The sequence below is a fragment of the Sphingomonas jinjuensis genome (assembly GCF_014197105.1).
GTDB lineage: Bacteria > Pseudomonadota > Alphaproteobacteria > Sphingomonadales > Sphingomonadaceae > Sphingomonas > Sphingomonas jinjuensis.
Window position 1 is genome coordinate 171296 of the sequence record NZ_JACIEV010000009.1, and the last position, 46335, is coordinate 217630.

Annotated in this window: 36 protein-coding genes (1 of these 36 running past the window's edge); 11 read left to right on the forward strand and 25 right to left on the reverse strand. The window is 67.2% G+C overall.

Going from position 1 to position 46335, the window contains the following annotated elements:
* From GGQ80_RS15115 to GGQ80_RS15125, 3 genes are all read right to left on the reverse strand, one after another.
* Window positions 1–543: the 5' end (the start) of a glycosyltransferase gene (locus GGQ80_RS15115; RefSeq protein WP_221364429.1), read on the reverse strand. It extends 660 nt beyond the left edge of the window; 543 of the gene's 1203 nt are visible here — the first part of the coding sequence; it begins with the start codon at window positions 541–543; the stop codon falls past the left edge of the window.
* A gap of 171 nt (window positions 544–714) precedes the next feature.
* On the reverse strand, window positions 715–3723 hold the full coding sequence (locus tag GGQ80_RS15120) for a beta strand repeat-containing protein (protein ID WP_183986325.1): 3009 nt from the start codon (window positions 3721–3723) through the stop codon (window positions 715–717).
* 298 nt (window positions 3724–4021) lie between these two features.
* Window positions 4022–4981 carry a methyltransferase domain-containing protein gene (locus GGQ80_RS15125; protein ID WP_183986327.1) on the reverse strand — a complete coding sequence of 320 codons (960 nt, stop codon included), beginning with the start codon at window positions 4979–4981 and terminating at the stop codon, window positions 4022–4024.
* A gap of 202 nt (window positions 4982–5183) precedes the next feature.
* Between GGQ80_RS15125 and GGQ80_RS15130 the strand changes: the two genes are divergently transcribed.
* The 4 genes from GGQ80_RS15130 to GGQ80_RS15145 are packed head-to-tail and all read left to right on the forward strand — an operon-like array spanning window position 5184 to window position 11145.
* The gene (locus GGQ80_RS15130; protein WP_183986329.1) at window positions 5184–6614 is read left to right on the forward strand and encodes a TolC family protein; all 1431 of its coding nucleotides are present in this window, start codon (window positions 5184–5186) and stop codon (window positions 6612–6614) included.
* Window positions 6611–8341, forward strand: a complete 1731-nt coding sequence (locus tag GGQ80_RS15135; protein ID WP_183986331.1) for a type I secretion system permease/ATPase — start codon at window positions 6611–6613, stop codon at window positions 8339–8341. The genes GGQ80_RS15130 and GGQ80_RS15135 overlap by 4 nt, the downstream gene beginning before the upstream one ends.
* A 6-nt stretch (window positions 8342–8347) precedes the next feature.
* Window positions 8348–9652, forward strand: coding sequence for an HlyD family type I secretion periplasmic adaptor subunit (locus tag GGQ80_RS15140; protein WP_183986333.1), 1305 nt, complete (start codon window positions 8348–8350; stop codon window positions 9650–9652).
* A gap of 20 nt (window positions 9653–9672) precedes the next feature.
* Window positions 9673–11145: a right-handed parallel beta-helix repeat-containing protein gene (locus GGQ80_RS15145; protein WP_183986335.1), complete on the forward strand. Its 1473-nt coding sequence runs from the start codon at window positions 9673–9675 to the stop codon at window positions 11143–11145.
* A 9-nt stretch (window positions 11146–11154) separates the two neighbouring features.
* Here GGQ80_RS15145 and GGQ80_RS15150 read toward each other — a convergent pair whose 3' ends face one another.
* The 5 genes from GGQ80_RS15150 to GGQ80_RS15170 are packed head-to-tail and all read right to left on the reverse strand — an operon-like array spanning window position 11155 to window position 17098.
* Window positions 11155–12456, reverse strand: coding sequence for a hypothetical protein (locus GGQ80_RS15150; RefSeq protein ID WP_183986337.1), 1302 nt, complete (start codon window positions 12454–12456; stop codon window positions 11155–11157).
* Window positions 12453–13436, reverse strand: a complete 984-nt coding sequence (locus tag GGQ80_RS15155) for a glycosyltransferase family 2 protein (protein ID WP_183986339.1) — start codon at window positions 13434–13436, stop codon at window positions 12453–12455. Before GGQ80_RS15155 ends, GGQ80_RS15150 begins: the two co-directional genes overlap by 4 nt.
* A 13-nt stretch (window positions 13437–13449) precedes the next feature.
* Window positions 13450–14910 (reverse strand): oligosaccharide flippase family protein, encoded by a 1461-nt coding sequence (locus GGQ80_RS15160; RefSeq protein ID WP_183986341.1) that lies wholly within the window; start codon window positions 14908–14910, stop codon window positions 13450–13452.
* Window positions 14907–15785 (reverse strand): rhamnan synthesis F family protein, encoded by an 879-nt coding sequence (locus GGQ80_RS15165; RefSeq protein WP_183986343.1) that lies wholly within the window; start codon window positions 15783–15785, stop codon window positions 14907–14909. The genes GGQ80_RS15160 and GGQ80_RS15165 overlap by 4 nt, the downstream gene beginning before the upstream one ends.
* Complete coding sequence (locus tag GGQ80_RS15170) at window positions 15782–17098, reverse strand: exopolysaccharide biosynthesis polyprenyl glycosylphosphotransferase (protein WP_183986345.1); 1317 nt, start codon at window positions 17096–17098, stop codon at window positions 15782–15784. Before GGQ80_RS15170 ends, GGQ80_RS15165 begins: the two co-directional genes overlap by 4 nt.
* 181 nt (window positions 17099–17279) lie before the next feature.
* On the opposite strand from GGQ80_RS15170, the gene GGQ80_RS15175 reads away from it, so the two are divergent.
* Entirely contained in the window at window positions 17280–18035 is a 756-nt protein-coding gene (locus GGQ80_RS15175; RefSeq protein ID WP_183986347.1) for a metallophosphoesterase family protein, read from the forward strand.
* 74 nt (window positions 18036–18109) lie between these two features.
* Here GGQ80_RS15175 and GGQ80_RS15180 read toward each other — a convergent pair whose 3' ends face one another.
* From GGQ80_RS15180 to queF, 3 genes are all read right to left on the reverse strand, one after another.
* Window positions 18110–19390: a glycoside hydrolase family 130 protein gene (locus GGQ80_RS15180; protein WP_183986349.1), complete on the reverse strand. Its 1281-nt coding sequence runs from the start codon at window positions 19388–19390 to the stop codon at window positions 18110–18112.
* Window positions 19391–19444: 54 nt separating this feature from the next.
* Entirely contained in the window at window positions 19445–21694 is a 2250-nt protein-coding gene (locus tag GGQ80_RS15185) for a glycosyltransferase family 4 protein (protein ID WP_183986351.1), read from the reverse strand.
* A 162-nt stretch (window positions 21695–21856) separates the two neighbouring features.
* On the reverse strand, window positions 21857–22303 hold the full coding sequence (gene queF, locus GGQ80_RS15190) for a preQ(1) synthase (protein WP_183986353.1): 447 nt from the start codon (window positions 22301–22303) through the stop codon (window positions 21857–21859).
* A 30-nt stretch (window positions 22304–22333) separates the two neighbouring features.
* On the opposite strand from queF, the gene GGQ80_RS15195 reads away from it, so the two are divergent.
* From GGQ80_RS15195 to GGQ80_RS15210, 4 genes are read left to right on the forward strand one after another with little or no spacing between them, the layout of a single operon-like run.
* Window positions 22334–23932, forward strand: a complete 1599-nt coding sequence (locus GGQ80_RS15195; RefSeq protein ID WP_183986355.1) for a cryptochrome/photolyase family protein — start codon at window positions 22334–22336, stop codon at window positions 23930–23932.
* A gap of 8 nt (window positions 23933–23940) precedes the next feature.
* Window positions 23941–24777, forward strand: a complete 837-nt coding sequence (locus GGQ80_RS15200) for a sulfurtransferase (protein ID WP_183986357.1) — start codon at window positions 23941–23943, stop codon at window positions 24775–24777.
* Window positions 24774–25976: a cystathionine beta-lyase gene (gene metC / locus GGQ80_RS15205; RefSeq protein WP_183986359.1), complete on the forward strand. Its 1203-nt coding sequence runs from the start codon at window positions 24774–24776 to the stop codon at window positions 25974–25976. Before GGQ80_RS15200 ends, metC begins: the two co-directional genes overlap by 4 nt.
* Window positions 25973–27268 (forward strand): mechanosensitive ion channel family protein, encoded by a 1296-nt coding sequence (locus GGQ80_RS15210; RefSeq protein ID WP_343051070.1) that lies wholly within the window; start codon window positions 25973–25975, stop codon window positions 27266–27268. The genes metC and GGQ80_RS15210 overlap by 4 nt, the downstream gene beginning before the upstream one ends.
* A gap of 123 nt (window positions 27269–27391) precedes the next feature.
* On the opposite strand, the gene GGQ80_RS15215 is transcribed toward GGQ80_RS15210, so the two are convergent.
* The 8 genes from GGQ80_RS15215 to GGQ80_RS15250 form a co-directional block, all read right to left on the reverse strand.
* Complete coding sequence (locus GGQ80_RS15215; RefSeq protein WP_183986361.1) at window positions 27392–27814, reverse strand: DUF3035 domain-containing protein; 423 nt, start codon at window positions 27812–27814, stop codon at window positions 27392–27394.
* Complete coding sequence (lspA, locus tag GGQ80_RS15220; protein ID WP_183986420.1) at window positions 27807–28307, reverse strand: signal peptidase II; 501 nt, start codon at window positions 28305–28307, stop codon at window positions 27807–27809. The genes GGQ80_RS15215 and lspA overlap by 8 nt, the downstream gene beginning before the upstream one ends.
* A gap of 5 nt (window positions 28308–28312) precedes the next feature.
* Window positions 28313–31120 carry an isoleucine--tRNA ligase gene (ileS, locus tag GGQ80_RS15225; RefSeq protein WP_183986363.1) on the reverse strand — a complete coding sequence of 936 codons (2808 nt, stop codon included), beginning with the start codon at window positions 31118–31120 and terminating at the stop codon, window positions 28313–28315.
* A 77-nt stretch (window positions 31121–31197) separates the two neighbouring features.
* On the reverse strand, window positions 31198–32115 hold the full coding sequence (locus GGQ80_RS15230; RefSeq protein WP_183986365.1) for a bifunctional riboflavin kinase/FAD synthetase: 918 nt from the start codon (window positions 32113–32115) through the stop codon (window positions 31198–31200).
* 38 nt (window positions 32116–32153) lie between these two features.
* On the reverse strand, window positions 32154–33317 hold the full coding sequence (locus GGQ80_RS15235) for a dipeptidase (protein ID WP_183986367.1): 1164 nt from the start codon (window positions 33315–33317) through the stop codon (window positions 32154–32156).
* 105 nt (window positions 33318–33422) lie between these two features.
* Window positions 33423–33881, reverse strand: a complete 459-nt coding sequence (locus GGQ80_RS15240; RefSeq protein WP_183986369.1) for a dihydrofolate reductase — start codon at window positions 33879–33881, stop codon at window positions 33423–33425.
* Window positions 33882–33938: 57 nt separating this feature from the next.
* Window positions 33939–34457 carry a hemerythrin domain-containing protein gene (locus tag GGQ80_RS15245; RefSeq protein WP_183986371.1) on the reverse strand — a complete coding sequence of 173 codons (519 nt, stop codon included), beginning with the start codon at window positions 34455–34457 and terminating at the stop codon, window positions 33939–33941.
* Window positions 34458–34537: 80 nt separating this feature from the next.
* Window positions 34538–35332, reverse strand: a complete 795-nt coding sequence (locus GGQ80_RS15250) for a thymidylate synthase (protein ID WP_183986373.1) — start codon at window positions 35330–35332, stop codon at window positions 34538–34540.
* 201 nt (window positions 35333–35533) lie between these two features.
* On the opposite strand from GGQ80_RS15250, the gene GGQ80_RS15255 reads away from it, so the two are divergent.
* Window positions 35534–35923 (forward strand): JAB domain-containing protein, encoded by a 390-nt coding sequence (locus GGQ80_RS15255; protein WP_183986375.1) that lies wholly within the window; start codon window positions 35534–35536, stop codon window positions 35921–35923.
* Here GGQ80_RS15255 and GGQ80_RS15260 read toward each other — a convergent pair.
* The 4 genes from GGQ80_RS15260 to GGQ80_RS15275 all read right to left on the reverse strand — a co-directional run bounded on the left by GGQ80_RS15260 (window position 35900) and on the right by GGQ80_RS15275 (window position 41917).
* Window positions 35900–36658: a class I SAM-dependent methyltransferase gene (locus tag GGQ80_RS15260; protein ID WP_183986377.1), complete on the reverse strand. Its 759-nt coding sequence runs from the start codon at window positions 36656–36658 to the stop codon at window positions 35900–35902. The genes GGQ80_RS15255 and GGQ80_RS15260 overlap by 24 nt on opposite strands.
* Window positions 36659–36784: 126 nt before the next feature.
* A complete protein-coding gene (gene prfB, locus GGQ80_RS15265; protein ID WP_183986379.1) occupies window positions 36785–37912 on the reverse strand; it encodes a peptide chain release factor 2 in 1128 nt (375 codons plus the stop codon).
* Window positions 37913–38032: 120 nt separating this feature from the next.
* Complete coding sequence (locus GGQ80_RS15270; protein WP_183986381.1) at window positions 38033–40528, reverse strand: penicillin-binding protein 1A; 2496 nt, start codon at window positions 40526–40528, stop codon at window positions 38033–38035.
* A gap of 174 nt (window positions 40529–40702) precedes the next feature.
* Window positions 40703–41917: an N-acetylmuramoyl-L-alanine amidase family protein gene (locus GGQ80_RS15275; RefSeq protein WP_183986383.1), complete on the reverse strand. Its 1215-nt coding sequence runs from the start codon at window positions 41915–41917 to the stop codon at window positions 40703–40705.
* 449 nt (window positions 41918–42366) lie between these two features.
* Between GGQ80_RS15275 and GGQ80_RS15280 the strand changes: the two genes are divergently transcribed.
* On the forward strand, window positions 42367–45009 hold the full coding sequence (locus GGQ80_RS15280; protein WP_246347121.1) for an Rne/Rng family ribonuclease: 2643 nt from the start codon (window positions 42367–42369) through the stop codon (window positions 45007–45009).
* Window positions 45010–45246: 237 nt separating this feature from the next.
* Here GGQ80_RS15280 and GGQ80_RS15285 read toward each other — a convergent pair whose 3' ends face one another.
* Both GGQ80_RS15285 and GGQ80_RS15290 read right to left on the reverse strand, forming a co-directional pair.
* Window positions 45247–46068 (reverse strand): sterol desaturase family protein, encoded by an 822-nt coding sequence (locus GGQ80_RS15285; RefSeq protein WP_183986385.1) that lies wholly within the window; start codon window positions 46066–46068, stop codon window positions 45247–45249.
* Window positions 46069–46225: 157 nt separating this feature from the next.
* Window positions 46226–46335, reverse strand: a 110-nt coding sequence (locus GGQ80_RS15290) for a PEPxxWA-CTERM sorting domain-containing protein (protein WP_183986387.1), incomplete at its 5' end; no start/stop codon positions are given.

A 46335-nucleotide genomic window follows, 5' to 3' on the forward strand; every position in this document is an offset into this window, starting at 1 on the left:
CGGCCCCGGCGCGACCTGGGCGGTGTCGATGCCGTCATGGCAGACCATGATCCGCTCGCGCATCTCGGGCGGGTAGGTGCTCGCCTGGAATTGCGTCGGCGAGATACCGGCATCGGCGATATCGAACAGCATGCGCTGGGGCAGATTGCGCAGCCGGCTGCGCGCACCGCTATCGGCGGGATCCTCGACCGGCCGGAATTCGGGATCGAAGTCCCAGTCGGTTCCCGTCGCCGCGTAGAAGAATTCGCAATACAGTGCGAACCGCGCCTTCGGCCAGACATCTTTGACGAACAGTGCATCGCCCCAACCAGGATGAGCGATGATGAGGTCGGGATGGAAGCCCTCATCGCGAAGACGCTTGGCGGATTGGAGCGCTGCCTCTGCTCTGATGATTTTCGTGTCGAAATCGCGCGCCCAGGGATGGCCCGCACCGGTCGCGTGCGTCGTCGACGAGCGGACGACGCGCGTCCCAGGCGTTGGCGGCGGTTGGTTGAAGGTCAGCGCAACCAATTCATGCCCACGCGCCGCGAGCTGTGGAGCCAAGTGCCGGAACTGCGCCGGAAAGTTTTGGTGGAGGAACAATATGCGCACGCACGGCAGGCCTTGAGAGGAAACGACGGCGCGAGCCTAGCATGGCATGCACAAACAAAAAGCCCCGCCGGTTTCCCGGCGGGACTAATTGTTCACCCCATCGATCGATGGAAAAATATCGACTTAGACCGCAATCAGGTCGTTAAAGCCCAGCGCCGTACCAGCCGTGAGCTGCGCGAACAAGATCGCCGACGACGCCGACCCACTGCCGTCCGCATCGTAGAACAACTGACCGGTGGTCTGGTTGTAGATAAAGAACTGGCTGGTCGTGGTAGCCGTGCCCGAGACGAAGTTGTCCGCCGTCACGTTACCGCTCGAACCCAGGGCCGTGAAGATCGAGCGCGAGACGCCGATCAGGTCACCAGCCGAGAAGTCGGTGATCGTGTCGACGTTACCGTTCGACACGCCGTTCGTTGCGATCGCCGTGTTGAACAGGAACTGATCCGAACCACCGCGACCCGTCAGCGTATCGGCACCCAGACCGCCGTTGATGGTGTTCTGACCGTCGTTACCGATGATCGTGTTCGCCAAGCTGTTGCCCGTCAGCGTCATCTGCGTCGTGGCAGTCTGGCTCGACGCCGACAGCACTTCGATCGACTGTGCCGAACCACCATTGTAGGTCGAAGCGTCGTTCGTGGCCAGCGAGTAGCTCGCACTGGTGAGGACCGTATCAGATCCCTGATTGCCGGCCTCAACCACGACGTCCGCCTGCGAATAAACGCGATAGGTGTCGTTGCCAAAAAGACCGATCAGAGTGTCGCCAACGTTCGTGTTACCGTCCTGATTGTAGATGCCCTGGCCGGTCACGGCACCCTGACCCGAGTCAAGAACGTTGTTACCGTAATTGCCAGCGATAACCTGCGCATAGGAGTTACCGGTGAAGTTGATGTTCTCCGTGCTCCCCTGAGCGACGGTCGACAAATACTCGATACCGACGCCGTCGGCCGTAACAGCCGAGCTGCCAGTGCCCGTCGTCAGCGCACCGCCACCCAGACGATAGCTGATGCCAACGGTCAGAACCTGGTCGAAAGTGCCGTTACCGGCCGCCTCGATGATCGTGACGTTGTTATCGGCCACACGGTAGACGTCATTGCCACCGAGACCCGACAGCGTGTCATTGCCGCCACCACCAGAAAGCGTGTCGTCCAGACCACCGCCGTTGATGCGCTGTGCCAGTTCGTTGCCAACGAGCGAGAAGCCCGCACCGGTCTGGCCCGTGGTCGTGGTGTACGTCGCGTTGAGCACCTCGACGTACGAGCCGGTGTTCAGCGTGAACCCGCTGACCGTCACGTTCGCCGTGTCCAGATCGCCTTCGCTCTGCTGCTCAAAAATGACCAGATTGGTCGAGTCGACCACATAGGTGTCATTACCGTTCAGGCCGATCAGAACATCGGTACCGCTGTTCGGTGCCGAAGTGCCGCCACCGGTGATGACGTTGGCACCGTAGTTCCCGACGATGATGTTGCCGTATGCGTTACCGGTCAGGTTGATCGCGTCAGTGCCCGAATTAACCGCAGTCGACAGAACCTCGATTTCGGACGTGCTGTAGAACGACGCGGCAGTACCGTTACCGAACTGAGAATTCAGGAAGGTCGCAGCGGCCGTATCGTTGTCGATCAGGCTATAGCTACCGCTGGTGAACACCGTATCACGGCCACCGTTACGATCCTCCAGCACCACGTCGTTCTGGTCGTAAACGCGATAGATGTCGTTGCCGGCCAGACCCATCAGGGTGTCGGCGAACTGGGCACCGAGATTGAACGCGCCGTTCGAGTCGACACCGCGATTACCATCGAGGATGTTGTCGCTGGCATTGCCGACGATCAACTGGCTCGCAACGTTACCATTGAGGAACGGCACCGAAACGGTCGACGTATTCTCGCTGTTCAGGTTGCGCGAGCCGTCAACGGTGTCGAAGCCGTAGCTGGTGATCGCAAAGTTCGGGTTGCGGGCACCTGCCTGCGTGAAGCGCACCGATCCGGTCGCAAACAGCTGCTCGATACCGAGGTTCGCACCAAGCGTGATGGCCGCGCTAGTAATGACCGCATCGAGCGCGTCGTTGGTCGAGCCGCCCGAGCCGTTCGCTTCAACGATCGTGTCACCACCATCGACCACGTAGATGTCGTTACCCAGGCCGCCCGTCAGCGTGTCGTTGCCGCCACCGCCAATCAGGATGTCGTTACCAGCACCGCCGGTGATCACCTGGTCCCCTACACCACCCGTGAGGGTGACACCAGTTCCGACCGTGGCAACGATGTTCTCGATGCTCTGAGTACCCGACGAGAAACTGACAGCCGTGTTGACGGTGTCGTTGCCGCCGTTCGCAGCCTCGATGACCTGGGTGCCAGCAACCGACACCGTGTAGGTATCGTCGCCGCCGAGGCCGATCAGCGTATCAACGCTGGTCGTGCCACCCGCGAGCACGTTAGCCCCCTGGTTGCCGATAATCGTCTGCGAGAACTCGTTGCCCGTCAGGTTCAGTGCGGTCGTGCCGCTCTGATCGGCGGCCGAGAGAATCTCAACCTCCTGGCCGGCGGTCAGCGTGTAACCGGTGCTGACGTTCGCCACGACAACGCTAGTCGCCACGAAGACGGTGTCATTACCCTGACCAGCAGCCTCGCCGATGACGTCATTGGCGTTGCGCACAAGGTAGGTGTCGTCGCCCAGACGACCGAGAAGCGTGTCACCCGCCGAACCCGCGGTGTTGACGCCACCATCGAGGACGTTGTTCGCGTTATTGCCCGTCAGCGTCTGAACGCGCTCGTTACCCGTAAGGTTGACCGCGTTGCTACCGGTCGCCTCGAGCAGCTCGACCTGCGAATTCGCCGCCAGCGTGAACGACACCGACGCCAGCACCTTATCGAGCGTGCCGGCCGCGCCGGTGCCCGTGTCGTCACCCTCGATGACCTGGTCACCCGAGTCGTCGACGATGAACGTGTCGTTGCCCGAACCGCCGATCAGCGTGTCGGCACCCGTGCCACCGTCGAGATAGTCATTGCCGTCGCCGCCCTGGATGACGTCATTACCGCCCAGGCCGTTGATCGTGTCGTCGCCAGCCAGACCGCTGATGACGTCGCCGTCCGCCGTACCAGTCAGATTGTCGGCAGCCGCAGTGCCGTTAATTACCGCCATTTCTGGTCTCCCAAAATACCAAATCAGTTCAATGTTAAGGACACGGAACCCAGCCGACTCCCGTCCGACTGGTACGCACCGCCACTCCGGCTCGCCCCCTCCAACGAGGACCGAAACGCGGACGATACGGCAAGGCCAAAAGTATTAGCTGGTTATCCCCCTTAGCATTTGCGCTCGCCGGATTAAGCGAGGCCGCGTTCGTTGACAATAGGCAACCGTCGCGAAAGGCGCAGCCAGCCGTGGTTTTTATGCACTACCGCTATTTACCCGATGTAGTGTCGCTATCGGGCCACAGCGATCAGGTGTGGCTCAAATGCTTGGCGCCGACGTAGCGGTCGACTATCGAACGATTCGTTAACGGCACGGCCGATCGTCTGCCGAGCAGATAGGTGCAACTGGCCCCGTCCATCGCCTCGGGCCGGTCGACCAGCATCCGGTCGAACCGCTTGAGCCAGGAAAAGCCTATCCTTGCCAGCGCCTTGGTGGCCAATCGCGCCCGCGGCGCCCTGGCGAAGGCGAGCAGGAAGTTCTCGATGCTCCACGCCAGCGTCGTGCCCGGTCCGGCGACCATGCCCGCCTCGACTTCCTCGAAGTTGCGAAACAAGCGGCGGTGGCCCGACAAGGTATAGCGCGTGAAATCATAGGCGCCTTCGTGGACTTGCTGCATGAAGGGCAGTTCGGAATAAAGATAACCGCCAAGCTTGACGACGCGGCCGATCTCCGCCGCAACGCGTTCCGGGTTGATCACATGCTCCAGGACGGCGGTCGTGACGACGGCGTCGAAGCTGCCGTCGACGAACGGCAAGTCGTGACCGTCGCAGAACAGGTCGACGCTGGCGCGGACGTCGACGTCGCAATAGACGATGCGCCGGCCGGCGGCGCCCAGCATCGGATCGACCCAGGCACGCTGGCCGCCCGCCCCCACGACCAGGATCGCCGCATGGCCGGGCAACAGCGTCGACAGATGCGGCACGACGCGGTGCGCCGCCAGGTTGACCGATGGTTCCGGGACATAACGCGCCAGCCCGCGCTTGCCGCCGCCATCGCCGGGCAAGGCCGGGGGCCGGCGATAGTCGTCAGCCGCGAACATGTCGTTGTCGGGCCTGAACAGCACGGGTCGGCCGTGCGACACCGGATAGCGCGTCCCGCAGCCATGGCAGGTCAGCTCGTCGCCTGCCTGCGACAGCGGCGTCGCGGCGCACAGCGGGCAGCGAAAGCGCGAGAGGAGAAACGGATCGATCGCCGAATGGTCTGGCATGAGAGCGCGCATAGGCCCTGGCAACGCGCGGTCAAGCTGCACGACCCGCCGCCAGATGAAGCCGATGTGAACAACTTGTCATTGCGGAGGGGGCAGTCGAACGCTGGACGTTGCGTAGAGTTCCGGCTAAGCGCGGCCGGATGAGAAGGCCGCTGCGCGGTCGCTAGCTGTGGCCCAATACATGCAGTCATGCTTACCCGCGATGGCGTCAGCCCGGCGCGTTGCGACCCTGACCTTGCTGACCGGCGCTGCGGCGCTGGCGGTGCCAGGCGCGAGCTTTGCCCAGACCGCCCTGCCCGCGCCGACCGGCGCGCCGCTCAAGATCGATGCGGCGAACGATCCGATCCTGGGACTGTCGCGGATCACCGGCAACGCGGAATTCTTCACGCGCACCGTTGCGGCGGCGGTCGATCGCCACCCGGCACTGACCGAGGCCGAGGCGCAGATCGACCAGGCGAAGGCGCAGAAGGGCCAGGCGCGCGCGGCGCTCCTGCCCAGCGCCGACGTATCGCTGAGCACCTATCGCACGCTCGATCGCCAGTTCGGGACACTCAACCCCTCGCTTTCGGTCCGGAACATCGTCGAAAAGACGAGACCCACCCGCCAGACTGACGGCCTGCTCTCCGTCAACCAGCTCGCCTTCGACGGCGGCGCCGCGTTCAAGCGCATTTCGGCGGCGAGCGCGCGGATCAGCGCCGCGGTGGCAGGGGTCGACGACGCCGCCAATCGCGTCGCGCTCAGCACGATCGGCGCCTGGTACGACGTCTTCACCTTCCGCCAGCTGCTGACGCTCGCCGAGCAATATCGCAAGGATCAGCAGAGCCGGCGGTCGGACATGCTCGATCGCATCAACCAGGGCGTGGCGGCGGTGACCGATCTCGCCCGGGTCGACAGTGCGGTTGCCGGCGTCGACACGCGGATCGCCAACTATCGCCGTCAATTAGCCAATGCCGAGGCGCGCTATGCCGAGCTGACCGGGGCGCCCGCCCCGGCCGAACTCGATCGCGCGCCGTCGCTGGGCGTCGAGCCGGCGAGCGCCGAGGCCGCCCGCGTCGCCGCGTTGCAGGTGCCGTCGGTAAAGGCCGCGCAGGACCAGGCACGCGCCGCGCGCTACGATGCCAAGGCGGTGCAGGCCGATACCTACCCGACGCTCGGCGTGTCGGTGGTCGCTGGCCGCTACGGCTTTTTCGAGACGCCTGGCGATTACGACGTCCGCGCGCTCGCGACCGTGCGCGCCCGGATCGGCGGCGGCATCCAGGCGCGCGCCGACGAGGCGAAGGCGCGCGGCAATGCCCAGGCCGCCCGTACCGCGACCGTGATCGAGGAAGCACGCCGCGACGCCGCGATCGCCTGGGGCGATCTGGCCGCGCTCAACGATCAGATCGCGGCACTGCAGAAGAGCTATCTCGCCAGCCGCCAGTCGCGCGACACCATCGTCGAGCGCTTCCGGCTGACGCGCGGCACGTTGATCGACGTGCTCGATTCCAACGACACCTATTTCGCCGCCGCGGCGAGCTATGTCGAAACGCTCGCCGACCGCGATGCCGCGCATTACGTGCTGCTCGCCCGCACCGGGCGCCTGCTCGACGCGCTCGGCATCAAGCCTGCCAACGAGGTCTATCGAATCCGATGAGCACCGAGTCTCTCGTTCCCGAGCGCAAGCCGCGTTTCGCGGCCTGGCTGGTCGAGCCCATGCTCGCCAACAAGTCGACCTATATGAAGGTCGGACTGGCGGCGCTGCTGATCAACCTGTTCGGTCTCGTCACGTCGCTCTATTCGATGACGGTCTACGATCGCGTCGTGCCCAACAATGCGACGACGTCGCTGGTCGCCCTGACGATCGGCCTGCTGATCGTTCTGGTGTTCGACTTCATCCTGCGCACGCTGCGCGCCTATTTCATCGACATCGCCGGCGCCAACGTCGACCGCGAGGTCGGCCAGCGCACCTTCCAGCGGCTGCTGTCGATCCGACTCGACGCGCGCCGCGGCTCGACCGGCCAGCTGACCGGGCTGATGCGCGAGCTGGAGTCGCTGCGCGACTTCCTCGCCTCGGCGACGATGACCGCGATCATCGACGTCCCCTTTATCTTCATTACCCTGCTCGTCATCGGCGCGATCGGCGGCTGGCTGGTGATGGTGCCGATCGTCATGATCCCGATCGTCGTCGGCGCCGGCCTCCTCACCTATCCGGCGCTCGACCGGCTCGCCGGCTCGGTGATGAACCACGGCCTCAACAAGTCGTCGGTGCTGGTCGAGGCGATCGGCGGGCTGGAGACGGTGAAGGTCATCAATGCCGCGCCGCTGCTGCAGAAGCGCTGGCTGGAGGCGACCGATTCCCACGCCGACAGCTCGCTGCGCCAGCGACTGGTCGCGACGCTCGGCGTCAACGTCGCCGCCACCGCGCAGAGCCTGTCCTACGCCGGCATCATCGTCGTCGGTGTCTTCCTGATCGCCGATCGCCACCTGACGACGGGCGGCCTCATTGCCTGCTCGCTGCTCGGCGGCCGCGCGGTCCAGCCGCTCGGCTCGATCGCGCAGCTGCTGTCGCGCCTGACCGGCGCGCGCACCGCCTATCAGCAGGTCAACGCCTTCATGTCGCAGCCCAGCGAGATTTCCGAAAGCGATCAGCTGAAGCCAAACAAGCTGCAGGGCCTCATCGAATTCCGCAACGTGACCTTCCGCTATCCGGGCGCCAAGCAGGACGCGTTGAAGGACATCAACCTCGTCATCAAGCCTGGCGAGCGCGTCGGCATCCTCGGCCGGATCGGCTCGGGCAAGTCGACGCTCGCACGCATGGCGCTTGGCCTCTACCAGCCGACCGACGGGCTGGTGATGATCGACGGCACCGACCTTCGCCAGATGGACCTGGTGTCGGTTCGCCGCCACGTCGGTGCCGCGCTCCAGGAAAGCGTGCTGCTGACCGGCTCGATCCGCGAGAACATCATCCTCGGCCGCGACGGCATCGACGACGAGGAAATGCTCCGCGTCGCCCGGCTGACCGGCGTCCACGACTTCGTCGGCCAGATCGCCAACGGCTATGACCTGAAGCTCGCCGACCGCGGCGAGGGCCTGTCGGGCGGCCAGCGCCAGAGCATCGCGCTGTCGCGGGCGCTCGTCGGCAGGCCCAGCGTCATCGTCTTCGACGAACCGACCAGCGGCATGGACATGCAGTCGGAGGAAATTCTGATCGCCCGGCTGGCGGAAGAACTTGCCGACCGGACCGTCATCGTCGTCACCCATCGTCCCTCGCTGCTGAAGCTCGTCAACCGCGTGCTCGTGATCCAGGACGGCCGCATCGCGGTCGACGGACCGCGCGACGATGTGCTTCGCCGCCTCACCCAACCCCAGCGAGCTGCGTAACCGATCATGGCCACCCGACACATCGAGGACATGGCGGGCGAAATCCGCCCGCGGAGTGCCTCCAATCTGCTGCTGTGGGTCATCGCGAGCTTCTTCGTGATCGCCCTGCTGTGGGCGTTCTTCACCAAGCTCGACCGCACCGTCCACGGCGCCGGTCGCATCGTGCCCACCGCCCAGCTCCAGGTCGTCTCGAACCTGGAAGGCGGCGTGGTGAAGCAGATCCTGGTCAAGCCGGGCGAGGACGTGAAGAAGGGCGCCCCGCTGCTTCGCCTCGATCCGGTCACCACCGGCGCCGAACTCAGCACCGTCGAAACCACGGTCGCCGCGCTTAGCGCGAAGGTGTCGCGTCTGCAGGCCGAGATCAACGGCACGACGCCGATGTTCCCGGTCACGCCCGACCCGGTCGTCAACGAGCAGATCGGCTTCGAACGCTCGCTCTACGCCTCGCGCCAGGCCGACCTCGCCAGCATCACCGCCGCCGCCACCGCCCGCGCCACCCAGGCCGAACGCGCGGTGGCCGAGGCGAGCGCGAACGTCGAGGCGGCCCGCGCCGCGCGCGACGCCGCACAGTCTCAGGCCGAAATGCTCCGCCCCCTGGTCGCGAACGGTATCGAGCCGCGCCTCAGCCTGGTCCAGGCCGAGCGTCAGCTTTCCGTAAACAATAGCCAGCTGACGTCGTCGCAGGCCGCGCTCGCCCGTGCCCGCGCCGGCGTTGCCGAGGCACGCGCCGCCCTGAACCAGCAGCGCCAGGAATGGCGCGCGAAGTCGGCCGAGGAACTGGCGACCGCGCAGGGTGAGCTCGCCTCCCGCCGTCGCTCGTTGCCCGCGCTCAACGACCGCGTCGATCGCACTACCCTGCGCGCGCCGCTCGACGGCCGCGTCAACCGCGTCCTCGTCAACACCGTCGGCGGCTCGGTCCGCGCCGGTGAGCCGCTCGTCGAGATCGTCCCCGCCGCCAGCGGCCTGACGGTCGAGGTCGCGGTCAGCCCCGCCGACATCGCGTTCGTCCGCATGGGCCAGCGCGCGCTCGTGAAGATCAGCGCCTACGACTATGCGGTCTATGGCGGGCTCGAGGGCAAGGTCACGGGCATCTCGCCCGACGCGATCGTCAACGAGAAGACCGGCGATTCGCATTACATGGTCCGCGTCCGCACCACCGAGCCGAGCCTGCGTAGCCCGGCCGGCCAGCTGCTGCCGGTCACGTCCGGCATGTTGGCCGACGTCAACCTGATCGGCGACAAGCGGTCGATCATGTCGTACCTGCTCACCCCGATCACGCGGATCCAGGAAGACGCCTTCCGGGAGAAGTAAGGCATATGGAGGCCCGGCGCTTGGCAGCGATCTCGCGACGCACCGTCCTCATCGGTAGCGGGATCATGGGTGCCGGCGCCGTCCTCGCCGCGACGCTGGCGAAGGACGGCGCGGTGTCGCTGCCGTCGCTGCGCCGGCCGGGCGACAAGGACGACAGCGCCGCCTTCCGCCGCGCCGCCGCATCGGGCAAGCCGATCCACGCCCCCGCGGGCAAGGGCAGCGGCCCCGGCGGGCGCTATATCGTCGGCAGCGACGCCCAGGACAATCTGCCGTCGGGGCTGACGCTCTTCGGCGATGGCCGTGGCAAGACGGTGGTGCGCATCGCCCACGGCGCGCCCTTCGTCCTCCATGCCGACAGCGGCAGCGCCGACCCCAGGCGCAATATCACCGGGCTTCGCTTCCACGACCTGGACTTCGAGAGCGAGGTCGAGGCGCGCGGCTTTTCCGAATTCGAGTATCTCGTCATGCTCAACGGCGTGACCGACGTCCGCTTCGACCGCGTCGGCTTCGTCGGCTTCCGCGGTGACGGCCTGCACATGGGATCGTCGGTCGTCTCGAAGACCGAACGGCACAATCGCGACGTGACCGTCGCCGACTGCCTGTTCGACGGCATCAACGCCAACAACCGCAACGCGATCTCGATCATCGACGTCGAACGGATGACGATCGAGCGCTCGACCTTCCTCGACTGCACTCGCGTCGGCGACGGCACCGCCAACGCCGGTGACCCGTTCAAGCCTGCGACGGGCCTCGCCATGCCCGGCCCGATCGATATCGAACCCAATGCCGACCGGTTCGCGATCGTCCGCGACGTCACCATCCGCGCCAACCGGTTCAAGGGCGGCGGCGGCTTTGCGGTCGCGCTTCACCCGCTGCCCAACGACTTCGTCGCCACGCCGCAGCGCGGTATTCGCGTGATCGACAACATCGTCGAGGATCGCGTCGGCGGCATCGACATGACCGGCTACGTCAACGATGTCGTGATGCAGCCCGGCAGCGCGCCCTATGATGTGACGATCAGCGGCAACAGCGTCACCCGCTGCAAGACGCCATTCCGGATCAGCGGCGTGCGTGGGCTGACGATGACCCGCAACCGCTTCGTCGATTGCACCGACCGCGCCGAGTTCAACAACACCGCCCCCGTCGCCGCGGTGACGGCGAGCCGCAACCGGTTCGAACGGATCGGCTCGGACGCCTTCCCCTATGGCCTGTGGCTGCGGACGCTCGACGGCCTGACCTTGACCGAGAACGAGTTCGTCGATTGCGGCGGTCCCGGCCGCCGCGACGGCGCCGCGATCGCGATCGTCGCCGGCACCCCGCGCGACCTTACGCTGAAGGGCAATCGCTTCTCCAGCCCGCAGGGGCGGATGAACCAGTCCCTCCAGCTGTTCCGGGACGCGACCGTCAGCCGGCGGCAGATCGCGCTCAGCGGCAACGTCTCGACGCTCAAAGGGCCTGGTTTCCAGGCAGTCCTGGCGCTGGCACGGCCGTAGCGGAAGGCGTCAGACCGCGGCGATCGGCGTCGCGAAGCGCTTGTCGCTGACCTTGTGGACCGCGAAGCTCATCACCGGGACGAAGAACATCCACTGGAAGATGAACGATTCGATGTACGGGTTCGTCCACGCGGCCACCGCCGCCGACAGGAAGCCGCCCATCATATAGACGTCCTCGGGGCTCAGTGCCCGCCGCGACGCGCGGCCGAGGAACGCGAAGCCATAGACGAAGAACGGGCCGCAATAGATCAGGGTGCCGAGCAGCCCGACGCGGTACATCGTCGCCAGCGGCACATTTTCATACCGCCACGGATAGTCGGCATTGCGGATGTAAGACACACCGACGCCATGGCCGGCGCCCAGGCCGACCGTTTCCCTGATGCCGTCCCACAGCGCCCCGGCCTGCTCGGTCCGCACCTCGCCGCCGCCGCTGGCGATCTTGTTGACATAGCCCTGGAAGATGACGGTGAGGTCGATGGTGTGCAGCAGCACGCCGATCGCCACGGTGACCGCCAGCGCGGCGCCGGTCAGCAGCACCGCCGGCACCACGACCGCGCGGCCGAACGATATCGTCGGCCCCTGGTGCGCGACTCGCCCGCGAAGGACCAGCCCGGTAATGAACCCGATCGGCACCGCCAGCGCGAACGCCGATCGTCCCGAGGTGATCGCGCATAGCACCAGGCCGGCAGGCAGCAGCAAGCGTCCCCACTTGCTCTTCACCAGCGTCGGTTGCGCGAAGGCGCCGCCCGCCAGGAAGATCAGCGAGCCGTACACCAGGATATTGGCGCCGGCGAAGCCGTTGCTGACGTTGACGTTGGCGTCGGCGAACAGGAACGTCACCGCCTGGCGCCCGATCGTCAGGAACGCCCAGAAGAACAACGCGACCGAGATCAACGCCCACCAGGTGAAGCGGATCAGCCACTGCACCAGCCGCTCGATACCGAAAAACTGCGCCAGCCCGGTGCCAAGCACGATCCACGCGAACGGCGACAGGATATAGATCAGGATCGTCTGCGTGCTGGCGTTGCGCGGCGCGCCGTTGGTGGTGCCGATCCAGATAAATACCGACGTCAGCACGACGCCCAGGAAATAGGTCAGCAGAATGCGATCCAGCCACTCGTCGCGCTCGATCGCCGGCAGCGTCAGCACCGTCGCGCCGAAGATCAGCAGCGCCGACACCAGCTGGAACGAGTGCGGGATGACGACCGAGATTGCCAGCGCGAGCCACAGCGCCACCTTGACGACGTTGCGCGCGGCGGCGCGGTCGGCCTGGCGGGGATCGTGGGCGTAGCTGGTGTCGTAATAGCTCATGGGCGCTCGCCGAGCGGAATGCGCTCGCTCCGCCGCCGCTTAGCGATCGAACGCAGCGTGCTCAAGGTCGCGGGCAAATCGCGGTACAGCATGCCGAAGCCTCGCCAGGTGAACCACACCTCCTCGGGCGAGGCGCGCAGCACGCCGCGGACGGTCCGCGAAAGCGGCTCGACCAGATAGGTCACGCCGATCACCGTCGCGGCCGCCGCCGGCGGCAAGTGTTTGGCGACGTACACGGCGTTGCTCTTCAGCGAGTAGAACAACCGGTGCGCCTTCACCTTCTCCGACGTGCCGCCCTGCTTGTGATAGGCGACCAGGCCCGAGAGATATTCGATGCGATAGCCCGCGGCCTTCACCCGCGCCGACAGGTCGAGATCCTCGAGATAGACGAAGAAATCCTCGTCGAAGCCGCCAACCTCGTCGAACACGCGGCGCGGCATCAGGTAGAACGCGCCCATCACGTGGTCGACCGAGCGGTCGGCGAGATGATCGAAGTCGACCATGAGCACCGGCGGGAACCAGCGCTTCAGCGCCCGCGTCAGTCCCAGGCTGTTGCCAAGGAAGGTCCGCGCCGTCGGAAAGCGCGCGCAGTGGCGATGGGCATGGCCGTCCTCGTCGACCAGCCGGATACCGCAGACGCCGACCCCCTGCCCCGCCGGGCTGGTCATATAGTCGAGCGCGGCGTCGATCGTCCCCGCCGCCAGCTCGGCATCGGGATTGAAGAACAGCACGAACGGCGCAGTGCCCCGCGCGACACCGATGTTGCACGCCTTGCCAAAGCCGAGGTTGCGACCGGTCCGAACGATCTCCAGCGGAACGCCCTCGACGTCGACATCGTCCGATCCATCGGTCGAGCCATTGTCGACGACGACCACCTTCGCCACCCGGCTGCCGCCATGCGCCGCGATCGATTCGATGCTTCGGCGCAGCAACGCGCCGGCGTTCCAGTTGACGATGACGATGTCGACGGTGGTGGTCATGGCGATCGTCCGATTACGCGTGGCGTCGACGCAGCAGGAAACTCGCGCGGCCGATCAGGCTCTGCCGGACGGAGGGCGGCACGACGCGCCATGCCCATCCGCTCGATATCGCGATCGCGGCCGCCGCCGTCGCCAGCGGCAGCGGGCTTATCGGCAGTGCGCCCACCAGCGGCACCGCGACGATCATCAGCGCAGTCGGCAGGGCGAAGACGACGAGGTCCAGCCTGCGCCCGAATGCCAGCAGATGCATCGCCAGCGAATCGATCGCACAGCGGATCGAAAAGGCGAGCGCCGCCCCCACCGCGCCCCACATCAGCGTCAGGCACCACAGCAACGCGCAATAGGCCGGCAGCTCCGCCAGATGCAGCAGCCCGGTCGCCCGCGGCCGGCCATCGGCCTGGAGCAACGTGAAAGGACTGGCGGCCAGGCCGTTGAGCCACCAGCCGATCAGCAGGATCTGCCCCACCGTCACCGCATCGCGGCCCAGCGCGCCGCGCAGCCACAGCGCCAGGAACGGGCCCATCAGGCAGATGCCACCGATCACCAGCGGCGCCATGATCGCACCCGCCGCACGCGTCGACGTGTGCGACACGGCAGTGGCATGGGCTCGGTTCTGTTCGGCCGACAGCTTGGGGAACAGCGCGTTCGACAGCGAATTGGGGATGATGTTCAACCGCTGCGCCAATTGCGCCGGCACCGCATAGGTCGCGACCGCCGCCGCGTTGGCGAGGCTGCCGATCAGGAAGCGATCGAGCAGCGACATCAGCGGCGCGACCGAGGCGGACACCGTGATCCAGCCGCCATAGCGAAACAATGCCACCGCCTCACCGCGCGACGGCGCCGCCCGGTGTCCCTCGGTGACGTAGCGTAGGCAGAACAGGAACGACACGACAAGCGCCACCAGTTGCACCACCAGCGAAGCGCCGAGCAGCCCCGACAGTCGCGGCCCATGCAGCAACGCGACCGCGATCGGCGCGAGCTGCGCCGCGACGGTCGTCACCACCGAGATCGCATTGAATTCCAGGAACCGCTCGCGCCCCAGCAGCGCGCCGTTGAGCACCCCCCAGATGATGCCGAGCGGCAGCACCAGCGCCAGTAGCGGCAGCGCATCGACAGCCTCCTGCCGCAGCTCCTGGCCGATCTGGAAGGGCCCGGTGATGTACCAGTGCCCGACCCCATACATGAGCACCGCACCGACCACCGCCATGATCCCGGACGCGATCACCGCGGTCCAGAAGGCTTGGGCCCGCGCTTCGGGGGTGGAATCGCGCAGCGACGCGATCCGCTGGAGCAGCGCGCGCGTCAGCCCCAGATCGAACATGCCGAAATAGCCGAGCAGCATCCAGGCGATCGCAAGAACGCCGTAACGCTCGACCCCGACGAGATGCAGGTACAGCGGCACCGCCGTCAGCGAGACGATCAGCGGCAGCACCTGCCCGACGACGTTATAGGTGGCGTTGCGGCCCAGGCTCATGCCGGCTGCACCTCGATCGGATGCCCCGCATCCTCCAGCAAGGCCCGTACCGCCTCGCTATCCTCGCGATGACCATGCCGTCCCAGCAGCGATCGCTTGACGAACGGCAGGCCGGCGTGGGCCAGCGCGACGCCGCGGTCGAGCGTCGGGTTGAACACGCGCGCGGAGTCGGCGAACCAGCAGGCGCCCACCGACATCGTCTTCGCCGCGACGCGGGCGAAGCGCGTCTCCTGGCACAGCACCACGTCGGTATATCGGTTGAACGTCGGACCGAACACCGACGCCAGCGCGGCGAACCGTTCCGGGGTCAGCGCCCGCAGCTGAAAGGCATAGGACTGGATATGGTTCTCGATCCGGGTCGAGGCGGTGAATGCCGTCAGGTCCCAGGCCCGATCGGCCAGCACCGCGGCGGGCGAGGCGAAGGGACCGAACACCGAATCGTTCATGACGAACACATCGGCACCGGGCGATCGCTCCGCCAGATGGCGCAGCATCAGCCGGTATCCGCTGAAGTCGAACCCACCCAGGCTCTTCCAGATCAGCGCATCCGCCCGCTCGCGGATCGCCGCGGGAATCGCGTCTGGCGAGTCGGTCGCGCACACCACCAGCAGCCGCCCCGGCTCGGCGGCAAGGCGGTCGAGCGTGTAAAGGTGGAGGGGCGCCGCGACGCCGTCGGGCAGATAGGCGAAGTAGCAGGTCCAGCGTGCCGCGGCATCGGCCGCGACGATCGTCTGCGCCCGTGGCGCCCGCCCGCGCAGCAGCATCCGCCGCAGCAGGCGAGACCCCGCCAGCTGCGCATCGAAAGGCGACGGCCGATACGTCCAGTTGCGGTCGAAATCAGCGATGGCGCGGCTGTGAGGGTCCGTCGCCGTCACCGCGATCCGAAGCCGGTGAAGACGGTGCGGATCGTCCGCGCGATGATCAGCAGGTCGAGCCAGGCCGAGTAATGCTTGATGTAATAGAAGTCGTAGTGAAGCTTGCTGCGCACGTCGTCGACGTCGACGACATGGCCCTGGCACACCTGCGCCCAGCCGGTCACGCCCGGCCGCACAATGTGGCGATAGCGGTAGAAGGGAATCTCGTTCTCGTACCAGTGGCTAAGCACCACCGCCTCGGGACGGGGGCCGATCCAGCTCATCTCGCCGCGCAGGATGTTGATGATCTGCGGCAGCTCGTCGATACGCATCTGGCGCAGGTAGCGGCCGATCCGCGTCACACGCTGATCCCCGACCTGGGTCATCGCATGCTCGCGCGCGGCCTCCGGAGCGGGCTCGGCGACGGTCATGGTACGGAACTTGTAGACCGTGAACGGTTGGCCCTTGTAGCCCATCCGCGGCTGGCGAAACAGGATCGGCCCCGGCGACGACAGCTTCACGCCAATCGCCACCACGCACAGGAAGGGCAGCAGCACGATCGCCGCCGCCACCGCGGTGATCCAGTCGACCAGATGTTTGAATGACATGAACGCCGACACCGGCGCCAGCGAGCCGAAGCTGTTCTCCGACAGATGTTCCAGCTCGACGCGGCCGGTCAGCGATTCCGCCAGATGCTTGGTGTGATAGACCGGCACGCCTTCGAGCGCGAGATCGGCGAGGCGGCGGTCCCAGTCGTTGGGCAGGTCGATCCGAAGATCGGTCGTCACCGCGTCAAGGTGGTTCAGCCGTGCGTCAGCGCTATGCAGCGTGACCCAATCGACACCCGGCACCGTGCGCAGCGAGTCGGTGTCGCCGAGCGGCACCACCCCGATGCGAAGCCCCGTCCGCCGCTGGTAGCGCGCCTGAAGCAACGTCATCCACGCGACACTGACGACATAGCCGACCAGCAGCAGCGTGCGGTTATAATCGACCCGCCCCACCACCAGCACGAACAGCAGCGCGCTGTACGACAGGGTGAACGCCGGCAGCACATAGGCACTGCGCTCGATCCCAGGATAGGTACTGACGTTGCGGAACAGCCAGATGCCCATCACGATCGCCGCGAAGCTGCCGATGAAGCCCTGGTGGACCGGCGGCAGCAGCCGGTGATTGCCGATCTCCAGGATCAAGAGCAGATACGGCAGTAACGCGCCGAACAGGGCGCAGCCGATCAACTGGTAGCGCAGCCGAGCGCCCCAGGCCTGGCCCGTGCCGTTCATCGCGCCGCTCGCCCGTTGCGGCGCGTCGCTAAGACCATAGGATGCGGCTCGCACGCGTGCTCCAACCGTTCAAGATCAACCATGCCGCCTGCTTAACCCCGCAGCGCCGGGCCTTTAGCCGAGGCTGCGACCCGAGGCAACGCGCGCCGGATTGGGACGCCGTGCGGTTTTGCGTGGTTGAGCGCGGCCCGCGTGCCGCTTATGAGCCGAGGTTTCCGACGAAGATGCGTGCTGGATGGTGTTGAGTAAGATTTTCGGCCGCGCGCCCGCCGTGTCGTTGACCGCGGCGCCGGGTGAGCGCGTCTATGCGATCGGCGACGTCCACGGCTGTCGATACGAGCTCGATCGATTGTTGGGGATGATCGATGCCGACAGTAACGCGCGCGGCGCGGCGCATGTGCGGATCGTTCTGCTCGGCGACCTGGTCGATCGCGGGCCCGACAGCGCCGGGGTGGTCGCGCGCGCCCGCCAGCTGGTCGATCGCGGCTCGACGACGGTGCTGGCCGGCAACCACGAGGAACTCCTGCTGCTCGCCAGCCGCGGAGAGCGCGAGGCGCTGTCGATATTCAACCGCTTCGGCGGCCGCGAGACGCTGGTCAGCTATGGCGTCGATCCCGACGACTATGACGACTGCGCACTGGCGGAGGTGCCCGACCTGATCCAGCGGGCGGTGCCCGCCGAGGATCTGAGCTTCCTGGCGGGGCTGGCCGAGCATGCGCGCAGCGGCGACTATATCTTCGTCCATGCCGGTGTCCGCCCCGGCGTGCCGCTGCACGAACAGACCGGCACCGACCTGCGCTGGATCCGCGAGCCGTTCCTCAGCCACAAGGGCAGCTATGGCGCGCTCGTCGTACACGGCCACACCATCACCGCCGAGCCCGACATCCGTCCCAACCGCATCGGCATCGACACCGGCGCCTATGAGAGCGGCATCCTGACGGCGATCGGTGTCGAGGGCGAGGATCGTTGGTTCCTGCAGACCGGGGTCTGAAACGCGTCGTCCGCGGGCGAGCGTATCGATTGGCTTCGACATGACGCAGGGGCGGGTTACCCTCGCCCCCGCCGTCACATCGCCGCGAGCAGGTCGCTGATCGGTACGAAGGCGAAACCGACCGAACTGTCGGCAATGCCGTACGGCAGGAACAGCGTGTCGCCGTGCTTGATCGCGCCGCACGAGTAGACGACGTTGGGCACATAGCCCTCGCGATCCTGATCCTTCGCGGCGAGGATCGGCTCGCGCGTCTGGCCGAGCACCTTCGACGGATCGTTTTTGTCGAGCAGCGCCGCGCCGATCGAATATTTACGCATCGCACCGACGCCATGGGTCAGCAGCAGCCACCCCTCGTCGAGCTCGATGGGCGGCCCGCAATTGCCGATCTGCACCAGCTCCCAGGGGAATTGCGGCGTCAGGATCTTCACGCCGTCTTCCCAATGGGTCAGCGAATCCGACTTCAGCAGGAACAGGTTCTCGCCATCCGACCGGCCGATCGTCATATACTGGCCGTCGACCTTGCGCGGGAACAGCGCCATGCCCTTGTTCCGCGCCGCCGGGCCCGTCATCGGCACCAGGTCGAACGCGCGGAAATCGGTCGTGCGCAGCAGCTCCGACTGGATCTGCGACCCGTTATAGGCGGTGTAGGTGCCGAGCCATTCGACCGACCCGTCGTCGTGCGTGAAATGAACGAGACGCAGGTCTTCCAGGCCCTTGGACTGCGCCTCCGTCATCGGGAAGATGACGGTGCCCGACAGCGTCGAATCGCGGTTGCGATGGACGGTCACGGGACCTTCGGGGAAATGATTTTCGTCGCGCCCGATTACGTCGGTCGAGGTTGCGAAGGGCGGCTCGGGCGCCAGCTTCAGCTGACGGCTATCGGTGATGATGCCTTCGCGGAAGGCGACCGACGAGATATGCCCCTCGCCCACCGCGCGCAGGCTCATCAGGATCCGCATCGACCCCTTGGGCATCCCCGACTGGTCGTGATGCGGCACCGCGCTCGGATTCATTAGCGCGGCGGCGGCGTAGCTATATTCTTGGCAGAAATAGGCACCGATCAGCTGGCGGCGCTCGTCGCCGATCTCGGCGCCGTCCAATTCCAGCAGCGTCTCGATCTCGTCGTAGCGGGTCATGAACACGCGCCGCGTCTGCCAGTGGCGCGCCTCGAAGTCCTTCAGCACCAGCTCGAGCTCGGCGGTCACCTGACGCGGCGACATCTCGAGTACTTCGCGGATTAGTCGCTCGGTGCGGCTGACCCCGCCCGCGCTCTTGCTCCAGCCGATATGAAAGGGCCGCACCACCACGCGCGAAGGATCGGCATGCAACCGCAGCCGGTGGGTGAAGAGGTCCATCGCTGCTCCGCGTCCCGCTGTCGTCGTCACTTCACGGCGTCGCCAGCAAGGGCGCTAGGCGACGGCGCGATCCGCCCCTGCCACGCCTTGGGTCGCGATTGAAAGCCCCGAAATCGCGCAGCTCGCAAGTTGTAGCGCGAGAATCGACTCGGCACCCTGGTTACGATTGAGCCCGGTCGGCATCAGGCCATCGAAACAGCCGCCATCGGCCGGCGACACGAGCGGCAGATCCAGGTCGTTGAGGCCGAGGAACCAGCCATAGGCCTTCTCCGCCTCGTCGGCCCAGCGCTTGTCGCCGGTAGCCTTGTACGCGGCGATGCACGCCTCGACCGTTGCCTGCGCTTCCAGCGGCTGCTGATCGAACTGCAGCGGTTCGGCATAGGGCCGGTGGAAGCTCTCGGTGCCGACCGCGCGGAAGCGCCCCTCGGGCGACGTCTGCTTCGACACGATCCAGTTCAGCGTCTCGATCCCGCAATCGATGAGATCCTGGCGACCGAGCGAGGCACCGGCCACGATCAGCGCCTGCGGCAACCGGGCGTTGTCATACGCCAGGACGATCTCGAACCAGCTCCACTCCGGCCGACGCGCCTCTTCCAGCAGGGCGAGGTGGGCGTCGGGGAAGCGCTGCAGGATCGATCGGGCGAGCTCATGGCCCGGACGCGCTTCGAGCATCGCCGCCGCGCCGAGCATCGCGAACGACTGGGCGCGCAGGCTGCCCAGATCGAACGCCAGGCTGGCGGTGGCGTCGAACATCACCGTCGCCCAATCGCGGTGCTTGGCATCCTGCGCATCGCGCGCGGTCACGCCGAGCGCCCACAGGGTGCGACCGTTCGAATCCTCCGACCCGACATCCTCGCACCAGCTGCGATCGAAGCGCATGAAGTTGCGGAAGCGCTGAGTTTCCGGGTTCCACGCGAACTGCACGAACGAGGCGTAGATCGTCGTCCACTTGTCGCGCTGGATCGGATCGATGTCCTGCATCGCGCTCATCAGCATCAGCGCGCGGGCATTATCGTCGATGCAATAGCCGTGGCGGCGATCGGGCACCGAATAGATCGAGTGCTGAAGCATGCCGGTGGCGTCGCTCATGCGCTCGACCGCCGCAAAGTCGGGGGCCAGCGGTCGCATTACGGATGCCCTCGATAAACGACGCGGCTGTGAATCAAGTGCCATTCGGAATTGCTCCACCGTCGCTTCGGCCAAGCGCGGCCAGATCATCGTACGTCCACGCGCATAGGCGCGCTGCGACAGCCGCTCGCGATCGCGGCGGTTGGACAGCAGGCGGTCGATCTCGCGCGCGAACGCGGCGACGTCGCGGAAATCGACCAACACGCCGTGACCATCGGCAAGGATTTCAGTGGCATGGACATAGGGGGTGGAAACCACCGCCTTGCCGACGCCGACCGCATAGGACAGCGTGCCGCTCGTGATCTGCGCAGGGTTGAGATAGGGCGTTGCGTAGATGTCGGCGGCCTGGAGATAATCCAGCAGCTCCTCGGTCTCGACGAACTTGCCGACGAACTGGACGTTGTCGGCCACCCCCAATTCCTCGGCGAGCGCCTTCAGCCGATCGCGATAGGCTTCGCCCTCGTGCGCGACGAGGTTGGGATGGGTGGCGCCGAGCACCGCGTAGAGCAACGTCGGATGCCGCTCGACCAGCGCGGGCAGCGCCTCGATGATCGTCTCCAGCCCCTTGTTCGGCGCGAGCAGGCCGAACGTCAAAACCACCTCGCGCTCCGCCCAGCCGAAGCGCTCCTTGCGCATCGCGGGATCGATCAGCTCGCGATCGGGCACGCCGTGCGGGATCATCGCGATCTGCCGCGGATTGGCAGCGTAGACGCGGGTCAGGATATCGCGGCCGCGCTCGGCCATCACGATGACGCGCGATGCGCGGCGCAACAGGCCTTCCATCACCCGCCGCTCGTCGGCGCTCGGCTTCTCGAGGATGGTGTGGAGCGTCACGATGACCGGCAGCGTCGTGCGATCGAGCAGGGCGAGCAGATATTCGCCCGCGGGGCCGCCGTAGATGCCGTATTCGTGCTGGACCAGGATCGCCTGCGCGCCGCTTGCGTCGATCCGACGCGCGGCCTCGATATAGGCGCCACGGTCCTGCTGGACGATCGTACCGACCACCGCTTCGGGATAGTCATAGGATTCGTCGCGATCATCCATCGCATAGACGTCGACCGCCAAGTCCGGAAAGCGCGTCCGCAACGCGTCGTAGACATCGGTCGTAAAGGTTGCGAGCCCACACTGGCGCGGCAAGAAATTACCGATCAGCGCCACGCGTTCGATAGCCTGCATCGATCCGTCCACCCCACATCTTCCTTTCGTCGATACGGAATGCCCGCCAAGCGAAGCTGTCCCGTCCCTGAACGAACCTTTGATTGGCAAGATGGTTGCATGAATGGTGCGATGCAACAAAATAGATCGCGCTGATTGCGATCAACAACCCGGCACGAACGCTCAGCCGCGGCCGCGATACGGCGCAACCCCCTGGTCGGGCAGCCACAGGTCCTGCGGCGGCGCGGCGCTCTGCCAGAACACGTCGATCGGGATGCCGCCGCGCGGATACCAATAGCCGCCGATCCGCAGCCACACCGGCTTCATTTCCGCGACCAGGCGCTCGCCAATGCCGACGGTGCAGTCTTCGTGAAAAGCGGCATGGTTGCGAAAGCTGCCGAGGAAAAGCTTCAGCGACTTGGATTCGACGATCGTCTCGCCCGGCACATAATCGAGGACGAGATGGGCGAAATCGGGCTGCCCCGTGACCGGGCACAGCGAGGTGAATTCGGGCGCGGCGAAGCGGACCAGATAGGTCCGGCCGGGCCGCGGGTTGGGGACGTAATCGAGCACCGCCTCTTCCGGGGAAGCAGGCAGCGCGCTGTTCTGGCCGAGGTGCATGGGGTTCATGCCGCGCCAGATAGAGGGATCGGACGGATCATGCCAGTTCGCCCATGCGAACGCATCGCGCGCTGGTGCGTTCGCGCCTACGTGACCACTCTCATCCCTATTCTCGGCGACCAGCTGTCTCTCGACCTCTCCTCGCTGAAGCGCGTCGGCAAGGCCGATGCTGTCCTGCTGATGATGGAGGTGACCGACGAGACCGGCTACGTCCGCCATCACAAAAAGAAGATCGCCTATATCCTGTCGGCGATGCGTCACCACGCGGCGGCGCTGCGCGAGGCGGGGTGGCAGGTCGACTATGTGACGCTCGACGATCCCGACAACAGTGGCAGCTTCACGAGCGAAGTGGCGCGGGCGGTCGAGCGACACGCACCGGCCCGCCTCATCGTCACGGAGGCGGGCGAATGGCGCGTCCAGGCGATGCTCGACAGTTGGGAGACGCTGTTCGGCCTGCCCGTCGAGATCCGCGCCGACGATCGCTTCATCGCCACCCACGCCGAATTCGCCGCCTGGGCGGAGGGTCGCCGCGAGCTGACGATGGAGTGGTTCTATCGCGAGATGCGGGTGAAGACCGGGCTGCTGGTCGACGACAAGGGCAAGCCCGTCGGCGGCAAGTGGAACTTTGACAAGGAGAACCGCAAGCCAGCGCAGCGCGACCTGACGATGCCGCGCCCCCTGTCGTTCGCGCCCGATGCGATCACCCGGGACGTGCTCGAACTGGTCGCCGCCCGCTTCGACAATCATCCGGGAACGCTCGACGGTTTCGACTTCGCGGTCACGAGGGCCGATGCACTGCGGCAGCGGCGGCACTTCCTCGATCATGCATTGCCGGATTTCGGCGCGTACGAGGACGCGATGCTGACCGACGAGCCGTATCTCTGGCACTCGGTCCTGTCGCCCTACGTCAACTCGGGACTGCTCGATCCGCTGGAACTGTGCCGGGCGGTTGCCGAGCGCTACACGGCGGGCAAGGCGCCGCTCAATTCCGTCGAGGGCTATATCCGCCAGATCATCGGCTGGCGCGAATTCATGCGCGGCATCTACTGGCGCGAAGGTCCGGACTATGTCGACCGCAACTTCCTCGGGCACGAACGCAATCTGCCCGGCTGGTACTGGACCGGCGACACCGACATGCAGTGCCTGCAGAGCGCGATTCGCGGCACGCTGCAGAACGCCTATGCCCATCACATCCAGCGGCTGATGATCACCGGCAATTTCGCGCTGCTGATCGGCGCCGACCCGAAACAGGTCCACGAATGGTATCTGGAGGTCTATGCCGACGCCTATGAATGGGTCGAGCTTCCCAACACGCTGGGGATGAGCCAGTTCGGCGATGGCGGGCTCGTCGGGTCCAAGCCGTACATTTCGTCGGGCGCCTATATCAACCGCATGTCCGATTATTGCGGTCGCTGCCGCTACGACGTCGGCAAGCGCATCGGCGAGGACGCCTGCCCGTTCAACGCGCTCTACTGGGATTTCCTGGCGCGGCACGAAGACAAGCTGGGCCGCAACCGGCGCCTGTCGATGCCTTATCGCAACTGGGCCAAGCAGGGCGAGGCCGATCGCCGCGCGACCCGCCGCCAGGCCAAGAGCTTCCTCGATTCTCTCGACGCGAGCGGACCCGGCGGATACTGACTGGGGCCATGGAACCGCTCGTCTCCACCGGCTGGCTCGATCAAGAGCGCGGCGCCCGCGAACTCGCGATCCTCGATTGCACCTATGTCGACAAGGCGACGGGACGAAACGCTCGCGCTGAATATGACGCAGGCCATATTCCCGGCGCGGTGTTCCTCGACCTGACCGAGGTCGCCGATACCGACAGCCCGCTGCCGACCATGCTGCCCTCGCCCGCGAAGTTCGCCAGCCGGCTCGCCGCGCTGGGCGTCGGCGATGGCATGCGGGTCGTGCTCTACGACGACAGCCCGTGGCGCACCGCGGCGCGCGCCTGGATGATGTTCCGCAGCTTCGGCATGCCCGATGTCGCGATCCTCGACGGCGGCCTCGCCAAGTGGCGCGCCGAGGGCCGCCCGCTCGACGACGAGCCACCCACCGTCCGCCATCCGCACCTGACCCCGCGCGACCGCAACGTCGGCGTGCGCGACCTTGCCGCGATGCGCGATATCGTCGAGCGCGGCACGGCCCAGGTCGTCGACGCCCGCTCGGCGGCGCGCTTCACCGGGGCCGAGGCCGATCCCCGTCCCGGCGTCGCGCCCGGCCATATGCCCGGCGCGGCCAACCTGCCCTACACCCGGCTGTTCGCCGCCGACGGCACGTATAAGCGTGGCGAGGAGCTGGCGGCGGTGTTTGCCGAGGTCGGCATCGACTGGCAGCGTCCGCTCGTCGCGACCTGCGGCTCGGGCGTCACCGCTTCGACCATCGCCTTCGCGGCGCACCTGCTCGGCCACGACGTCGCGGTCTACGACGGCAGCTGGACCGAATGGGGCGCGCAGGCCCACACGCCCAAGGTCACCGGCGCATGAGCGGCGATCGCAACCGGCCGATGGGCGATTCGACCCGCGTCGTCGGTGCCGGCAGGCGGCCCGAATGGACGCAGGGGATCGTCAACACGCCGGTCTGGCGTGCCTCCACCATCCTCTACGACAATGTCGCCGACCTGCGCGCGCGCGGCGGGCCGGACACGCACCATCGGCTGTTCTACGGCCGCCGCGGCACGCCGACGCAATGGACGCTCGCCGATGCGCTGACCGAGCTGGAACCGGGCGCGGAAGCGACGTTCCTCTATCCCTCGGGCGTCGCGGCGGTATCGGCGGCATTGCTGTCGGTATTATCGCCGGGCGACGAGCTGCTATGTACCGACAGCGCCTATGATCCGACGCGCTCGTTCGCCAGCGGCTTCCTGAAGCGCTTCGGCGTCACCACGCGCTACTACGACCCGCTGATCGGTGCCGGCATCGCCGACCTGATCGGCGACAAGACCCGCGCGATCCTGATGGAAAGCCCCGGCAGCCTGACCTTCGAGGTTCAGGACGTCCCCGCCATCTGTACCGCCGCGAAGGCGCGCGGGGTGACGACCCTGCTCGACAACACCTGGGCGACGCCGCTGCGCTTCCGCGCGATCGAGCATGGCGTCGACCTAACCATCCTGGCCTGCACCAAATATGTCGTCGGCCACAGCGACGTGATGCTGGGATCGGTGACCGCGGCCGAGGGGCATTACGCCAGCCTGCGCGACACCAGCTTCCAGCTGGGCCAGGTCGCCAGCCCCGACGACAGCTGGCTCGGCAGCCGCGGCCTGCGCACGATGGCGGTTCGGCTCGACCGACACGAGGCCTCGGCACTCCAGATCGCGCGCTGGTTGGCCGAGCGGCCCGAGGTGGCGCAGGTGCTCCACCCCGCCCTCCCCTCCTGCCCCGGCCACGACATTTTCATGCGCGACTTCGCCGGCGGTGCAGGGCTGTTCGGCTTCGTTCTCGCCGACGGTGGCGAGCGCGAGCGGGCGGCGCTGATCGATACCCTTCGCCTCTTCGGCATCGGCTACAGCTGGGGCGGGTACGAAAGCCTGGCGATCCCGGTCGATCCGGCGCGCTATCGCACCGCGACCAAGCCCGTGTTTGCCGGCCCGCTCGTCCGCCTCCAGATCGGCCTCGAAGATCCCGCCGACCTGATCGCCGACCTCGACGCGGGCCTCGCCGCCTATCGCGCGGCTTTGGGCGCGTGAACGACGTCGTCGCGTTCCTCACCGCGCGCGGCATTCCCATCCCCTCGCGCGTCGATGCGATCGAGATGGCCATTGCGGGCGGGCTCATCCTCCTGTGCCTTATGCTCGGCGTGCTCGCAGGGCGCAACGTCGGGCCGCGGATTGCCGGCTGGTGGCAGGCGCACGTCGCCAATCATGTCGAGGGCCTTGCCCCGCGCCTCGCGCTGATCACCCGCCACGGCGTCGCCGCACTGGCGCTGAGCATCGTCGCCGTGGCTCACCCGTGGAGCGGGCTGGCGGCGCTCGAGATCGGTCTGGCGCTCGGCGCGGCAGCGATGCTGACCGCGCACCAGGTCCTCCGCGGCCTCGGCATCGCGGCCTGGGCGGCGTGGACGGTGGCACTGATCCTGTTCGTCGCGCTGTTCAGCCGCTCGGTCGGCGGCCTGACCGCGCTGACCGACACGCTCGATGCGGTCGGCTTCGACGTCGGCAAGCGACGCCTGTCGCTGCTTGGCGTGACGGTGGCGATGGTGATCGTCATCGGCCTGCTCGCACTGGTCCGCCTCGCCAACCGCGTGATCGGCCATTCGATCAGCCGCTCGCGCTCGCTCGACCCGACGCAGAAGCTGCTGACGCAAAAGATCGCCGGGATCGTCATCGTCGTCTCCGCCTTCTTCGTCGGCATCGACCTGCTCGGCATCGACCTGACCGCGTTCGCCGTCTTTTCGGGCGCATTCGGCCTGGCGGTCGGCTTCGGCTTGCAGAAGACGATCGGTAATCTGATCGCCGGCATCATCCTGCTGATGGACCGATCGATCAAGCCGGGCGACGTCATCGTCGTCGGCCAGAAGGGAGAGGTCGGGTGGGTCAACAAGATCGGCGTCCGCGCCGTCAGCGTCCTGACGCGCGACGGCAAGGAGCATTTGATTCCCAACGAGAATCTCATGACGCAGGAGGTGGAGAACTGGTCTTTCTCCGACCGCAACGTCCGCGTGCGCGTGCCCGTCAGCGTCGCCTACAGCTGCGACCTGAGGATGGCGCAGCAGTTGATGCTCCGGGCCGCGGCCGAGAGTCCGCGCGTGCTGAAGAGCCCCAAGCCGAACGTCTGGCTGCTCGAGTTCGGCAACGACGGCATCGAGCACGAGATATTGTGTTGGATCAGCGACGCCGAGAACGGGATCGGCAACGTCCGCTCCGACGTGCTCAACCGCCTGTGGTGGCTGTTCAAGGAGCACGGCGTCTCGGTGCCGTTCAGCCAGCAGGACATCTATATCCGCGGCTGGCCGAAGGAGGGCGGGCCAAACCCTTCCTGAACTACAACCCCGGCGAAGGCCGGGGCCCAGGTTCGGCGAAGGTCGTGGCAGCGCATGCCGGTCGCGGCATACCACTAGCAGCTGGACCCCGGCCTTCGCCGGGGTGGCAGCGTTGCGAAAGGATCAGTTGCCCGCCTTCGCCCGCGCGTCCTGGCCGTCGCCCTGCGGCGCGGCGACGATGTCGCGGGTGGTCGAGCCCTTGTCGACCACCGTGGTCGACGGGTCGCCGACCGACGAGCGGATGCCCGCCTCGTCCGACGTGGCGCCGGCCTCGTCGATCGTCGCGCTTTCGCTGGCGCTGCGGCGCGCCGGGCCGCCGAACAGCGCCTGCAACGTCTCGGCCTGCGCATTGGCGGTCTGCGGGTTGGTCGCGGCGGCGCCAGGCTGCGGCGGGACCAGCGCGAAATCGGGCGGGATCACCAGCGGCGCCTGGCGGGCCACGGCGAACTCGTCGGGGCGGACGCGGTTGATGCCGCCACGGGCGCAGCCCGAGAGGGCGAGCGCGGCGACCGCCACCGCGGCGACGAGCGAAACTGACTTACGCATTCGGATTCTCCGGAAGATCGCCGCGCTTGTCGCGCATCAGGAGCGCGCGGACAAGCAGGACGACGACGCCGAGCGTGATCGCGGCGTCGGCAACGTTGAAGATCAGGAACGGGCGCCAATCACCAAAGTGCAGATCGGCGAAATCGACGACATAGCCCAGGCGCATCCGGTCGAGGATATTGCCCAGCGCACCGCCCAGCACCGCGCCGAGCGCGATCTGGTCCGCCCGCGCCTTCTCGCGCGTCATCCACACCGCAACCGCCACCGCGATGGCGGCGGTGAAGGCGACCAGCACCCATCGCTGCATGTCGCTGTCAGCGCGCAGCAGTCCCAGCGACACGCCGTGATTCGCGACGAAGCGCAGGTTGAAGAAGGACGTGATCTCGCGCGCCGCGGTCAGCTCGTTCAGCTTCAGTCCGTCGGTTACGGCGATCTTGGTCAGCTGGTCGACGACGAAGGTCGCCGCCGCCATGCCGAGCCCCGCACGTGGCATAACGCTCACTGCACCACGCTCGCGCAGCGATCGCACAGCTCGCCGTCGGCCGTCACCTCGGGCAGCAGCCGCCAGCAGCGCCCGCACTTGTGATAGTCCGACCGGGTTACCGCCACCGCGTCGCCCTCATGAACGGCGGCGACGATGAACGTTTCCGCCAGCTCCTTTGCGGGCAGCGGCAGCGTGGGTACGGTCACCACCGCCTCGTTGCTCGACCGGATCACCTTCTCGCGGCGCAGCGGCTCGATCGCCTCGGTCACCGCCACGCGGAGCGCGCGTACCTCGTCCCAGTTGGTGCCGACCGGCCGGTCGCCGGGCAGTGCCGGCAGTTCGGGCCATTCGAGCAGGTGGACCGACCCATCCTCGTCGGGGAAGCGTGCCTGCCACACTTCCTCCGCCGTGAAGCACAGGATCGGCGCGGCGTAGCGGACCAGCGCGTGGAACAACGTATCGAGCACTGTGCGATAGGCCCGCCGCTTCGGATCGGTCGCGGCGTCGCAGTAGAGCGAATCCTTGCGGATATCGAAGAAGAACGCCGACAGCTCGTCCTGCGCGAAGTCGGTCAGCAGCCGCTGGTAGCGGTTGAATTCGAAGTCGCCTGCCGCTGCACGCAGCTCGGTATCGAGCATGCCGAGCCGATGGAGGATGTAGCGCTCCAGCTCGGGCATGTCGGCGGGCTCGACCCGCTCCGCCTCGTCGAACCCATCGAGCGCGCCGAGCAGGTAGCGGAACGTGTTGCGCAGCTTGCGGTACGCGTCCGACGCGGTCGACAGCACTTCCTTGCCGATGCGCACATCGTCGAAATAATCGGTCGACGCCGCCCACAGGCGCAGGATGTCGGCCCCGCTCTCGCCGATGATCTTCAGCGGATCGACGACGTTGCCGAGCGACTTGGACATCTTGCGCCCCTTGTCGTCGAGCGCGAAGCCGTGGGTCAGCACCGCGTCATAGGGCGCGCGACCGCGGGTGCCGCAGCTTTCGAGCAGCGACGACTGGAACCAGCCGCGATGCTGATCCGAACCCTCGACGTACAGGTTCGCGCGCGTCCCCTCGCCGAAGCGCGCCTCGACGGTGAAGACATGGGTGCAGCCCGAATCGAACCACACGTCAAGAATGTCCTGCTGCGGCTCGTAATCGGCCAGGCGGTGGGCATCGCCGAGCAGCGCCTGATGATCCGCGGTGAACCACGCATCGGCGCCGCCTTCGCGAAACGCCTCGACGATCCGCGCATTGACGGCGGGATCGTTCAGATAGCGCCCGGTCTCGCGATGGACGTACAGCGCGATCGGCACGCCCCAAGCACGCTGGCGGCTGATGACCCAGTCGGGCCGCCCCTCTACCATCGAGCGGATACGGTTCTCCGCGCGGGCGGGCACCCAGCGCGTCCGCTCGATCGCGTCGAGCGCGACCTGGCGCAGCGTGGCGGCGTTGCCGTCCACGATCGGACGCTCCGCAGAGTCGCCAGCGGCCTCACCCTCGCCCGCACCCAAATCCATCGGGATGAACCACTGCGGCGTCGCGCGGAAGATCACCTTCGCCTTCGAGCGCCATGAATGCGGATAGCTGTGCGCATAATCCTCACTCGCCGCGATCAGCGCTCCCGCCTCGCGCAGGTCGGTGCAGATCGGGCCGTCGGGGCTGACGAACTTCTTGTTGATGACCGAGCCCTGCCCGCCCAGCCACGCCCAATCGGGCCGGTACATGCCGGCGGCATCGACCGCGAACACCGGCTCGATGCCGTTCGCCTTGCACAGCTCGAAATCGTCCTCGCCGTGATCGGGTGCCATGTGGACCAGGCCGGTGCCGGCATCGATCGTCACGAAGTCGCCCTGGAGGAACGGCCGCGGCTTGGCGAAAAAGCCGCCGAGATGGTGCATCGGGTGGCGCGCCGTAGCGCCCTCCAGCACCGGCCCCTTGGCCAGAAGCTCGAACGATTCCATGCCGATGCCGGTGCGCTTCATGAACGCGGGCAGCAGCGGTTCGGCGACCATGTAGCGCTTGCCGCCATGGCCGAAGACCAGATAGTCGATCGCCGAGCCATAGGCGATCGCCTGGTTGACCGGGATCGTCCACGGCGTCGTCGTCCAGATCACCGCGATGGCGCCCGCCATCTGCGGCGCTTCGGGACAGTCGATGATCTCGAACCCGACGTCGATCTGGGTCGAGACGATGTCCTCATACTCGACCTCGGCCTCGGCCAGCGCGGTCTTCTCGACCGGCGACCACATCACCGGCTTGGCGCCGCGATACAGCTGGCCGCTTTCCGCGAACTTCAGCAGCTCGCTGACGATCGTTGCCTCGGCGGCATAGGTCATGGTGAGGTAGGGATCGTCCCAATCGCCCATGACGCCCAGCCGCTCGAACTCCCCGCGCTGCACCGCGACCCATTTTTCGGCATAGGCGCGGCATTCGGCGCGGAACTGCGCGACCGGCACCTCGTCCTTGTTGAGCTTCTTGGCGCGATAGGCCTCCTCGACCTTCCACTCGATCGGCAGGCCGTGGCAATCCCAGCCGGGCACATAGGGCGCGTCCTTGCCCATCAGCGTCTGGCTGCGCACGATGATATCCTTCAGGATCTTGTTCATCGCGTGGCCCATGTGGATATCGCCGTTGGCGTAGGGCGGGCCATCGTGGAGGATGAAGCGTTCGCGGCCGGCTCGCGCCTCGCGCAGCTTCTGGTACAGCCCGATCCGCGCCCAGCGCTCCAGGATCGCCGGCTCCTTCTGGGCGAGCCCGGCCTTCATGGGGAAATCGGTCTTCGGCAGGAAGACGGTGTCGCGCCAGTCTTTGGCTGTATCGGATGCGTCGGTCATGAGTGGCGCGTGGTGTAGCGGGGAGTGTTTACGTTATCCACAATGCAATTTGCGGCACGCGCGATGACGGATTCGGGTCAGCCCAGGAGCGCCCGCGCCCGATCGCAGTCGGCGTCCATCTGGCGGATCAGCGCGTCCATGTCGTCGAACTTGGCTTCCGGCCGGATATATTCGATCAGCGCGACCTCGATCGTCTGGCCGTAGAGATCGCCGGCGAAGTCGAAGAAATGCGGCTCCAGCAATTCCTTGGGCGGATCGAAGCTCGGGCGGATGCCGAGGTTCGCCGCGCCCTTCAACACCCGGCCATCGGCCAGGCGACCGGTGACGGCGTAGATGCCATAGGCAGGGCGCAGATAGTTGCCGAGGTCGATATTGGCGGTCGGATAGCCGATCTGCCGCCCCAGCTTGTCGCCATGCTGCACCACGCCCTGGATCGAAAACGGCCGCGTCAGCAATCGGGCCGCCTCGCGCATCTCGCCCAGGCGCAGCGCGCCGCGGATGCGACTCGACGATACCGGCTCGCCTTCGAGCAGCACGGGAGCGACGGTATCGACGCTGAAGCCATAGTCCGCGCCGAGCGCCTGGAGCACCGCGACGTTGCCGCCCTTGCGCCGGCCGAAGGTGAAGTCGCTGCCCGTGACGACCCCCGCGGCGCGCAGATTTTTCACCAGCCGCTGCGCCACGAACTCCTCCGCAGTCAGCCCAGCGAGATCGCCGTCGAAGCGGAACACCACCATCGCATCGGCGCCGGCCTCCGCGAACAAGGCCTCGCGCTGGTCAAGCGTCGTCAGCCGGAACGCCGGCGCATCGGGCAGGAAGTGGCGCACCGGATGCGGATCGAATGTGGCGACCAGCACCGGCCGCCCCGCCGCCCGCTCGACCGCGCGCGCGACGACGGCCTGGTGACCGAGGTGGAAGCCATCGAAATTGCCGAGCGCGACGACCCCGCCTGCAAGCGCATCGGGCACCGTCGCGGCGCCGTCTAGCCGCTGCATGCGCGCGCTATATCGGGCGCTTGGCGGGCGCGCCACTCCTAACCCCGTTGAGGCACCAGCCCGGCCCGGATCACGCGCAGCACGTTGCCACCCATCACCGCCCTCACCTCGGCGGGCGTGAAGCCACGGTCGAGCAGCGCCTGCGCCACGGCAGCGACATGGGCAGCGTCGAACCCGGTCGTCACCGCCCCGTCGAAGTCGCTGCCCAGCCCGACATGCGCGACACCGACGAGGTCGCGGACATGCGCGATCGCCGCGGCGACGGCGGTGGGCGCGGTCGAGCAGACCGCCGCATCCCAATAGCCGATGCCGACGACACCGCCGGTCCGCGCGATGCCGCGGATCTCGTCGTCGGTCAGGTTGCGGTTCACGCGGCAGGTCGCCTGGACGCCGCCGTGGCTGGAGACGACCGGCCGCCGTGCCATCGCCAGCATGTCGGCGACCGCGGCGTGGCTCGCATGGGCGACGTCGACGATCATCCCCTTCGCCTCCATCCGTCTCAGCACCATGCGACCGAGCGGGGTTAGCCCGCCCTTGCCCAGACCATGCATCGATCCGGCGACATCGGTGTCGAAGAAATGCGCGAAGCCTGCCATGCGGAAGCCAGCGGCATAGAGGCGGTCGAGATTGGCGGGATCACCCTCCAGATCCTGTAGCCCCTCGATCGACAGCATCCCACCGACGACCTTGGCGCCGCGCGCGCGATCGGCAAGCAGGCGATCGACATCCATCGGCGAGCGAATCACGCGCAACCGACCGTCTGACTTTGCGGCGAAGCGGTCGAGCTTCTCGGCATGATAGAGCGAGCGCTGGAGCAACGATCCCCAGGTCCGCGGCGGCTGCAATTGCGCGATCGCGAGCATCGTGATGTTGTCGCTGTCGGCACCGTTGGCGTCGTAATTCTGGTGCTTGGGCGTCTTCGTTACCGACGAGAAGACCTGAAGCGCATAGCCGCCCTCGATTAGCCGGGGCACGTCGACCTGACCGCTCGCCGACCGCTTCGTCAGGTCGCGATCCCAGAGCAGCGGATCGGCATGCATGTCGGCGACTTCGCTCGACAGCGCGCGCGCCTCGGGCGTGATGCGCAGCGGCGTCGGGGTGACGCGGTTCATCGAGCGTTCGACGATGCCGGGGGCGAACAGGAAGAACGCGGCGAGCGCCACCACGACGACCGCCATGCCGATCAGCAACCAGCGCTTCATCCCACCTCTCCGTCGCTTCGCGACGAGCATGATGGCCAATGCGACGCACCACCGCCAGCAACGAAGATCAATCGGCGCCCGATACTTCCCCGCCGATGGTAAGGTTCAGCGGACGAGTGTCACGAAGCTATAGGCTGGCCGATCGCCCTCGGCGGGAAAGTCCTCGCGCGCGATTTCGCGCCAGCCGGTGAATGCCGGCACGATCGCGTCGCCTTCCGGCCTCGCATGCACCTCGGTCAGCTCGATCCGATCGGGCGTGAAGAGCGCGAATATCTCCGCCCCCCCGATCACCGCCGCATCGCCGTCGGCGAGCGCCAGTGCCTCCTCCGGCGAATACGAAACTTCGGCGCCGTCGGCGCGCCACTCGGTGTCGCGAGTCAAAACGATATGCCGCCGGCCCGGCAGCGGCGCGGGGAAGCTGTCGAAGGTCTTGCGCCCCATGATCATCGCCCGCCCCATCGTCTCGCGCTTGAAGCGCTTGAGGTCGGCGGGAAGATGCCAGGGCAGCGTTCCATCGCGGCCGATGACGCCGTTGTCGGCACGGGCGAGGTGAAAGGTAATCATACCGGGCTGATGGACGAAGGCGGCGATGGCGTCACCCCCGCCCGCCCGCAGGCCGCGTCAGCTCGGCTCATGTTCCTTCACATATTCCTTGGGGTCCTTCTCGACCGGCTCGACGCCGTCGATGTGCGCGGCCTCGAACGCCGCGAAGCGTACGCCCAGCTCGTGGCGTTCCTCGACCGACGAATGGCGGCGGAAATCGGTGAGGCCCTGTCGCTCTTCCTCGGCCAGATGCTTGCTGTTGGCGACATTGGCCTTGCCCACCGCCTCGAACCACGCGTCGCTACCAACGGGATGCTTGTCGACGTCGGCGGCGGTGTCGCGGATGTCGTTGTGGTCCTCGATCGCATCCTCGGTTTCGTCGGCGGCCGAATCGGCGTCGTTGCCGCCGGTGCCGATTTCCATCAGCCGCGGATAGAAGAAGCGCTCCTCCGCCTCGGCATGCGCATCGAGCAGGTTGCGCAGCCGCGTCCAGATCGCGCCCAGCGCCTCGGTATCGGCGGGGTCAATCTCTTCGATCTGCGCGAACATCTTACGCTGCTGCGCATGCTCGTCGAGAATGAGTTGAGTGATGTCCATCGGTCGGTTCCTGATTTTTCGTTCGCGAGAGTGAACCGAGCGGGCCGGGGGTGGTTCCTGTTGCGAATGGATCGCGTCGGTCAGACCGCGACGGGCGCCTTGATGTGCGGCTGTGCGGCATAGTCGTGGAGCGCGATATCCTCGTAAGCATAGGCGTCGATCGACGGTGCCCGGCGAAGGATCTCGAGCCGCGGCAGCGAGCCGGGTTGGCGCGTCAGCTGCAGCCGCGCCTGGTCGAGGTGGTTGAGGTAGAGGTGGCAATCGCCCCCGGTCCAGATGAAGTCACCCACCTCCAGCCCCGCCTGGTCGGCGAGGAGATGCGTCAGCAAGGCATAGCTCGCGATGTTGAACGGCACACCCAGAAAGATATCCGCCGACCGTTGGTACAGCTGGAGCGACAGGCGGCCATCGGCGACATGCGTCTGGAACAGGCAATGGCACGGTGCCAGCGCCATCGCGTGCAGCTCGCCGGGGTTCCAGGCCGACACGATCTGGCGCCGCGAGTGCGGCTGGGTGCGGATCTGGTCGAGCAGTTCCTTGATCTGGTCGATATGGCGCCCATCGGCCGCCACCCAGTCGCGCCACTGCTTGCCATAGACCGGGCCCAGGTCGCCGCTCTCGTCGGCCCATTCGTCCCAGATGCTGACCTTCTGCTCCTGCAACCAGCGGACGTTGGTGTCGCCGCGCAGGAACCACAGCAGCTCGACGATGATCGAGCGCAGGTGCAGCTTCTTCGTGGTCAGCACCGGAAAGCCCTGGCGCAGGTCGAAGCGCATCTGCGCCCCGAAGACGGAGAGCGTGCCGGTGCCCGTACGGTCCGCCTGACGCGTGCCGGTCTGAAGAACGCGGTCCATGAGGTCGAGATACTGGCGCATGCGAGCGTGCGTATCGGGCCGGAGCCGAGTCGGGAAGCGCATCCGTGCCCCGCCCCCGCGGTCATGCTGAACTTGCTTCAGCATCTCGTGCCCCAGGCGCCTGAAACGAGTTCAGCATGACGGGGCCGAGATGATCGGCCAAACCACCGTATCGGTCTCACCTCCACGTGCGCGGCCTTCGCCTCCACGCCACGCAAAATCGTGTCCGGCTCCCTCCCCCCACCCCGCATCGCCGGTCAGGCGGATGCCGAGGCACTGTTCACCGGGCTGTCGCGATGGCGGCGCGAGGTGATGGCGGTCGCTTATCTTGATCCGGAATGGCGGCTTCTCGCGCTGCGCCACGTCGGCGGCGAGCGCGACCATCTGGCGCTGCCGATCCGCTCGATCCTGCGCGACGTGCTGGCGTGGGAAGCGGCGAGGGTCGTCGTCGCGCACAACCATCCCAGCGGCGATGCCGAGCCAAGCGACGGCGACCGCGCAGGCACGCGCCAGCTCGCTCAGCTGCTACGGGCGATCGACGTAACGCTGGTCGATCACCTCGTGATCGGCGCCGGCGTCGTCACGTCGTTACGAATGCGGGGCGCGCTGTGACGCGTCGCCCTCGGCGGCTTTCATCCGACACGGCCTGATCGCGGCGGGATCGGGGCGCGGGCCCGCCGGCTGGAATGTCGCCAGATAGCCGCCCGCGGACGGCATCCGCACCACCGATACCTGGCGATAGCCGACCGCCGCGAACTCGCAGCGCAGCAGGTTCGGCGGGGTGCCGTGGTTCTGCGTCGGGCGATCGGCGTCGACCACCACCACCAGCCCATCGGGCTTCAGCGCCGGCCGCATCCGCCAGAGGAATTCGTACGGCTGCTCGATCTCGTGGTACATATGGACCATCAGCACGCGATCGAAGCTGTCGTCGGGCAGCTTGGGATCGGCGATCGTGCCCAGCCGGACGCTGACGTTCTCCAGCCGCTCGCGCGCGACGCGCTCGGCCAGCGTATCGCGGACCGAGGCGACGATGTCCTCCGCCAGCACCCGCCCGTCCTTGCCGACGCGGCTGGCGAGGCGGATCGTGTAATATCCCTCGCCCGCGCCGATGTCGGCGACGGTCATGCCGGGCTTGATGCCGGCCTTGTCCATGACCAGCGTCGATTCGTTGACGCGGTCGCGCGCCTCCTCGCTCGACCAGCGCGACGACACGATGTGCGCGACCGGCCGGTCGGCGGCGGGGAACGGGCCGGGTTCCTCGACCTTTGGCTTGATGAGCGGCTTCGAACCGTCGCAGGCGGATACAGCGAAGACCGCCAGAGATATCAGCAACAATGGCCTATTCATCGCAAGCCCCTCCCTTCAGGGGAGGGGTTGGGGTGGGGCGAGCCTCGCAGAGCGAACCGCCTGCGTCCCCCACCCAAACCCCTCCCCTGAAGGGGAGGGGCGAATGATCGTGGGGGGTGGCCTCGCTCAATCCACGTCCTCCACCTCGACCGCCTCGCCGGTCACGCGTTGCGACAGGGCGGCGGCCATGAACGCGTCGAGATCGCCGTCGAGGACATCGCCCGGGCTGGTCGACGTCACGCCGGTGCGCAGGTCCTTCACCAGCTGATACGGCTGGAGGACGTAGGAGCGGATCTGGTGGCCCCAGCCGATATCGGTCTTGGTGGCGTTGATCGTGTTCGCCTCTTCCTCGCGCTTGCGCAGCTCATGCTCGTACAGACGCGCGCGCAGCTGGTTATACGCCTCCGCCTTGTTCTTGTGCTGGCTGCGCTGGTTCTGGCAGGCGACGACGATCCCGGTGGGCAAGTGAGTGATGCGCACCGCGGAATCGGTGGTGTTGATGTGCTGGCCACCCGCACCCGATGCACGATAGGTGTCGATGCGCAGCTCGCTGTCGTTGATCTCGATGTCGATCGAGTCGTCGATCACCGGATAGACCCATACCGACGAGAAGCTGGTGTGGCGCCGTGCCGAGCTGTCGTAGGGGCTGATGCGGACAAGGCGGTGGACGCCGCTTTCGACCTTGGCATAGCCATAGGCGCCCTCGCCCTTCACCAGCAGCGTCGCCGACTTGATCCCCGCCTGCTCGCCGGCGTGATAGTCGACCAGTTCCACCTTCATCCCGTGGCGCTCGGCCCAGCGCGTGTACATGCGCTGGAGCATTTCCGCCCAGTCCTGGCTCTCGGTGCCGCCGGCGCCGGCGTTGATCTCGATATAGCTGTCGTTGGCATCGGCCTCGCCCGACAGCAGCGCCTTCACCTTGTCCTGCTCGGCGCGCTTGGCGAGTTCGGCCAGCGCCTCGACCGCCTGCCCCTCCATCTCGGCATCACCCTCGGCCTCGGCCATCTCGACCAGCTCGACGTTGTCGCTGAGTTCGCTCTCGATCGCGCGGGTGGCGGTGATCGCCTCGTCCAGCCGGCGACGCTCGCGCATCACCTCCTGCGCCGCCTTGGGATCGTTCCACAGCGCCTGGTCCTCGACGCGCGCGTTCAGCTCGTCGAGCCGGCGGAGCGCGCGATCCCAGTCGAGGAAGCGGCGCAGCAGCGCGAGCGAGTCTTTGACGGTGTCGACGTAAGCCTGCGCTTCGGCGCGCATAGGGTTTGACCTTCTGTTCGTTCGTCACCCCGGCCTTGAGCCGGGGTCCCGCTTCTTCGAGCGGCGGGAGGCAGCGGGACCCCGGCTCAGGGCCGGGGTGACGGGTATATTGGGACGACCCTAGTAAATGCCGCCTTCCCTTTGCAAGAAGTCGCTGTCCTGCGGCGCCTTGCTCGCTGCGGCGGTCGGCGCGGCGGCGGGGGCCGGGCCGCTCTGGCGCGCGGCGCGGCGCGGCTCGCTTTCGGGCTTGAACGCTTCCCAGATCACCGGCGCCTTGGGATCGGCATCGGTCGGGAAGGTGCCGTACACCGGCTTGCCCGAGCGGCGATCGATGCGCACCATGCGGATGCCGGGCGCGGCGCGGAACGGCAGCTTCTCCAGCCCCTCATACGCCTTGATCGCGAACTGCTTGAAGATCGGCGCGGCGAACGTCCCGCCCTCGACCCCGCCCAGGCTGCGTGGGCTGTCGTAGCCGATGTACAGGCCGCCGACGAATTGCGGCGTGCCGCCGATGAACCACACGTCGGTCGGGCCGGTGGTGGTGCCGGTCTTGCCGAACATCGGGCGGTTCAGGTCGCGCAGCACGACCGCGGTGCCGCGCTGGATCACGCCCTCGGTGATGTGGACCATCTGGTACGCCGTCATCGCGTCGATCGCCTGGCGACCGCGCGTCGGCGGCCGCGGCATCGAGCGGCCGTTCCAGTCGGGTGCATTGCAGCCGTCGCATGCGCGCCAGCTCTCCGGCCAGATCACCTTGCCGTGGCGATCCTGGACGAAGTCGACCAGCGTCGGGTTGTTGAGCCGGCCGTGATTGGCGAGCGTCGCATAGGCGTTGACCATCCGCACCACGGTCGTCTCGCCGGCGCCGAGCGCGATCGACAGGTACGGCGGATAATCGCCGACATCGAGCCGCTTTAACGTATCGACCAGCTTGGGCATGCCCGTCGTCGCGGCCATGCGCACGGTCATCAGGTTGCGGCTCTGCTCGATGCCCCAGCGCATCGTCTGCGGGCCCGCGGCGCGCATGTTAGCGAAGTTGCGGAAGCATTTCTGGCCGAGCCGCGCGCCCTGATAGACGCAGAACGGCGCGTCGACGATGATCGACGCCGGCGTCATCCCGTTCTCCAGCGCGGCGGAATAGACCAGCGGCTTGATCGTCGAGCCCGGCTGGCGCTGTGCCTGCGTCGCGCGATTGAACGCCTGCAGCCGGCTGTCGAATCCGCCCTGCATCGCCAGGATCCGGCCCGTCGCGGGCTCCTCGACGACGAACCCGCCCGAAATGCGCGGGATCGAGCGGATCGCCCAGGTGCGGCTGCCCGCCGGCGCCACCGCGATGATGTCGCCGGGCTCCAGCACGCCGAACGAGGGCACGCCCTTGCCCAGCACCGGCATCTGCGCATTCTCGCGCGGCAGCGTCGCCGTGCTGCCGTCGGCGAAACCGATCGACCAGGCATCTCCCTCGCGCGCGATCACGATGGCGGCGCGCCAGTTCTTGTAATCGAGGCCGATGTTGGTGTTGAGCAGCGGCTGCTGCCAATTGTCCCCGTCGAGGTCGACGTGACGGATCGGCCCGGTCCAGCCGCGCCCCGCCGCATAGCGGAGCAGACCGTCGCGCAGCGCCTCCTTGGCCAGTTCCTGCAACCGCGTGTCGAGCGAGGTGCGCACCCACAGCCCGCCCGCATAGACGCTGTTGGCGCCATCGCGCGACGTCTCGCCGAACTTGGCGATCAGCTGGCGGCGGACTTCCTCGACGAAATAGCCGCCGACGGTCTCGAACTTGGGCGTGCGCCGCAGCACGGTGCCGAGCGGCTCGGCGACCGCCGCGTCGCGCTGGCCCTGGGTGATGAAGCCGTTGCGCAGCATCTCGCCGAGCACATAGTTGCGCCGGGTCAACGCCCGGTCGGGATGGCGGACCGGATCGTAATTCGACGGCCCCTTCGGCAGGATCGCCAGATAGGCGAGCTGCGCCAGGTCGAGCTGGTCGAGCTCCTTGTCGAAATAGGCATGGCTCGCCGCCTCGACGCCGAAGGCGTTACGGCCGAGCGCGATCTGATTGAGATACAGCTCCAGGATCTGCGGCTTGGTCAGCGTGTCCTCGATGCGGTACGCGAGGATCGCCTCCTTCAGCTTGCGCGTCGGCGAATATTCGTTGCCGATCAGCAGGTTCTTCGCGACCTGCTGAGTGATCGTCGATCCGCCCTTGGCACGGCGGCCGCTGCCGAACTTCGCGGCGTAATCGATCACCGCACCGGCGAGGCCAGGATAGTCGACGCCGTGATGCTCGAAGAAGGTCTTGTCCTCGGCGGCAAGGAACGCCTTCACCAGCAGCGGCGGATATTCGGCATAGGACAGCTCGACCCGCCGCTCGCGCGCATAGGACTGGATCGGCACGCCATCGATGCCGCGGACGTTGGTCGGCAACGGCGGCTCATAGGCGCGCAAGCTGTCGACCGACGGCAGGTCGCGGATGATGAGCAGCCACAGCACCGCGAAGCCGGCCGCCGCGATCATCGCCAGCCCCGCCAACGCCTTCACCCACCAGCGCGACCACAGCCGGGCGGCATGCACCCGGATGCCAACGGGGCGCGGCGGAATATCGGTCGGAGTGGACGCCATAGCTGGGGCGCTCGTCTAGCAGGTTTGCAAGGGGTTGCCAGCGGGGTCGGACAGGTGGGCAGTGCTTCCGCCGCACACACCGTCATGCTGAACTTGTTTCAGCATCTCTCGCCACGCGCGCACCGCTGGGTCGAGGGGATGCTGAAACAAGTTCAGCATGACGAGGATTGGCGCCTACCCCCCGGCCAGCCGCCGCGCGAAGTGGATCTCCACCGCGCGCCGCACGCTTTCCGCGATCTTCTCGCGCCCGTCGCCGCTGTCGAGGAAGGCGGCATCGACCGGATTGGAGATATAGCCCGTCTCGAACAGGATCGAGGGCATGTCGGGCGCCTTCAGCACCATCAGCGAAGCCATGCGGTGGAAGTTCGGCTTGACCGGGATCAGCGGCTTCGCCTCGCGCCCCAGCAGCCGCGCGAAGCCCGCCGAGGCGTTCATCGTCTCGCGCTGTGCCAGGTCGATCAGGATCGACGAAACGTCGGCGGCGGCATCGCCCAGGTCGACGCCCGCGATCACATCGGCCTTGTTCTCGCGCGCCGCCAATCGCGCCGCCTCCTTGTCCGACGCGACTTCGGACAGGGTATAGACCGATGCCCCCGTCGCATCGGGGGTGCCGACGCTGTCGCAATGGACCGAAATGAACAGGTCGGCATGGAGCGCCCGTGCGATGCCGTAACGCTCACGCAAGACCAGGAAGCGATCGTCGCCGCGCGTCAGCGCCACCCGCACCCGCCCACCGTCGAGCAGTGAGTCCCGGATCGCCTTGGCGATCTTCAACGTCACGTCCTTCTCGCGCAGCCCGGTCGCGGGGTTGATCGCCCCCGGGTCGACGCCGCCGTGGCCCGCATCGATCACGACGAGCGGCCGCCCCGCCTCGCCCTGCACCTTGGGCAGCGCGCGCGCGCGGCGCGGCGGCACGTCCTGCACCACCTTGTACCGCGGCGCCTTCGCGAAGCTGGCGAGGCTGAATGCCTCGACGGTGATCGGGCCGGCGGTCTTGGCCTTGGCGAAGCCGGCGGTGGTGGCGGGGGCCAATTGCACCGATAGCGCGCGACCGCCGTCGGTGAAGCTGCGCGGGCCGACCGTCGCCGGCTGCGACAGATCGAGCAGCACGCGGGTGCCGGTGCCGCGCCGATACTGGCGGATCGCGCTCACCATCCCGCCGGGCGCCATCACCGTACCCGGCTCCGTCCCGGCGACGTCGAGCGCGATCTGCCGCGGCGGCCCGAGCAGTTGCAGCCTGGCGGCATCGACCGGCACGGCGAAGCGCACCGTCACCGTGTCGCCGTCGACGCTGACCCGGCGGATCGTATCCGCCCATGCCGCGCCCGTGCCGAGCATCGCGACCAGCGCGAGCGCCGCCCCGGCGCGCCTGCTCTTGCGAAGAGCCATTGCCGCCCTTTCCCTCTTACTCCCGACGCGTCGACACCCACGCACCGCTATCAACCTTTATCTGGCCGGATCATAGTTAACGCGCGCTTGACGTCTACTGGCGCTTGCTGGCGTGCAGAGTTGCGATGGTCGATCGGCGGTGCTAGCTGTGCATGGCACCCAGTGCGTCGCGCGTAATCGTACCGGCGACGCCAGGGTTTTTCCGGCCCTTCCTGGCGCCGGATGCAACCAGGTTGACGTTCGCATGATGCATTTGCCCCTCACCGCAGACCGTACGGCTTTCGCCGACGGTGCCGGTGTGCGGCGCTTCGGGGCCTTTGATCCCCGGCATGCATCGCGAGCAGACGCATTACCGCCACCACGTCGCGCGGGTTCGCCCCGCGCCGCACATCGTCGCGCGTCCGCCCCTTCCGTTTACCGGCCGGCTGGACGCGCGTGGAGACTATTACATGACCACGCGTATGCTGATCGACGCACGCCACCGGGAGGAGACCCGGGTCGCCGTCGTCAAGGGTAACCGGATCGAAGAGTTCGATTTCGAAAGCGCCGAGCGCAAGCAGCTCAAGGGAAATATCTACCTCGCTAAGGTGACGCGCGTCGAGCCGTCGCTGCAGGCGGCGTTCGTCGATTACGGCGGCAATCGCCACGGCTTCCTCGCCTTCAGCGAAATCCATCCCGACTATTACCAGATCCCCAAGGAAGACCGCGACGCGCTGCTGCGCGAAGAGGCCGAGCATGCCGCCGAAGAGGCCGCACTGCGCGCCGAGCAGGATGCCGATGACGACGACGCCGATTACGACGACGTCGACGACGGCCATGGCGACGAGGGCGACGAGCATCACGACGAGGACGCCCCGCGCGAGGGCACGTCGAAGCGTCCGCGCAACGGCAACGACGACCAGGTCGAGGCGCTTCGCCAGCGCCGCATGAACCTGCGCCGCCGCTACAAGATCCAGGACGTGATCCATCGGCGCCAGGTGCTGCTGGTCCAGGTCGTCAAGGAAGAGCGCGGCAACAAGGGCGCGGCGCTGACCACGTACCTGTCGCTCGCCGGCCGTTACTGTGTGCTGATGCCCAACACGTCGCACGGCGGCGGCATCAGCCGGAAGATCTCGAACGCGTCGGATCGCAAGCGGCTGAAGTCGATCATGGCTGACCTGGCGCTGCCGCCGTCGATGGGCTGCATCGTCCGCACCGCCGGGCTCCAGCGCACCAAGACCGAGATCAAGCGCGACTTCGACTATCTCGCCCGGCTGTGGGACGAGATTCGCGACCGCACATTGGGCTCGTCGGCGCCGGCGCTGATCTATGGCGACAGCGACCTGATCAAGCGCGCGATCCGCGACATCTACAATGCGACCGTCGACGAAGTGATCGTCGAGGGCGAGGACGGCTATCGCCACGCCAAGGACTTCATGAAGCTGCTAATGCCCAGCCATGCGCGTCGGGTGAAGCAATATGCCGACGCGGTGCCGCTGTTCCAGCGCGCGCACGTCGAGGACCAGCTGGCGGCGATGTACAATCCCGTCGTCCAGCTGAAGTCGGGCGGCTATCTGGTTATCAACCCCACCGAGGCGCTGGTGTCGATCGACATCAACTCGGGCCGCTCCACCCGTGAGCACAACATCGAGCAGACCGCGACCGCGACCAATCTGGAAGCGGCGCAGGAGATCGCCCGCCAGCTGCGCCTGCGCGACATGGCCGGCCTCGTCGTCATCGACTTCATCGACATGGACAACGGCTCCAACGTCCGCAAGGTCGAGAAGGCGATGAAGGAAGCGCTGAAGGACGATCGCGCGCGCATCCAGGTCGGCCGCATCTCGTCGTTCGGTCTGATGGAAATGAGCCGTCAGCGGCTGCGCACCGGCGTGCTCGAGGCATCGACCCGCGCCTGCCCCCACTGCGAGGGCACCGGGCTGGTCCGCACCGCGTCGTCGGCTGGCCTGTCGGCGTTGCGCCTGATCGAGGACGAGGCCGCCCGCGGTCGTGGCTCGATCCTGACGCTGCGCGCCAGCCAGGAAGCCGCCGTCTACGTGCTCAACAAGAAGCGCGCCGACATCGCCGAGATCGAGGATCGCTACGGCGTCAGCGTCGAGATCCTGCCCGATCGCGACGAGGAAGGCGCACGCATGACCGTCGAGGCCAGCGGTCCGCCGCCGAGCCATGCGCCCAAGATCGAGGCGCTCGTCGTCGAGGAGGACGAGGACGAGATCTACGACGAGGTCGAGGTCGAAGAGGACGAGGCCGAGGAGGTCGCCGAGACCGCGCGTCGTGGTGGCGACGAGGACGAGGATCGCGGCGAGGGCGGGCGCAAGCGCCGCCGCCGCCGTCGCGGTCGTGGCCGTGGCCGCCGCGAGGATGGCACCTCCGAGGAGTCGCACGGCGAGGCCGAGGGCGACGAGGCGCCGGTCGAGCTCGAGCCGCTCGCCGCGGAGGAGATCGAGGCTACCGAGGATCCCGAGGAGCCGTCGCTCGCCGAGGTCGCCGGTGAGGGCGATGGTCGTCGGCGCCGTGGTCGTCGCGGCCGTCGCGGCGGTCGCCGCAACGGCGAGCCGCGCGAGGACGAGGCGACCGTCGCTGCGGCGATGGTCGAGGAAGTCCAGGCGATCGAGGCCGAGGCTGCCGCTGCCGAGCCCGAGGTCGTGACCCCGGAGATCGCCGAGGCGGAGGCCGCTGCGCCGAAGACTCGCCGTCGTCCCCGCGCTCGCGCTGCCGCTGCGGTGATCGACGCGGTCGAGGAGGCCCCCGCCCAGGCCGCGCCGGTTGCCGAAGAAGCGCCGGCCGAAAAGCCCAAGCGCCGCTCGCGCAAGAAGGCCGATGCGCCCGCCGCCGAGGCGGAAGCCGCCCCGGTCGCCGAGGAGGCGCCGGCCGAGAAGCCTAAGCGCACCCGCGCGCCGCGCAAGCGTCCGGCCGCCACGACCGGCGCCGAGGGCACCGAGACGATGGCCGACGCCGCCGACGGCGGGCTGGGCGGCGGTTCGACGCTGGCCTCCGCCGCTGAACCGGAGGCCGACGACGCCCCCGGCGAGGCGACCGCCGACAGCGGCGCTACCCCGCGCCGCGGCTGGTGGCAGCGCACCTTCGGCAACTGACCCAACGACCGCCGCGGCCCCCAAGCTGCGGCGGTTTTGCTTTGGGGTCGGCAAATCGGTTCGAGCCCAAGACCCGCCGCAAATACCGTCATCCCCGCGAAGGCGGGGATCCATGGCGCCGCGAGCGACTGACTAGCGGAGGCGCGTGCGGCCCGATGGATTCCCGCCTGCGCGGGCACGACGAAGGCAATGGCGGGAGCGGCGGCGCCGCAAGCCACCCGTCGCCCGGGTACCAGATCACTCCGCCGGCAGCACCGCCCCCTCGTCCTCCCGCTTCGGTGGCAGGAACGGCCTCAGCACCTCGTCCTGAAAGGTCGGCGCGACCGGTTCGTCGATACCGTAGACCGGCGGATAATGGTCGGGGAGGTGGAGCGTCCCGAGGAGTCGGTCGATCACCGGCAGCGTCGCGGCGAAGTTGCGGTCGCGATGCTCGTCGTTGGTGTGATGCCAGTGGTGGAACGCGGGCGTCGCGATCAGCTGTTCGAGCCAGCCGAAGCGCCAGCGAACATTGGCATGGACGAAGAACGACCAGAAGGTGCCGATGATCGTGATCAGCACCGGGGCAAGACCGCCCCCGCCCCCCGCCTTGTCGAGCCCGACGAGATAGAGCGGCACCAGCCCGCCGAGCCGGGTTACCAATATATCCACCGGATGCGCGCGCGTGTTGACCAGCCAATCGAGGTGGTCGGGCGTGTGGTGGATGGCGTGGAACTGCCACAGCCAGCGCGACCGATGGCACCAGCGGTGCGCCCAATAGGAGCCGAACTCGGCGACGACGAGGCCGAGAACGATCCCCAGCCACAGCGGCAGCGCCGCGACCGCCTGGGTATAGGCCGCGGGCGTGACGAACCGCACCAGTGCCGACACCGCGGCCAGCGGCATCGCCAGCAGCATCGCGGGACAGATGCCGTTGAGATAGAAATAGCCCAGATCCGCGAGCATCGCCCGCGGCTTCGTCCGCGCCTTCAGCGTGAACAATCGCTCGAGCGGCGCAAAGGCGAGCGTCAGCAGGACGAGCCACACCGTCAGGCGTAGCGTGTCGATCAACAACGGCGGCATCGGCGGCTCACTTCGCGATATTGGACCACCCGGTGGGATAGCCCCACAATCGTTGCCGCAGCGCTAACGCCAACACGTGGAAAGACCGCCCCTTCTTGCGAAGGGGCGGCCTCCCGAGGAGCGATGGCGGTCCCGCTCCTGTCTCGTGATCGATCGCTTACGCGGCGGCGAGCGCGGTCTTGCGGCTGCGGTAGCGCGAAGCGGCACCGACCATGGCGAAGCCGACGAGCATCATCGCCCAGGTGGCGGGCTCGGGGACGGCGGCGG

Coding starts and splice junctions, on each gene's coding strand:
- GGQ80_RS15120 (WP_183986325.1), bottom strand. CDS start 3,723: ATGGCGGTAATTAACGGCACTGCGGCTGCCGACAATCTGACTGGTACG.
- GGQ80_RS15125 (WP_183986327.1), bottom strand. CDS start 4,981: ATGCCAGACCATTCGGCGATCGATCCGTTTCTCCTCTCGCGCTTTCGC.
- GGQ80_RS15130 (WP_183986329.1), top strand. CDS start 5,184: ATGGCGTCAGCCCGGCGCGTTGCGACCCTGACCTTGCTGACCGGCGCT.
- GGQ80_RS15135 (WP_183986331.1), top strand. CDS start 6,611: ATGAGCACCGAGTCTCTCGTTCCCGAGCGCAAGCCGCGTTTCGCGGCC.
- GGQ80_RS15140 (WP_183986333.1), top strand. CDS start 8,348: ATGGCCACCCGACACATCGAGGACATGGCGGGCGAAATCCGCCCGCGG.
- GGQ80_RS15150 (WP_183986337.1), bottom strand. CDS start 12,456: ATGAGCTATTACGACACCAGCTACGCCCACGATCCCCGCCAGGCCGAC.
- GGQ80_RS15155 (WP_183986339.1), bottom strand. CDS start 13,436: ATGACCACCACCGTCGACATCGTCATCGTCAACTGGAACGCCGGCGCG.
- GGQ80_RS15160 (WP_183986341.1), bottom strand. CDS start 14,910: ATGAGCCTGGGCCGCAACGCCACCTATAACGTCGTCGGGCAGGTGCTG.
- GGQ80_RS15175 (WP_183986347.1), top strand. CDS start 17,280: ATGGTGTTGAGTAAGATTTTCGGCCGCGCGCCCGCCGTGTCGTTGACC.
- GGQ80_RS15180 (WP_183986349.1), bottom strand. CDS start 19,390: ATGGACCTCTTCACCCACCGGCTGCGGTTGCATGCCGATCCTTCGCGC.
- GGQ80_RS15185 (WP_183986351.1), bottom strand. CDS start 21,694: ATGCAGGCTATCGAACGCGTGGCGCTGATCGGTAATTTCTTGCCGCGC.
- queF (WP_183986353.1), bottom strand. CDS start 22,303: ATGAACCCCATGCACCTCGGCCAGAACAGCGCGCTGCCTGCTTCCCCG.
- GGQ80_RS15195 (WP_183986355.1), top strand. CDS start 22,334: ATGCCAGTTCGCCCATGCGAACGCATCGCGCGCTGGTGCGTTCGCGCC.
- GGQ80_RS15200 (WP_183986357.1), top strand. CDS start 23,941: ATGGAACCGCTCGTCTCCACCGGCTGGCTCGATCAAGAGCGCGGCGCC.
- metC (WP_183986359.1), top strand. CDS start 24,774: ATGAGCGGCGATCGCAACCGGCCGATGGGCGATTCGACCCGCGTCGTC.
- GGQ80_RS15215 (WP_183986361.1), bottom strand. CDS start 27,814: ATGCGTAAGTCAGTTTCGCTCGTCGCCGCGGTGGCGGTCGCCGCGCTC.
- lspA (WP_183986420.1), bottom strand. CDS start 28,307: ATGCCACGTGCGGGGCTCGGCATGGCGGCGGCGACCTTCGTCGTCGAC.
- ileS (WP_183986363.1), bottom strand. CDS start 31,120: ATGACCGACGCATCCGATACAGCCAAAGACTGGCGCGACACCGTCTTC.
- GGQ80_RS15230 (WP_183986365.1), bottom strand. CDS start 32,115: ATGCAGCGGCTAGACGGCGCCGCGACGGTGCCCGATGCGCTTGCAGGC.
- GGQ80_RS15235 (WP_183986367.1), bottom strand. CDS start 33,317: ATGAAGCGCTGGTTGCTGATCGGCATGGCGGTCGTCGTGGTGGCGCTC.
- GGQ80_RS15240 (WP_183986369.1), bottom strand. CDS start 33,881: ATGATTACCTTTCACCTCGCCCGTGCCGACAACGGCGTCATCGGCCGC.
- GGQ80_RS15245 (WP_183986371.1), bottom strand. CDS start 34,457: ATGGACATCACTCAACTCATTCTCGACGAGCATGCGCAGCAGCGTAAG.
- GGQ80_RS15250 (WP_183986373.1), bottom strand. CDS start 35,332: ATGCGCCAGTATCTCGACCTCATGGACCGCGTTCTTCAGACCGGCACG.
- GGQ80_RS15260 (WP_183986377.1), bottom strand. CDS start 36,658: ATGAATAGGCCATTGTTGCTGATATCTCTGGCGGTCTTCGCTGTATCC.
- prfB (WP_183986379.1), bottom strand. CDS start 37,912: ATGCGCGCCGAAGCGCAGGCTTACGTCGACACCGTCAAAGACTCGCTC.
- GGQ80_RS15270 (WP_183986381.1), bottom strand. CDS start 40,528: ATGGCGTCCACTCCGACCGATATTCCGCCGCGCCCCGTTGGCATCCGG.
- GGQ80_RS15275 (WP_183986383.1), bottom strand. CDS start 41,917: ATGGCTCTTCGCAAGAGCAGGCGCGCCGGGGCGGCGCTCGCGCTGGTC.
- GGQ80_RS15280 (WP_246347121.1), top strand. CDS start 42,367: ATGACCACGCGTATGCTGATCGACGCACGCCACCGGGAGGAGACCCGG.
- GGQ80_RS15285 (WP_183986385.1), bottom strand. CDS start 46,068: ATGCCGCCGTTGTTGATCGACACGCTACGCCTGACGGTGTGGCTCGTC.